We start from the raw sequence: 57671 nt of genomic DNA, 5'->3' as shown, positions 1-57671 counted from the left end.
GCTTCCGGGTCCGCGACGTGTTCACCGCCGTCCGCGAGATCACGTCGCGCACCGCCGCACCGGTGGTCGTCATGACCTACTGGAACCCGGTCGAGCAGTACGGCGTCCGGCGCTTCGCCGACGACCTGGCCGCCGCCGGGGGAGCAGGGCTCATCACGCCCGACCTCATCCCCGACGAGGCAGCCGCCTGGCTCGAGGCCTCCGAGGCCACGGGCCTCGACCGCGTGTTCCTCGCCGCTCCGTCCTCGAGCGACGATCGCCTCCGCCAGTCGGTCGAGCGCAGCCGCGGCTTCGTCTACACGGTCTCGACGATGGGCATCACCGGCGCACGGACCGACGTCGACTCCGCGGCCCACACGCTCGTCGACCGGCTGCGCGCCGTGGGCGTCGAGCACGCCTGCGTCGGCCTCGGCATCTCGACCGCGCAGCAGGTCCGCGAGGTGCTCGAGTACGCCGACGGGGCCATCGTCGGCTCCGCGTTCGTCCGGGCCCTCGCCGACGGCGGCCTGCCCCGCCTCGCCGAGGTCGCCGCCGACCTGTCGTCCGGCGCCGCCGTCTGTCGCTGACGTCCGACGACGACGACGCCCCGCGCTAGAGTCGTCCTCGCGTCGGCCCGCCGTCGTCCCGTAGTCCCCCCTGAAAGGCGCCCCGAACGTGTTCGTTCCCCTGAGCATCCCGAGCCCCTCCGTCGACTGGCAGTACTTCGACCTGACGAGCTGGATCAACTCGACGTTCGGCGCCGCCCTGCCCGGGTCCCTCCGCATCCACGCGTACGCGATCTGCATCCTCGTGGGCATCGTCGCAGCGGTCCTCCTCACGAACAAGCGCCTCACCGATCGTGGTGCCGAGCGCTGGGTCGTCATCGACGTCGCGATCTTCGCCGTGCCGCTGGGGATCATCGGCGGTCGGTTCTTCCACGTCGTCACGCACCCCGCCGACTACTTCGCCGGTCAGGAGTGGTGGCGCGCCCTCGCCGTGTGGGAGGGCGGGCTCGCGATCTACGGCGCCCTGCTCTTCGGCGCCGTGGGCGTCTGGCTGGGCTGCCGCGCCTCCGGCCTGCGCTTCTCCGTCTTCGCGGACGCACTCGCACCCGGGCTGCTCGTCGCGCAGGCCTTCGGCCGCCTCGGCAACTGGTTCAACCACGAGCTCTTCGGCCTGCCGACCGACCTGCCCTGGGGCCTCGAGATCGAGTCGACCAACCCCGCCTACCCGGTGGGCCTGCCCGAGGGCACGCTGTTCCACCCGACCTTCCTCTACGAGATCATCTGGATGCTGGCCGGCGTCGCCGTCCTCCTGCTCATCGAGCGGAAGACGCCGATGCAGTGGGGCCGCGCCCTGGCGTTCTACCTCGTCTGGTACGGGATCGGCCGCTCGGTCTTCGAGTCCATCCGGACCGACCCGAGCCTCCTGTTCTTCGGCATCCGCACCAACGTCTGGATGTCCTTCGCCGCCATCGTCCTCGGCGTCGCCGTCTGGGTCGTCGCGAACCGTCGCCACGCCGGGCTGCTCCCCGGCCCGTACGTGCCCGGCCGCGCGCCGTCGGATCGTGCGGCTGAGGTAGACTCGCGCGACACGTACACGGAGGACGACGAACCCGAGTTGGTCACCGTGGCATCATCGGACGACAACACCGAGACCACGCCACGCTCCTGAGCCAGACGGGCACGGTCAGCACTCACGACCTGCCCCGCTCCCTCAGGGGCACCCTCCGCGACGAGCACCGCCTCACGGCTGCCACAAGCAGCCCCGGGAAGTCACGCTGCGCCGCACCCGGGCCCGCCACCACCGCCCGGTCAGCACCTGCCGACGATGGACGCGTCCGCGCCGTCGTCTCGACGACGGGCCGACGACGTCCCGACCCCCATCGGATCTCCCCGTGAGGACGGATCACATGGCGCTCACGCCAGTTCACCAGCAGTTCAGCACCGTTCCCGCTGTTGCGGGCCTGTACGACCCGCGCAACGAGAAGGACGCCTGCGGCCTCGCCATGGTCGCGACGCTCCGCGGGACCCCGGGCCACGACATCGTCGACGCCGCGCTCGGCGCGCTCCGCAACCTCGAGCACCGTGGTGCGATCGGCTCCGACGCGGGCACGGGCGACGGCGCCGGCATCCTCTGCCAGGTCCCCGACGCGTTCCTCCGGGCCGTCGTCGACTTCGAGCTGCCCGAGTCCGGGCAGTACGCCGTCGGCATCGCGTTCCTGCCGACCGACGACCAAGAGCGTGCCGAGCTGAAGACCGGCGTCGAGCGCATCGCGAACCTCGAGCAGCTCGACGTCCTCGGCTGGCGCGAGGTGCCCGTCCGCCCCGACGAGCTCGGCTCGCTGGCCCGTGGCGCGATGCCGGCGTTCGAGCAGCTCTTCGTCCGCAGCCGTCGTCACGACGCCGACGGCGTGCCGCTCTCAGGCGTGGCGCTCGACCGCCAGGCCTACCGTCTGCGCAAGCGCTCCGAGTCGAAGCTCGGCGCCTACTTCACCTCGCTCGGCAGCCGCACCATGGTCTACAAGGGCATGGTCACGACGCTGCAGCTCGAGCCCTTCTACCCCGACCTCAGCGACGAGCGCTTCGCGTCGAAGCTGGCCGTCGTGCACTCCCGGTACTCGACGAACACGTTCCCGTCCTGGCCGCTCGCACAGCCGTTCCGGATGATCGCGCACAACGGCGAGATCAACACCGTCCGGGGCAACCGCAACTGGATGCGAGCGCGCCAGTCGCAGCTCGAGTCCGAGCTCCTCGGCGACCTCAAGCCGCTGCTGCCGGTGGTCAGCCCCGGCGCCAGCGACTCCGCGTCGTTCGACGAGGTGGTCGAGCTGCTGAGCCTCACGGGTCGCTCGCTGCCGCACGCCATCATGATGATGGTCCCCGAGGCGTGGGAGAACCAGGTCGACATCGACCCGACCCTGCGGGACTTCTACGAGTACCACTCGATGCTCATGGAGGCGTGGGACGGCCCCGCCGCCATCACCTTCACCGACGGCAGCCTCGTGGGCGCCACCCTCGACCGCAACGGCCTGCGCCCCGGTCGCTACCTGGTCACCGACGACGGCCTCGTCGTGCTCGCCAGCGAGATCGGCGTGCTGCCCGACATCGACCCCGCGAAGATCGTCCGCAAGGGGCGGCTGCGCCCCGGCAAGATGTTCCTCGTCGACACCGAGGCAGGCCGCTTGATCGAGGACGACGAGATCAAACGCGACCTCGCGGCGTCCGAGCCCTTCGGCGAGTGGCTCGCCGAGGGCCGCATCCGCCTCTCCGAGCTGCCCGAGCGCGAGCACATCGTGCACACGCCGGCCTCCGTCATCCGTCGCCAGCGCACCTTCGGCTACACCGAAGAAGAGGTGCGCATCCTGCTCACGCCGATGGCGAAGACCGGGGCCGAGCCCCTCGGTGCCATGGGCAGCGACACGCCGATCGCGGTGCTGTCCGAGCGCCCGCGCCTCCTGTTCGACTACTTCACCCAGCAGTTCGCACAGGTGACGAACCCGCCGCTCGACTCGATCCGGGAGCAGGTCGTCACGTCGCTGTCGCTCGGGCTCGGCCCGGAGCGCAACCTGCTCTCGGCGACCCCGGAGCACGCGCGCCAGGTCGTGCTCGACTTCCCCGTCATCGACAACGACGAGCTCGCGAAGATCCAGCACATCGACCCCAGCCCCGGGTCGCGCGTCACCTCGACGATCCGCGGCCTGTACCGGGCCGACAAGGGGCCGCGCGCGCTCGAGAAGCGCATCGCGGCCATGTGCAACGAGGTCGACGACGCCATCGAGGCCGGGGCCGAGTTCATCGTGCTCTCCGACCGCGACTCGAACCAGGACTTCGCGCCCGTCCCGTCCCTCCTCATGCTCGCTGCGGTCCACCACCACCTGATCCGCACCGAGAAGCGCATGTCGGTCGGCCTGATCGTCGAGGCCGGCGACGTCCGCGAGGTGCACCACGTCGCCACCCTGATCGGCTACGGCGCCTCGGCGATCAACCCGTACCTCGCCATGGAGACCTGCGAGAACCTCGTCCGGTCGGGCATGATCACCGGCATCTCGCCGGAGGACGCCGTCCACAACTTGATCAAGGCGCTCGGCAAGGGCGTGCTCAAGATCATGTCCAAGATGGGCATCTCGACCGTGTCGAGCTACGCCGCCGCCCAGGCCTTCGAGGCCGTCGGCCTGAGCCAGGAGTTCGTCGACACCTACTTCACCGGCACGTCGAGCGTGCTCGGCGGGGTGGGCATCGACGTCGTCGCGGCCGAGAACAAGCAGCGCCACACCAGCGCGTACCCGACCGACGGGTCCGTCGTGGCGCACGAGCGTCTCGCGACCGGGGGCGAGTACCAGTGGCGCCGCGAGGGCCCGCGGCACCTGTTCAACCCCGACACCGTCTTCCGCCTGCAGCACGCCACGCGCACGCGCCGGTACGACATCTTCCGCGAGTACACGAAGCTCGTCGACGACCAGTCGGAGGACCTGATGACCCTCCGCGGGCTCTTCTCGTTCCGGCAGGGCCTCCGCGAGCCGGTGCCCCTCGACGAGGTCGAGCCGATCAAGTCGATCGTGAAGCGGTTCTCGACCGGCGCGATGAGCTACGGCTCCATCTCGAAGGAGGCGCACGAGACCCTCGCGATCGCCATGAACCGCCTGGGCGGCAAGTCCAACACGGGCGAAGGCGGCGAGGACGTCGACCGACTGCTCGACCCCGAGCGCCGCAGCGCGGTCAAGCAGGTCGCGTCGGGTCGGTTCGGCGTGACGAGCATGTACCTCACGCACGCCACCGACATCCAGCTCAAGATGGCCCAGGGCGCCAAGCCCGGCGAGGGCGGGCAGCTGCCCCCGACGAAGGTCTACCCGTGGGTGGCACGCACCCGCCACGCGACGCCGGGCGTCGGCCTGATCAGCCCGCCGCCGCACCACGACATCTACTCGATCGAAGACCTCAAGCAGCTCATCTTCGACGTCAAGCGCGCCAACCCGACGGCCCGGGTGCACGTCAAGCTCGTGAGCCAGTCGGGCATCGGAGCGGTCGCCGCGGGCGTGACGAAGGCCCTCGCCGACGTGGTCCTCGTCTCGGGCCACGACGGCGGCACGGGCGCCAGCCCCCTGAACTCGCTCAAGCACGCCGGCACCCCGTGGGAGATCGGCCTCGCCGAGACCCAGCAGACGCTGATGCTCAACGGCATGCGCGACCGCGTCGTGGTGCAGGTCGACGGCCAGATGAAGACGGGCCGCGACGTCGTGATCGCCGCGCTGCTCGGAGGCGAGGAGTTCGGCTTCGCGACCGCGCCGCTGATCGTCGAGGGCTGCATCATGATGCGGGTCTGCCACCTCGACACCTGCCCCGTGGGCGTCGCGACGCAGAACCCCGAGCTCCGGGCGCGGTTCTCGGGCAAGCCCGAGTTCGTCGTCAACTTCTTCGAGTTCCTGGCCCAGGAGGTGCGCGAGATCCTCGCCTCCCTCGGCTTCCGCAGCCTCGACGAGGCGATCGGCCGAACGGACGCCCTCGACGTCGACCGTGCCCTCGACCACTGGAAGGCCTCCGGTCTCGACCTGTCGCCCGTGCTGGTCGGACCGCACTTCGACGACGACGAGCCCCGTCGCAACCACCGGCAGCAGGACCACGAGCTCGAGTCGCACTTCGACGTCGAGCTCATCGCCCGCAGCTCCGACGTGCTCGAGAACGGCGGCCGGGTCGCGATCTCGCTGCCCATCCGCAACACCGAGCGTGCCGTCGGGACCATGCTCGGCCACGAGGTGACCGTCCGCCACGGCGAGCACGGCCTGCCCGAGGGCAGCATCGACGTCACCCTGACCGGCTCCGCCGGACAGTCGCTCGGTGCCTTCCTGCCGGCCGGCATCACGCTGCGCCTCGAGGGCGACAGCAACGACTACGTCGGCAAGGGCCTCTCCGGCGGCATCGTCGTCGTGCGGCCGTCGCGGGAGAGCACCTTCGTCGCCGAGGACAACGTCATCGCCGGCAACGTGATCGGCTACGGCGCGACCCAGGGCAGCCTCTTCATCCGCGGCATCGTGGGCGAGCGGTTCCTGGTGCGCAACTCGGGTGCCAGCGCCGTCGTCGAGGGCGTGGGCGACCACGCGCTCGAGTACATGACCGGCGGTCTCGCCGTCATCCTCGGCGACACGGGACGGAACCTCGGCGCGGGCATGTCCGGCGGCACGGCCTACGTGCACCGGCTCCGCAGCGAGCGGGTGAACGCCGAGTCCCTCGCGTCGGGCGAGCTCCAGCTGCACCCGCTCGGCAGCGCCGACGTCGAGATCCTCTCCGACCTCCTGTCGCGGCACCTCGCCGAGACGGGCTCGCCAGTCGCCGAGCGCCTGCTCGCCGACGTCGACGCCGCGGCGTCCGAGTTCGTCAAGGTCCTGCCGCGTGACTACGCCGCCGTCCTCGCCACCCGGCAGACGGCCGTCGACGAGGGTCTCGACCCCGATGGCGACGAAGCCTGGAAGCGAATCCTGGAGGTGACCGGTGGCTGATCCGAAGGGGTTCCTCAAGACCCAGAAGCGCGAGCTCCCGAAGCGTCGTCCCGTGTCCGTGCGGTTGATGGACTACAAGGAGGTGTACGAGCAGCAGGAGAGCGGCGAGCTCCGCCGACAGGCGGGCCGTTGCATGGACTGCGGCGTGCCGTTCTGCCACCAGGGCTGCCCCCTCGGCAACCTCATCCCCGAGTGGAACGACCTCATGTGGCGCGGCGAGGGCCGTCAGGCCAGCGAGCGGCTGCACGCGACCAACAACTTCCCCGAGTTCACGGGCCGCCTGTGCCCGGCGCCCTGCGAGGCGTCGTGCGTCCTGGGGATCAACCAGCCGCCGGTGACCATCAAGCAGGTCGAGGTCAGCATCATCGACCAGGCCTTCCAGCAGGGCTGGGTCACGCCTCACCCGCCCGAGCGCCTGACGGGCAAGACCGTCGCCGTCGTCGGGTCCGGCCCGGCCGGCCTCGCCGCGGCACAGCAGCTGACGCGGGCGGGGCACACCGTCGCGGTCTACGAGCGGGACGACCGCATCGGCGGCCTCCTCCGCTACGGCATCCCCGACTTCAAGATGGAGAAGAAGCAGATCGAGCAGCGCCTCACGCAGATGCGCGCCGAGGGAACGCGCTTCCGCGCCGGCGTCGAGATCGGCCGCGACATCGCCTGGGACGACCTCCGAGCGCGCTACGACGCCGTCGTGGTCGCCACGGGCTCCACCGTCCCGCGCGACCTCGACATCCCGGGCCGCGACCTCTCCGGCGTCCACTTCGCCATGGAGTATCTGGTGCAGCAGAACCGCACCGGTGCCGGCGACCGGGTCGACGACCAGATCACGGCCGAGGGCAAGCACGTCGTCGTCCTCGGCGGCGGCGACACCGGTGCCGACTGCATCGGCACGGCTCACCGTCAGGGCGCCCTGTCCGTGACGAATCTCGCCATCGGCCAGCAGCCCCCGGAGGAGCGGGCCGAGTCCCAGCCCTGGCCCACCTTCCCGACCCTGTTCGAGGTCGCGAGCGCGCACGAGGAGGGCGGCGAGCGGATGTACCTCGCCTCCACCGTCGAGTTCCTCCGCAACGAGGTCGGCGAGGTCCGTGCCGTCCGCGTCGCCGAGACCGAGTACCTCGACGGCCGTCGCGTTCCCAAGGCCGGCACCGAGCGCGAGATCCCGGCGGACCTCGTCCTCCTGGCCCTCGGTTTCACCGGCCCGGAGCGCGACGCCATCGAGCAGCAGCTGCGAGTGCCGTTCGACTCCCGGGGCAACCTCGACCGCGGGGGCGACTACCAGACGTCCGAGCCCGGCGTGTTCGTGACGGGGGACGCCGGCCGCGGCCAGTCGCTCATCGTGTGGGCGATCGCCGAGGGCCGGGCGGCGGCCTCGGCCGTGGACGCCTGGCTCGAGGGCGAGACGATCCTGCCGTTCCCGGTCAAGCCCACGGATCGCGCCATTTCGGTCTGACCCGGCTCGAGTCGGGAATAGGCTGGTGGAACGGGTCCCCAGCCGTCCCACCCCCTACCTACAGTAAGGAACACATGAGACGCGCAAAGATCGTCGCCACCCTCGGGCCGGCGACGTCGAGCTACGACGACATCCGGGCCATCATCGACGCCGGCGTCGACGTGGCCAGGATGAACCTCAGCCACGGCAGCTACGACGTGCACGAGTCCGTCTACGCCAACGTGCGCCAGGCAGCGGCGGACGCCGAGCGTCCCGTGGCCGTCCTCGTCGACCTGCAGGGCCCGAAGATCCGCCTGGGCAAGTTCTCCGACGGCCCGCACGACCTCGCGGTCGGCGACGTGTTCAAGATCACCACCGACGACATCCTCGGCACGAAGGAGATCTGCGGCACGACCTTCAAGGGCCTGCCCGGCGACGTCGCCGTGGGCGACCCGCTGCTGATCGACGACGGTCGCGTGAAGCTGCGCGTGCTCGAGACCGACGGAACGACCGTGACGACCGAGGTCGTCGTGGCCGGCGCGGTCTCGAACAACAAGGGCATCAACCTGCCCGGCGTCGCCGTGAGCGTCCCTGCCCTCTCCGAGAAAGACGAAGCGGACCTCCGCTGGGGCCTGGCCCTCGGCGCCGACTTCATCGCGCTCTCGTTCGTCCGCGACGCCGACGACGTCACCCGCGTGCACGAGATCATGGCCGAGGAGGGGCGTCGCCTGCCCGTCATCGCCAAGATCGAGAAGCCGCAGGCCGTCGACAACCTCGAGGCGATCATCGACGCGTTCGACGGCATCATGGTCGCCCGTGGCGACCTCGGCGTCGAGCTCCCTCTCGAGGCGGTCCCCATCGTCCAGAAGCACGCCGTCGAGCTGTCCCGCCGCATGGCCAAGCCGGTCATCGTCGCGACGCAGATGCTCGAGTCGATGATCTCCAGCCCGATCCCGACGCGCGCCGAGACGTCCGACGTGGCGAACGCCGTCCTCGACGGCGCCGACGCGGTCATGCTCAGCGGCGAGACGAGCGTGGGCGAGTACCCCGTCGTGACGGTGCAGACCATGGCCCGCATCGTCGCCTCCACCGAAGAACACGGCCTCGAGCGCATCCCCCCGCTCGGCACGAAGCCGCGCACCCAGGGCGGTGCGATCACCCTGGCGGCGGCCGACGTGGCCGACTTCGTCCAGGCGCGCTACCTCTGCGTGTTCACGGAGTCGGGCGACTCCGTGCGTCGCATGTCGCGCCTCCGCCACTCGATCCCGATCCTGGCCTTCACGCCCAACGAGGCGACGCGTCGCCGCATGACGCTCAGCTGGGGCGTCCAGTCGTTCCTCGTCGAGAACGTGACCCACACGGACGCCATGTTCGAGCAGGTCGACGACATCCTCCTGGGCAACGCGCTCGCCCTCTCGGGCGAGAAGGTCATCGTCATCGCCGGGTCCCCTCCCGGCATCGCGGGGTCGACGAACGACCTCCGCGTGCACCGCGTGGGCGACGCGCACGGTGAGGCCGCCCCGGCCTACGCCAGCACGAACTAGCGACGGCAGCACGACCCCGGCACGGCCGGGTCGCCTCCCCGGAGGCGGCCCGGCCGTCGTCGTCCGCGGACCCGCTCTTGCCGAGACCCGCAGGATGCGCGCACACCCTCTCGCGCGAGGCGGGGTGCGCGCGGGTTCGACGGGTCCGCGAGGTCGGCGGCCCGCCCTCAGACTGCGGGCGTAGCCTCCCGGCATGTCCGTCGGCCCCTCGCACCCTCGTTGCTTCGTCGTCGGAGGAGCCCTGTGGGTCGTGCCGAGCGGCACCGGCCACGACGTCGCCACGACTCGGCGCAGCCGTGCGGGCACCGGGGCCGTCGACCGCGCCGGGTCCGCCGTCGTGGACGCCTGGACGTTGACCGGGGGAGCGACGGGGGGCTTCTTCATGGGGACCGTGGCGGGTGCCGTCTGGCACGTCGAGGGCCTCGGCGACCTCGCGGCGTTCGTCCTCTCGGGTGCCCTCGTCGGGGCCGTGCTCGCCGTGGGCACGAAGCGGCTCTTCGCGGACTTCAGCGACCCCCGGCCTGACGACGCACGACCGGACGGGCCGGACCGCGACCTGCCGGCCGTGCGTGTGCCGTGGGACGTCGCGAACGCGGCCCCGGACGACGCCGACGGCGACGAGCTCGCGCTGTGGTCCCTGCGCGCGGAGCGCTGGCGCCTCGCCCGGGCAGCTCGAGAGGCACGCGAGCTCCGGATCGAGCTCGACCTCGACGGGGGAGGGGCGGAGGCGGAGGCGGAGTACCGGGAAGCGGCGGCGGACTACGAACCGGTGGCGCGCCTCCTGGGGCTGCCGTTGCCGCTGCCCCGTTGACCGACCTCGAGCGGACACAGCTCTGTGACGCCCCCGCCCTCCGCTGCACCGGCCGTACGGCCGGTGCCACCGAGGGAATGAGAGAAGCCCCGACCTGCCGGAGCAGATCGGGGCTTCAGTGTCGGGGACGATCAGATCGTCTCCAGTCGGCGTCTCGAGGACGCCGCCGAGTCAGATGACGCGGATGTTCTCGGCCTGGAGGCCCTTGTTGCCCTGAGCCGTGTCGAACTCGACCTTCTGGTTCTCCTCCAGGTTGCGGTAGCCGTCGCCGGCGATCGCGGAGAAGTGCGCGAAGACGTCAGTGGATCCGTCGTCGGGGGTGATGAAGCCGAAGCCCTTTTCGGAGTTGAACCACTTAACGGTACCTGTTGCCATTTTTCTTGTTCCTTCAATCAGAGTTGTCGATCTCGATTTCGAGATCGCTCGTCGCGGTGCCTTTTTGTCCGCTCCCTCTGAGAACGACGCCCCCTGGCCGGGATTCCGAGGAACCTCGACCTGGCACGTCGCGAGATACAAATGCGTAACACAACAACCAGTTCCACCAGCGTAGTGCACGAGCGGCCCGGGTCAACCGTTTCGACGCAGGAAGTCGAGATCGTCTCGATCTCGCGACCTGCGGACGGGCGCTCGCACCGCGCGCACGGCGCGCACGGCGCGGGGCAGGGTGGGGGGAGTCGTCGACCGTGCCGGATGTGGGACTCGAACCCACACGCCCTCTCGGACAGAGCATTTTGAGTGCCCCGCGTCTGCCATTCCGCCAATCCGGCTCACGACGACCGAGGCGAGAATACCGTAGGCTCTGCTTCGTGAGTGACCAGGAAGCAACACCAGCAGCACCCCGTCGCGTCGTCGTCGCAGAGGATGAGTCCCTCATCCGCCTCGACATCGTCGAGATCCTCCGCGACAACGGATTCGAGGTGGTGGGCGAGGCCGGAGACGGCGAGACCGCCGTCGCCCTCGCGACCGAGCTGCGACCCGACCTCGTCATCATGGACGTCAAGATGCCGAAGCTCGACGGCATCTCCGCGGCCGAGACGCTGAGCAAGAACCACATCGCCCCCGTCGTGCTTTTGACGGCGTTCAGCCAGAAAGAACTGGTCGAGCGGGCCAGCGAGGCCGGCGCCCTGGCTTACGTGGTCAAGCCCTTCACGCCCAACGACCTCCTCCCCGCGATCGAGATCGCCCTCTCGCGCTACACGCAGATCATCACCCTCGAAGCCGAGGTCGCCGACCTGGTCGAGCGCTTCGAGACCCGCAAGCTCGTCGACCGGGCCAAGGGCCTGCTCAACGAGAAGATGGGCCTCACCGAGCCGGAGGCGTTCCGCTGGATCCAGAAGGCGTCGATGGATCGTCGCCTCACGATGCACGACGTCGCCCAGGCGATCATCGAGCAGCTGAGCGTCAAGAAGTAGCGAGCCCGCTCGCGACCAGAGGCCCGTCCCCGGTGGGGGCGGGCCTCTCGTCGTTCGGGCACGTTCTGGGCATCGGCCGTGAGGCGCCGGCCGAGGGAGTCAGTCGCGGGCGTCCGTCAGGTAGTTCGTGATGCGCACCGTCGACAACAGGCGTCCTTCGTCGTCCGTCATGACGACCTGGTGCGTCGCCAGGGTGCGGCCGAGGTGGACCGCGGTGCAGGTGCCGGTCACCCACCCGGTCGCGGCCGACCTGCTGTGGCTGGCGTTCAGCTCGATGCCCATCGCGAGGCGCCCCGCCCCGGCGTGGACGTTCGCCGCCACGGAGCCGAGGGTCTCGGCCAGGACGACGTGAGCCCCGCCGTGCAGGATGCCGACCGGCTGGGTGTTGCCCTCGACGGGCATCCGGCCGACCGCGCGCTCCGCGCTCATCTCGAGGATCTCGATGCCCATCTTCTCGGCGAGGGCGCCGACGCCGCGGCGCCGGAAGAGCTCGACCGCGTCGTCGCTGAGCGCGGCGTCGGGACGCACGGTCCGCTCGGCGTCGTTGGACGAGGAGGAGGTGGTCGCGTCGGTCATGGTGCTCCGGATCCGCTGTCGGGGGCGCCCGCTAGGCTGACGGGGTGTCGGACGAAACGAAGCCTACCCTCCTGGTCATCGACGGCCATTCCCTCGCGTTCCGGGCGTTCTACGCCCTGCCCGTCGACAGTTTCGTGAACCGGGAGGGTCAGCACACGAACGCGATCCACGGGTTCATCTCGATGCTGCTGAGCCTCCTCAAGAACGAGAAGCCGACCCATCTGGCGGTCGCCTTCGACATCTCGCGGTTCTCGTTCCGCACGCGTGAATACCCCGAGTACAAGGGCACGCGCTCCGAGACGCCGGTCGAGTTCGTGGGGCAGATCCCCCTCCTGCAGGAGGCGCTGCACGCCATGGGCATCACGACCATCACGAAAGAGGACTTCGAGGCCGACGACATCCTCGCGACCCTCGCCGTGAGGGGTCGCGACGACGGCTACCGCGTCCTCGTCGTCTCGGGCGACCGCGACGCCATCCAGATGGTCAACGACGACGTGACCCTGCTCTACCCCTCAGCGCGCGGCGTCAGCGAGCTCACCCGCTACGACCGCGACAAGGTGTTCGAGCGCTACGGCATCGAGCCGCACCAGTACCCCGAGATCGCGGCCCTCGTCGGCGAGACGAGCGACAACCTGATCGGCATCGACAAGGTCGGCGAGAAGACCGCCGTCAAGTGGATCACCCAGTTCGGCAGCCTCGACGAGGTCATCGCCCACGCCGACGACATCAAGGGCGTCGTGGGCGGCAACCTCCGTGAGCAGAAAGAGCGCGCGATCCGCAACCGGCGACTCAACCGCCTCGTGACCGACGTCGAGCTCCCCGTGGCGCCCGGCGACCTCGAGCGCCGCGCCGTCGACGCCGACGCCGTGCGCGAGCTCTTCGACAAGCTCCAGTTCCGCACCCTCCTCGACCGCGTGCTCACCCTCGCCGACGCGAGCGGCGCCGCGCCCGACGCCTCGGGAGAGGGCGCCGTCGTGGCCGCCCCTGCCGGCCTGCCCGTCGTGCGCACGCTCATCGACGAAGAGCTCGCGTTCTGGCTCAAGAAGCACGCGTCCGATCCGGCGTCGCCGGTCGGGCTCAGCGTCGAGTACGGCGCCGAGGGCGTCGTGGGGCTCGGCATCTCGTCGCACGACGAGTCCGCCTACGTGCCGTGGGCCACGGGCCGCGGCGACTACGTCGCCCTCGAGGCCTGGCTCGACGCCGACTCGCCGAAGGTGCTGCACGACGCCAAGCGTGCCTACAAGGCCCTGTCCAAGGCGGGTCTCGCGCTCACCGGGATCGCCGGCGACACGCGGGTCGCGGCGTGGCTGCTCAGGCCGGGCCGCACCTCCTTCGCCCTGACCGACCTCGTCTACGAGCAGCTAGGCGAGACCCTCCCCGTCGCGGACCCGAACCAGCTCGTCCCGGCCGACGAGCAGGTGTCCGTCGCGACGGAGGCCTGGTACACGCTCCGGCTCGCCGAGTCGTTCCACGAGTCCCTCGACGAGGGCTCCCGCACCGTCCTCACCGACCTCGAGCTGCCCTTGGTCCCCGTCCTGGGCGACATGGAGCTCACGGGCGTCGCGGCCGACCACCCGGTCCTGGCCGAGCTCTCCACGCGCCTCGGCGAGACGGCGGCGGGGCTCGCCACGGATGCGTTCGCCGAGATCGGCCGAGAGGTCAACCTCGGCTCGCCGAAGCAGCTGCAGGAGGTCCTCTTCGAGCAGCTCGAGATGCCCAAGACCCGGGCGACGAAGACCGGGTACTCCACCGACGCCGCGTCCCTCGCCGACCTGCAGGAGAAGCACCCGCACCCGTTCCTCGGTCTCTTGCTGCAGCACCGCGACGCGACGAAGCTGCGGCAGATCATCGACACACTCGACAAGTCGATCGCCGACGACGGCCGCATCCACACGACGTACGACCAGACCGGCACCACCACCGGCCGCATCTCGTCCGTCGACCCGAACCTCCAGAACATCCCGGTCAAGGCCGCGGTCGGCCGCGAGATCAGGGCGGCCTTCGTGCACGGCCCCGAGTACGAGACGCTCCTCACGGCCGACTACTCGCAGATCGAGATGCGCATCATGGCCCACCTGTCCGGCGACGCCGGGCTGATCGAGGCCTTCAACGCGGGAGAAGACCTGCACCGCTTCGTCGGCGCCCGCATCTTCGGGGTCGAGCCGGAGGACGTCAGCCCAGCCATGCGCACCAAGGTCAAGGCGATGTCGTACGGACTGGCCTACGGCCTCAGCGCGTTCGGCCTGTCGAAGCAGCTGCGGATCGAGAGCTCCGAGGCGAAGCAGCTGATGACCGACTACTTCGAGCGCTTCGGCGCGGTGAGGGAGTACCTCCGGAACGTCGTGGAGAAGGCGCGTGAAGACGGCTACACCGAGACGATCTTCGGTCGCCGGCGCCCCTTCGCCGACCTCAAGTCGCCCAACCGGGTCCTGCGCGAGAACGCCGAGCGCGCTGCGCTGAACGCGCCCATCCAGGGCTCGGCGGCCGACATCATGAAGAGGGCCATGCTCGGCGTCCGCAGCGAACTCGACGAGCGCGAGATGGCCAGCCGCGTGCTGCTGCAGGTCCACGACGAGATGATCGTCGAGGTCGCGCCGGGCGAGGTCGACGACGTTCGCGACATCGTCAGCCGTCGCATGAGCGGGGCCGCAGAGCTCCGCGTGCCGCTCGACGTCAGCGTGGGCCTCGGCAGCAGCTGGGACGCTGCGGCTCATTAGCGGCGGATCAGCGACGCACCAGGACCGGCACCGGAGCGTCACGTCGACGATGTCGGGGGTCGCGATGACGCCTTCGTCCCCCGAAACGGGCACAAGCGGGGGCGACACGCGCGTCTGACTTGACCAGGGGACGCGAACGGACTTATATAAACCGGGAACAACATCTGTTCCTGCTCTGCTTGCCCCAGCTGTCCACCCCGCTCTCCCCGCTCGGCCTCACCGCCCCGCGAGCCGCACGACTGACGACGGAGTCTCCGCGCATGTACGCTCCCGAGCGCCACCAGCAGATCCTGGACTCGGCGCGCACGCGCGGCCGAGTCGAGGTCGCCGGTCTGGCCCGCGAGCTGTCCGTGACGCCGGAGACCGTTCGCCGCGACCTGACCGCGCTCGAGCGGCGCGGGGTCCTGCGGCGCGTGCACGGCGGGGCCATCGCCGTCGAGCGCCTCGGCATCGAGCCGCACGTCGCCGACCGCGAGGGCTCGGCCGCCGGCGAGAAGGAGCGGATCGCCCGCGCAGCCCTCGACGAGCTGCCCGACGGCGGGTCGATCATCGTCGACGCCGGCACGACGACCGTCCGGTTCGCCGAGCTGCTGCCCACCGACCGCGAGCTCACCGTCGTGACGCACTCGCTGCCCGTCGCGAACGTGCTCGTCGCCCGGCCCAACGTCACCCTCCACCTCCTGGGCGGAGTCGTCCGCGGCCGCACCCTCGCCGCGGTGGGGGAGTGGACCCGGACGCAGATCGCCGAGGTCTTCGCCGACGTCGCCTTCATGGGCACGAACGGCCTCTCGGCCGAGCGGGGCCTCACCACGCCCGACCTCGCCGAGGCGCGAGTGAAGAAGGCTCTGATGGCGGCCTCCCGCCGCACGGTCATCCTCACCGACCACTCGAAGTTCGGCCGGGAGGACTTCGCCCGCGTGGCTCCGCTCTCCGAGGTCGACACGGTCATCACCGACACGGGCGTCGACGCCGACCTCGCCGACGACGTCGAGCGCTCCGGGCCCCGGGTGGTGATCGTGTGATCGTCACCGTGACCCTCAACCCGAGCCTCGACCGCACCGTCGAGGTCGGTCGTCTCGACCGCGGCGACGTCGTCCGCACGGGCGCGCCGCTCCTCGAGCCGGCGGGCAAGGGCGTCAACGTCGCCCGCGCCCTGACCGCCCACGGGGTGAACAGCGTGGCCGTGCTCCCGGTCGGCGGCCGCGAGGGCGCGGAGCTGAGCGCCCTGCTCGACGCGGCCGGCGTGAGCGCGCGGTACGTGCCCGTCTCGGGCCGCACCCGGTCGAACCTGACCGTCGCCGAGCCCGGCGGCACGGTGACCAAGCTGAACGAGCCCGGTCTCGCGCTGAGCCACGACGACCTGACCGCGATCACGGCCGTCGTCCGGGCGACGGCGGAGGACGCCACCTGGATCGTCGTGTCCGGCAGCCTGCCGCCCGAGATCAGCACGGCGACGTTCGCCCGCTTTGTCGACGACGTGCGCCGGACCGGTGCCAAGCTCGCCGTCGACACGAGCGGCGACGCCCTGTCCGCGGCGGTCGAGGCCCGGCCCGACCTGCTGAAGCCGAACCTCGCCGAGCTCGCCGAGCTCGCCGGCCGCACGCTCGACACGCTCGGCGACGTCGTGGCGGCCGCCGAGGCCGTCCGCGCCTCCGGGGTGGGTACGGTGCTCGTGAGCCTCGGGGCCGAGGGCGCCGTGCTCGTCGGCCCCGACGGCGTCGTAGTCGGCACCTCGCACGTCGCCGTGCCCCGCAGCACGGTCGGCGCGGGCGACAGCTTCCTCGCGGGCTACCTCGCGAGCGAGACCGCAGGAGGCGCCCCCCGTGACGCCCTCCTCGCCGCCCTGACCTGGGGTGCCGCCGCCACGAGGCTGCCCGGCACCACGGTCCCGGCGCCCTCCGACCTCGACGCCTCCGAGGCGTCGCTCCTGGCGCAGCCCGACCTGACGAGCCCGCTCGTCGGGGACGCGGCCGCCGCCTCCTCGATCCCCACCCGACGCACCACGTCCCTGCCCACCACCCTCACCGAGACTCACCACTGAGTACGAAGGAGTACCGCCCCTCATGTCCGAATTCACCCCCACGGTCACCGGAACGGGAGTCCGCGCGCGCGTCCAGCGCTTCGGCGGCTTCCTGGCCGGCATGGTCATGCCGAACATCGGCGCGTTCATCGCCTGGGGCCTCATCACGGCCCTCTTCATCCCCACGGGCTGGACGCCCAACGAGACCGTCGCGTCGCTGGTCGACCCGATCATCCTGTACCTGCTCCCGATCCTGATCGCGTACACCGGTGGCCGCATGGTCCACGGGCAGCGCGGGGCCGTCATCGCCTCGATCGCCGTGATGGGCGTCATCGTGGCGACCGACAAGCCGCAGTTCCTCGGCGCGATGATCGTCGGCCCGCTGGCCGCGCTGCTGCTCAAGCAGTTCGACCGCGCGCTCGACGGCCGCATCAAGTCCGGCTTCGAGATGCTCGTCAACAACTTCTCGCTCGGCATCTTCGGCGGGGCCATGGCGATCGGCGCGTACTTCGGCATCGCGCCGCTCACCTCGGGCCTGACCACGGTCCTCGGCAACGGGGTCGACTTCCTCGTCGAGCGCGGCCTGCTGCCGCTGGCGTCCCTGCTGATCGAGCCGGCGAAGATCCTGTTCCTCAACAACGCCATCAACCAGGGCGTGCTCACGCCCCTCGGGATCGACCAGGCTGCCGAGTCCGGCAAGTCCATCCTGTTCATGCTCGAGTCGAACCCCGGCCCGGGCCTCGGCATCCTGCTCGCCTTCCTCTTCTTCGGACCGCGCGCCATCCGTCCGTCGGCACCGGCTGCGATCATCGTGCAGTTCTTCGGCGGCATCCACGAGATCTACTTCCCGTACGTGCTGATGAAGCCGATCCTCCTCATCGGCGCCGTGCTCGGCGGTGCGACCGGAGTCGGCTTCTTCCTCCTCACGGGCGTCGGCCTGGTCGCGAGCCCCTCGCCCGGCAGCATCATCGCCTACGCCCTCGTCGCCGCCCCCGGCGACTTCCCGGTGATCCTGGTCGGCATCCTGCTGTCCGCCGCGGTCTCGTTCGTGGTCTGCTCGTTCCTCATGGGCTTCGGCCGCAAGGAGAAGCGCGAGGCCGCCGCCGAGGACGACGCCGCCCAGGCGCAGGCACTCGCCGACGCCCAGGCCGCCACGGCCGCAAACAAGGCGACCAGCAAGGGCACGGCCGCGCCCTCAGCGTCCAACTGATTGACTCGGGGGGCCGGCTCCGGCCGGCCCCCCACCCTGAGAAACAAGGAGACTGACATGGCAACCCTCGACGGTTCCTCCATCAAGAAGCTCATCGTCGCGTGCGACGCGGGCATGGGCAGCAGCGTCATGCTGGCCTCGACCCTCAAGAAGCAGCTCAAGAAGAGCGGCGTGACCGTCGAGCACTCGCCCGTCGCCGACATCCCGGCCGACGCCGACGTCGTCGTGACGCAGAACAACCTCGCCGAGCGTGCGCGCGGCGTCGTGCCGAACATCCCCGTCGTCCCGTTCCAGCTGTTCATGGGCGACCCCTCGGTCGCCAAGGTGGTCAAGGCCATCCAGGACGGCACGACGGTCGAGGTCTGACGATGGCGGACCAGCAGGCACCCGAGCTGACGTCGCTCCTCGCGGAGTCGTCGATCCGTCTCGACGAGAAGGCATCGAGCCGCGACGAGGCCATCCGCGCCGCGGGCCAGGCGCTCATCGAGGCCGGGGCGATCGACGAGACCTACGTCGACGCCATGTTCGAGCGCGAGAACTCGGTGTCGACCTACGTCGGCGAGGGCGTCGCGATCCCGCACGGCACGCTCGCCGGAAAGGACTCGGTGAAGAAGGACGCCCTCGTCGTGCTCCGCTTCCCGACCCCGGTCGACTGGGACGGCAACGAGGTCTCGGTCGCCGTCGGCATCGCCGCGGCGGGCAACGGCCACATCGCCATCCTCAGCCAACTCGCCAGCATCCTGATGGACCCTGACTCCGCTGCGGCCCTGCGCGGCGCCACGACGACGTCGGAGGTCTACGAGCTGCTCGCGTCGACCGACGACGACGAGTGACGGGCGGCTCGGACTCCTCGTGAGAGCAGCGAAGTGGTGGGCCCCGGGCGACGTGCGTCTCGACGACGTGGCGACGCCCGGGGTCTCTCGCGGTGAGCTCCTCCTCCGCGTCGACAACTGCTCCGCCTGCGGCACCGACCTGAAGATCCTGCGGTCGGGCCACCCCCACATGACCGGCCCGCAGGTGATGGGCCACGAGGTCGCCGGCACCGTCGTCGAGGTCGGCGACGAGGTCGACGGCTGGGCCGTCGGCGACCGCGTCCAGGTGATCGCGGCCGTGCCGTGCGGCACCTGCGACGTCTGCCGAGCCGGCCGGCCGAGCGTCTGCCCCCGCCAGACGAGCATCGGCTACCAGTACGCCGGCGGCTTCGCCGACTTCATGGTCGTCCCCGCGGCCGTCCTGGCCGTCGACGGCGTCAACCGCGTCCCCGACCACGTCTCGTCCGAGGAGGCGTCGCTCGTCGAGCCCCTCGCCTGTGTCCTCAACGGCCAGGAGCTCGCGCGGGTCGGCGCGGGGGACAGCGTCCTCGTCATCGGCTCGGGACCGATCGGCTGCATGCACGTCCGCCTCGCCCGCGCCCGGGGCGCGCGTCAGGTGATCCTCGTCGACGCGAACGCGGACCGTCTCGCGCGGGCTGCCGCCCTCGTCCGCCCGGACCTCGCCCTCGCGGTGGAGGCGGGAGCGGACGGACGCCAGGTCGTCCTCGACCAGGTCCGCGCCGCCTCCGGCGGTCTGGGGGTCGACGTCGTCATCACGGCCGCGGCGTCACGACCCGCCCAGGAGCAGGCTCTCGCGCTCCTCGCGCCCGGCGGCCGCCTCAGCCTCTTCGGCGGCCTCGCCCGGGACGACTCGCAGATCAGCATCGACTCGAACCTCGTGCACTACCGTGAGCTGACCATCGTGGGCGTGAACGGGTCGAGCCCGGCGCACAACCGCGAGGCGCTGCGGCTCATCGCCTCGGGCGAGGTCGTGGTGGGCGACCTGATCACCCACCGTTTCCCCCTCGACCGCCTGCACCACGCCCTCGAGGCCATCGCGAGCGGCGAGGCCATCAAGGTCACGATCGAGCCCCACCGCGACGATCGACCGACCACCCACGACTGACACGTCCAGGGCCCCGGCCCGCACCCCGACCAGACCGGTCTCGACCAAGGAGAAGAAATGCCAGAACGCACCGTCACCATCGCCTCGAGCGTCGGCCTGCACGCCCGCCCCGCCTCGCTGTTCAGCCAGGCCGCCGGCAAGAGCGGCGCCAAGGTCACGCTGACCTCGCCCGCGGGCAAGACCGTCAACGCCGCCAGCATCCTCGGTGTCCTCTCGCTCGGCATCGGCCACGGCGACGAGGTCGTCCTCGCCACCGACGGCGACAACGCCGACACCGCCCTCGACGAGCTGGCCACGCTGCTCGAGACGGACCTCGACGCCGAGTAGCACCCGTCCGTCCTGCGGGGCGTCGCGTCGACACGGGTCGACGCGACGCCCCGCCGTCGTCGCTAGCCTCGTCCCATGACCGAGCCCACGACGCCTCCCGTCCGCCTGCAGACCCCGATCGACGGCATCGCCGAGCGCTGGGTCGACCAGCTCGTCGACCTCGACCCCACCACCGCGACGTGGATCGGGCGCGAGGGCCGCACGGGCGAGTACGGCGACTACTCGCCAGCGGGCCACGAGCGCCACGTCGAGGCGGTCCGCCGCGTGCTCGCCGAGCTGGACGCCGCGAAGCCCGTCGACGACGTCGACCGCGTCACCCAGGACGACCTGGGGGCCGAGCTCCGTCTCGACCTCGAGTACGCCGAGCAGCGTCTGCAGCTGCGCGACCTCAACGTCATCGCCTCACCGATCCAAGCGATCCGCGAGGTCTACGACCTGATGCCCACCGAGACCGAGGGCGACTGGGCCGACGTCGCCTCGCGCCTCGGCCGGGTCGACCAGGCCCTCGGGCAGCTGGTGGAGACCCTCCGCCAGGGCATCGCCGAGGGCGTCGTGCCCGCGCGGCGCCAGGTCGAGGCCGTGGCCGAGCAGTGCGCCCGGATCGGTTCACCGGACGGCTTCTTCGCCGAGCTCGCCTCGTCGGCGCGGCTGGCGGACGGCACCGCCCCCTCAGCCGGGCTCGCGTCCGACCTCGCGAGGGGCGCCTCCTCGGCGGGTGAGGGCTACCTCGCCGCACGCCGGTTCCTGCTCGACGAGCTGCTGCCCGCGGCCGCCGTCGAGGACGGCGTCGGCCGCGACGCCTACGCCCTGCACTCGAGGCGGTTCCTCGGGGCGACCGTCGACCTCGACGAGACGTACGAGTGGGGCCTCGCCGAGCTCGCCCGCATGACGAGCGAGCAGGAGGCGGTGGCACGCGAGATCGAGCCGGGCGCGGACGTGGCGCGGGCGATCGCCGTCCTCGACGCCGACCCCGCGCGACAGCTCGAGGGCACGGAGGCGCTCCAGCAGTGGATGCAGCGGGTCAGCGACCGCGCCGTGGCCGAGCTCGCCGGCACGCACTTCGACGTGCCGGACCCCGTCCGTCGCCTTGAGTGCCGCATCGCGCCGACGAAGGACGGCGGCATCTACTACACGAGCCCCAGCGACGACTTCTCCCGTCCCGGCCGCATGTGGTGGTCGGTCCCCGAGGGCGTCACGCGCTTCGGCACCTGGCGCGAGACGACGACCGTGTTCCACGAGGGCGTGCCGGGGCACCACCTCCAGCTCGGCCAGGCGGTCTACAACAGCGCCCAGCTGAACACCTGGCGCCGCCAGCTCGCCGGCACGTCGGGGCACGCCGAGGGCTGGGCCCTCTACGCGGAGAGGCTGATGGACGAGCTCGGCTGGCTCTCCGACCCGGGCGACCGCCTCGGGATGCTCGACGGCCAGCGGATGCGCGCCGCCAGGGTGGTGCTCGACGTCGGCGTGCACCTCGGCAAGACGTTCCCCGGCTCGACCGAGCCCTGGAGCCACGAGACCGCGCTGGCGTTCCTGCGCGCCAACGTCGCCATGGACGACGAGTTCGTCCGCTTCGAGGTCGACCGCTACCTCGGCTGGCCGGGCCAGGCCCCGTCGTACAAGGTCGGACAGCGGATCTGGGAGGACCTGCGTGCCGAGCGGGCTCGTCGCGAGGGAGCCGACTTCGACCTCCGCGCGTTCCACCGTGAGGCGCTCCAGCTCGGCGGCGTCGGGCTCGACACGCTGCGGCGCGCGCTGCTCTCCTGATCGTTGCCCGCCGGGGCGACGCGCAGGTAGTATGTACCAGCGCTATCTGCGCCGATCTGTCCGCACGCCGCGGTCGACACCCCCGAGAAGGCCCAGCCCTCTGGACGACCACGGCCCGATACATGCTTTCACTGGAGCACTAACTACATGACAACCGTAACGACCAAGGCACCCAAGCAGGTCGCCATCAACGACATCGGATCCGCTGATGACTTCCTGGCCGCGGTCGAGAAGACCCTGAAGTTCTTCAACGACGGCGACCTCATCGAGGGCACCGTCGTCAAGATCGACCGCGACGAGGTCCTCCTCGACGTCGGCTACAAGACCGAGGGCGTCATCCCCTCGCGCGAGCTGTCGATCAAGCACGACGTCGACCCCACCGAGGTCGTCGAGGTCGGCGACACCGTCGAGGCCCTCGTCCTCCAGAAGGAGGACAAGGAAGGCCGTCTGATCCTGTCCAAGAAGCGCGCTCAGTACGAGCGTGCCTGGGGCGACGTGGAGAAGATCAAGGACGCCGACGGCGTCGTCACCGGAACGGTCATCGAGGTCGTCAAGGGCGGCCTCATCGTCGACATCGGCCTCCGTGGCTTCCTGCCCGCGTCGCTCATCGAGCTGCGCCGCGTCCGCGACCTCACGCCCTACCTGGGCCAGGAGATCGAGGCGAAGATCCTCGAGCTCGACAAGAACCGCAACAACGTGGTCCTGTCGCGCCGTGCGCTCCTCGAGCAGACGCAGTCCGAGAGCCGCACCACGTTCCTCAACAACCTGCACAAGGGCCAGGTCCGCAAGGGCATCGTCTCCTCGATCGTCAACTTCGGCGCGTTCGTCGACCTCGGCGGCGTGGACGGCCTCGTGCACGTCTCCGAGCTCAGCTGGAAGCACATCGAGCACGCCAGCGAGGTCGTCGAGGTCGGTCAGGAAGTCACCGTCGAGATCCTCGAGGTCGACCTCGACCGTGAGCGCGTGTCGCTCTCGCTCAAGGCGACGCAGGAGGACCCGTGGCAGGTCTTCGCCCGCACCCACGCGATCGGACAGGTCGCGCCGGGCAAGGTCACGAAGCTCGTCCCCTTCGGCGCGTTCGTCCGCGTCGCGGACGGCATCGAGGGCCTCGTGCACATCTCCGAGCTGTCGGCGAAGCACGTCGAGCTGGCCGAGCAGGTCGTCGCCGTCGGCGACGAGGTGTTCGTCAAGGTCATCGACATCGACCTCGACCGTCGCCGCATCTCGCTGAGCCTCAAGCAGGCCAACGAGGGCGTGGACCCCGAGGGCACCGAGTTCGACCCGGCGCTCTACGGCATGCTCACCGAGTACGACGACCAGGGCAACTACAAGTACCCCGAGGGCTTCGACCCGGAGACGAACGAGTGGCGCGAGGGCTTCGACTCGCAGCGCGAGAAGTGGGAGCAGGACTACGCTGCCGCCCAGGCTCGCTGGGAGGCGCACAAGAAGCAGGTCGCTGCGTCGCTCACCGAAGAGGCCTCCTTCGAGGCTCCCTCGGGCTCGACCTTCTCGAGCGAGACCGCCGGTGCCGGCACCCTCGCCGACGACGAGTCGCTCGCCGCTCTGCGCGAGAAGCTGTCCAGCAGCAACTAGTCACACCCAGGTCACGGCGTCTCGGCGCCTGACCGACTCGAACGGCGGTCCCCTCCTCGAGGGGGCCGCCGTTCGGCGTTCCCGGGCCGCGGTCCCGGGTAGCCTCGACGCATGTTCGTCTGTGGCCTGACCGGGGGCATCGCCGCCGGCAAGAGCGTCGTGTCCCGCCGTCTCGCCGAGCGGGGCGCGGCCCACATCGACGCCGACCAGCTCGCCCGCGAGGTCGTCGCGCCGGGCACGCCCGGTCTCGAGGCGATCCGGCGGCGCTTCGGAGACCACGTCCTCACGCCGTCGGGCGATCTCGACCGGCCCGCCCTCGGCGCCCTGGTCTTCTCCGACCCGGCGGCCCGTCGCGACCTCGAGGCGATCACCCACCCGGCCGTCCGCGAGCTCTCCCGCCGGCGCATGGAGGAGGCGGTGGCCGACGACCCGACCAGGGTCGTCGTGTACGACGTGCCGCTCCTGGTCGAGACGCGGGGTGCGGGCGAGTTCGACGTGGTGGTCGTCGTCCACGCGCCTCGCGAGGTGCGGTTGACGCGCTTGGTCGAGCTCCGAGGGATGAGCCCTGAGGAGGCGGTCCGCCGCGTCGACGCCCAGGCCGACGACGAGGCCCGCCTCGCCGTCGCCGACCTGGTGGTCGACTCCTCGATCTCGCTGGAGGCGACCCTCGCGAGGGCGGACGAGGTCGCCGAGGTGCTGCGTTCGCTGTCAGCGGCGAAGGCGGCGGGCCCCTCGGGGCCGAGTGTCAGTGGTCGCTCCTAGACTCGGAGACATGGAACCGACCCGCAGTGTCCGCCCCTTCGAAGTAGTCAGCGAGTACGAGCCGAGCGGCGACCAGCCGGCCGCCATCGCCGAGCTCGCGGGGCGCATCAACGCGGGCGAGACCGACGTCGTGCTGCTCGGCGCGACCGGCACCGGCAAGTCCGCGACGACCGCCTGGCTCGTCGAGCAGGTCCAGCGCCCGACCCTCGTCCTGGCCCACAACAAGACCCTCGCGGCCCAGCTGGCCAACGAGTTCCGCGAGATGTTCCCGCACAACGCCGTCGAGTACTTCGTCTCGTACTACGACTACTACCAGCCCGAGGCGTACGTCCCGCAGACCGACACCTTCATCGAGAAGGACAGCTCGATCAACGCCGAGGTCGAGCGGCTGCGGCACTCCACGACCAACTCGCTGCTCAGCCGTCGCGACGTCATCGTCGTCTCGACTGTGTCCTGCATCTACGGCCTCGGCACGCCCGAGGGCTACATGCAGGCGATGATCGCCCTGCAGGTCGGCATGAAGATCGACCGCGAGACACTGATCCGGCGCTTCGTCTCGATGCAGTACCAGCGCAACGACATCGACTTCTCCCGGGGCAACTTCCGGGTGCGCGGCGACACCATCGAGATCATCCCGATGTACGAAGAGCTGGCCATCCGCATCGAGATGTTCGGCGACGAGATCGAGGCCCTCTACGCTCTCCACCCCCTCACGGGCGACGTCGTCCGCACCATGGACGCGGTGTCGGTGTTCCCCGGCTCGCACTACGTCGCGGGCACCGACGTGATGCACCGCGCCATCGGCACCATCAAAGAGGAACTCGCCACCCGCCTCGACGAGCTCGACAAGCAGGGCAAGCTGCTCGAGTCCCAGCGCCTCCGCATGCGAACGACCTTCGATCTCGAGATGATGGAGCAGATCGGGTTCTGCAACGGCATCGAGAACTACTCGGCGCACATCGACGGCCGGGGTCCGGGCGAGGCCCCGCACTGCCTCCTCGACTACTTCGCCGACGACTTCCTCGTCGTCATCGACGAGTCCCACGTGACGGTCCCGCAGATCGGCGCGATGTACGAGGGCGACGCCTCCCGCAAGCGCACGCTCGTCGACCACGGCTTCCGACTGCCGAGTGCCCTCGACAACCGCCCGCTCAAGTTCGAGGAGTTCCTCGGCAGGGTGGGGCAGAAGGTCTACCTGTCGGCGACCCCGGGCAAGTACGAGCTCGGCATCACCGACAGCGTGGTCGAGCAGATCATCCGTCCCACGGGGCTCGTCGACCCCCAGATCGTGGTCAAGCCCTCGGAGGGCCAGATCGACGACCTGCTCGACGAGATCCGGGTCCGCGTCGAGAAGGACGAGCGCGTGCTCGTCACGACGCTCACGAAGAAGATGGCCGAAGAGCTGACCGACTTCCTCACTGAGGCCGGCGTCCGGGTCCGGTACCTGCACTCCGACGTCGACACCCTGAGACGGGTGGAGCTGCTGACGGAGCTGCGTCAGGGCGTCTACGACGTCCTCGTCGGCATCAACCTCCTCCGCGAGGGCCTCGACCTGCCCGAGGTGTCGCTGGTCGCCATCCTCGACGCCGACAAGGAGGGGTTCCTGCGGTCGTCGACGTCGCTCATCCAGACCATCGGACGTGCGGCGCGAAACGTCTCCGGCGAGGTGCACATGTACGCCGACGTCATGACCGACTCGATGCGCAACGCCCTCGAAGAGACAGACCGACGGCGCGAGAAGCAGGTCGCCTACAACCTCGAGCGCGGGATCGACCCGCAACCGCTCCGCAAGAAGATCGCCGACATCACCGAGGTCCTGGCTCGCGAGGGCGCGGACACGGCCGAGCTGCTGGCCGGCCGCCAGGGCGGCAAGCGCGCCCCGACCCCCAACCTTCGTCGAGAGGGCAAGGCGGCGAACGCCGCCAACGGACTCGAGTCGATCATCGCCGACCTCAACGACCAGATGCTCCAGGCCGCCGCCGAGCTCAAGTTCGAGCTCGCCGGTCGCCTGCGTGACGAGGTCGCCGACCTCAAGCGCGACCTTCGACAGATGGAGGCGGCCGGCCATGCCCGCTGATCGTCGCCTCCGCGTCGTCGTCACCGGGGCGACCGCGGGGCTGGGCTACTTCGCGGCCGAGCGCCTCGCCGCCCTGGGTCACCAGGTCGTGTTGGCGGCCCGGAGCCCGGAGCGGGCCGTCCGTGCGGCCGACACAGTGCGAGACCGGGTCCCCGGCGCCGACGTCTCGACCGTCGACCTCGACCTCGCCGACTTGTCCTCGGTGCAGTCCGGCGTGGACGCGCTCACGGCCGCCGGGGGCGTGGACGCCCTGCTCGCGAACGCGGGGGTCGTCGGCTCTCGCCGGCGTCAGACGACGGCCGACGGGTTCGAGCTGCAGTTCGGCACGAACCACCTCGGGCACTTCGCGTTGGTCTCGCACCTGCTGCCGGCGCTCTCCGAGTCTCCTCGCGGCCGCGTCGTCCACCTCGGCAGCATCAGCCACCGCTTCGTCCGCCTCGACCTCGACGACCCGATGATGGTCTCGAGCTACTCGGGGGCCGTCGCCTACGCGCGATCGAAGCTCGCGGTCATGACCTTCGGGCTCGAGCTCGACCGGCGCCTCCGGGCCGCCGGCTCGTCGGTGTCGAGCGTGATCGCCCACCCGGGCCTCTCGTTCGAGTCGCTCAGCGACCCGCGGCCGCCCGTCGTCGAGCCTCGTCGGCCCCCTGCGGTCGTCACCTCCGCCATGCACGCGTTCTCCCAGGGCAAGGAGGCCGGGGCCGAGCCGCTCGTCCACGCGACCGTCGACCCCGGCGTGCAGGGCGGGGAATACTGGGCCCCTCCGGGTGGTTCCAGCTGACCGGCGCGCCCGCTGTCGTCCCCACGAAGAAGCACGCACGAGACCCGGCCGCGGCAGAACGGCTCTGGGCCGTCTCGGCCGAGCTCACCCACACAGACCCCGTCCTCTAGCGCGCGGACGCTTCTCCTGCTGCCGTCACCCGGCCGATCTCCCCGTCGGCCGGCCTCGATGTCAGGGGCTTCCGTAGAATGGTAAGAGTGTCAATCTCACCCGTAGAAGGTTCCTCCGTGCTCAGCGTGCGGGGTGCCCGAGTCCACAACCTCGACAACGTCGACCTCGAGATCCCCCGCGACTCGATGGTCGTGTTCACCGGCCTCTCCGGGTCGGGCAAGTCGTCCCTCGCGTTCGACACGATCTTCGCCGAGGGCCAACGGCGCTACGTCGAGTCGCTCTCCGCCTACGCGCGCCAGTTCCTCGGGCAGGTCGACCGCCCCGACGTCGACTTCATCGAGGGCCTCAGCCCGGCCGTGTCGATCGACCAGAAGTCGACGAACCGCAACCCACGGTCCACGGTCGGCACGATCACTGAGATCTACGACTACATGCGCCTGCTCTGGGCCCGCATCGGCATCGCGCACTGCGCCGTGTGCGGCGAGGTGATCAGCCGCCAGACCGTGCAGCAGATCGCCGACCAGCTGATGACGCTCGAGACCGGCACGCGCTTCCAGGTGCTCAGCCCCGTCGTCTCGCAGAAGAAGGGCGAGTTCGTCGACCTCTTCGCCGAGCTCGCCTCGAGCGGGTACTCCCGGGCGATCGTCGACGGCGAGCAGGTGCAGCTGAGCTCGCCTCCCAAGCTCAAGAAGCAGGTCAAGCACGACATCTCGGTCGTCGTCGACCGACTCGTCGCCTCCGACGAGGGGCTCACGCGACTGACCGACTCGCTCGAGACCGCCCTGCGCCTCACCGACGGCCTCGTCACCGTCGACTTCGTCGACACGGACGCCGGCGCAGCGGGCAAGTACCGAACGTTCTCCGAGAAGCTCTCGTGCCCGAACGGCCACCCGGTGCAGCTCACCGAGATCGAGCCCCGCACCTTCTCGTTCAACGCCCCCTTCGGCGCCTGCCCCGAGTGCTCCGGCCTCGGGACGCGAATGTCGGTCGACACCGACCTCGTGCTCGGCGACCCCGACCTGAGCCTGGCCGAGGGCGTCATCCTGCCCTGGACCAACTCGGGCAAGGGCCTCTACAACTACTTCCAGAAGCTGCTCGAGGGGCTCGCGGCCGACCTCGACTTCAGCCTCAAGACCCCGTGGCGCGAGCTGCCGGCCCGCATCCAGCAGGCCGTCCTGCAGGGCAACGACTTCGAGGTCACCGTCAAGTGGAAGAACCGCTTCGGCCGTGAGATGAAGTACTCGACCGGGTTCGAGGGCGTGATGCCCTACATCGAGCGCAAGTACGCCGAGGCCGAGACTGACACACAGCGCCAGCGCTACTCCGAGTACCTCCGCGAGATCCCGTGCTCCGTCTGCGGCGGCAAGCGGTTGAAGCCCGAGGTGCTCGCGGTCACGGTCGCCGAGCAGAGCATCGCGGACGTCGCCGAGCTCAGCCTCACCGACGCGTTCGCGTTCGTGAACGGGCTCACGCTGACGACCCGCGAGGCGCGCATCGCCGCACAGGTGCTCCGCGAGATCCGCGTGCGCCTCGAGTTCCTGCTCGAGGTGGGGCTCACCTACCTGTCCCTCGGCCGTGCCGCGGGGTCGCTCTCGGGCGGCGAGGCACAGCGCATCCGGCTGGCGACCCAGATCGGCTCGGGCCTGACGGGCGTGCTCTACGTGCTGGACGAGCCCAGCATCGGCCTTCACCAGCGCGACAACCGACGGCTGATCGACACCCTCGTCAAGCTCCGCGACCTCGGCAACACGCTCATCGTCGTCGAGCACGACGAGGACACGATCAAGACCGCCGACTGGGTCGTCGACATCGGACCGGGCGCCGGCGTCAACGGCGGCAAGGTCGTGCACTCGGGCAGCTACGAAGACCTGCTGACCAACACCGAGTCCTACACCGGCGACTACCTCGCCGGCCGCCGCTCGATCGCCACGCCGACCACGCGTCGCCCCGTCGACCGCGACCGCGTGGTCTCCGTCGTCGGCGCGAAGGCCAACAACCTGCGCGACGTCACCGTCGACTTCCCGCTCGGCGTCTTCGTCGCGGTGACCGGCGTGAGCGGCTCGGGCAAGTCCTCCCTGGTCAACGACATCCTCTACAAGGTGATGGCCAACAAGCTGAACGGTGCTCGCCAGATCCCGGGGCGCCACCTGCGGGTCACCGGTCTCGAGCACCTCGACAAGGTGGTGCACGTCGACCAGGCGCCGATCGGTCGGACGCCGCGCTCGAACCCCGCGACCTACACCGGCGTCTTCGACCGGATCCGCAACCTGTTCGCCGAGACCGTCGACGCGAAGGCCCGCGGCTACCTGCCGGGCCGGTTCAGCTTCAACGTCAAGGGCGGTCGCTGCGAGAACTGCGCGGGCGACGGCACGATCAAGATCGAGATGAACTTCCTGCCCGACGTCTACGTCGCCTGCGAGGTCTGCGGGGGCGCGCGCTACAACCGCGACACCCTCGCGGTCCAGTACAAGGGCAAGAACATCTCCGAGGTGCTCGACATGCCGATCAGCGAGGCGGCCGACTTCTTCGAGCCCATCTCGGCGATCTCGCGCTTCATGAAGACGCTGGTCGACGTCGGCCTCGGCTACGTGCGCCTCGGCCAGAGCGCGACCACCCTGAGCGGCGGCGAGGCGCAGCGGGTCAAGCTGGCGACCGAGCTGCAGAAGCGCTCGAACGGGCGCAGCATCTACGTGCTCGACGAGCCCACCACGGGCCTGCACTTCGAGGACGTCCGCAAGCTGCTGCTCGTGCTCGACGGCCTCGTCGACAAAGGCAACACCGTGATCACGATCGAGCACAACCTCGACGTGATCAAGTCGGCCGACTGGCTGATCGACATGGGCCCCGAGGGCGGAGCCGGGGGAGGCACCGTCCTCGCCACGGGCACGCCCGAGCACCTCGCCACCGTGCCGGAGAGCCACACCGGCGTGTTCCTCGCGGAGATCCTCGAGTCAGGTCACGCCGCGCCCGGCCCGGCCGCGGCCAAGAAGAAGAAGGTCGCGACGACGACGGGCAGCCGACGTCGGGAGGCAGTCGAGGCTCGATGAGCAACACGGTCTCCTGGCGGCCGCCAGCGCGTGAGATCCCGACCGACCCCGGGGTCTACCGCTGGCGGGACGAGCGCGGGCGTGTCCTCTACGTCGGCAAGGCGAAGAGCCTCCGTGCCCGGCTGAGCAACTACTTCGCGCCGTTGCCGACCCTGCACGAGCGCACGCGGCGGATGGTCCTCACGGCCCGCAGCGTCGAGTGGACGGTCGTCGGCAGCGACATCGAGGCGCTCCAGCTCGAGTACACCTGGATCAAGGAGTTCGACCCGCCCTTCAACGTCAAGTTCCGGGACGACAAGACGTACCCGTTCATGGCGGTGACCCTCGGCGACGAGGCCCCCCGGGTCATGGTCACGCGCAACCCGCGCATCAAGGGCGCGAAGTACTTCGGGCCCTACCCGAAGATCTGGGCCGTGCACGACACGATCGACCAGATGATCAAGGTCTTCCCGATCCGCACCTGCTCCGACAGCAGCTACAAGAAGGCGATGGAGACCGGCAAGCCGTGCTTCCCGGGCCAGATCGGTCGCTGCGGCGGGCCCTGCTCGCACAAGGTCTCGATCGAAGAGCACCGCGCGATCGTCGACGAGTTCGTCAAGTTCATGGGCAGCTACGACAAGAAGGTCATCGCCGACAAGCAGAAGGCGATGAAGACGGCCGCCCTCGAGCAGCGCTACGAGGAGGCGGCCCGCTACCGCGACCAGGTGCAGGCCCTCGAGGCGGTGCTCGACAAGTCGGCGGTCGTGCTGCGCGACTCCGTCGACCTCGACCTCTACGCCCTCGTCGAGGACGAGCTGGCGGCCGCCGTGCAGCTCTTCACCGTCCGCGGCGGCCGCATCCGCGGCTCCCGGGGCTGGGTCGTCGACAAGGAGATCGACATCACCTCAGGCGAGCTCGTCGAGCAGGTGCTGCAGGGCCGGTACACCGCCGGGTCCGAGGTGCCGCGCGAGATCGTCGTGACGACGGTGCCCGACGACAACGACGCCCTGGAGGCCGTCCTCAGCGAGATCCGGGGGAGAGGCAAGGTGCAGGTCCGCACCGCACAGCGAGGCGAGAAGGCTGCGCTCATGCAGACGGCCACGCTCAACGCGCAGCAGTCCCTGATGCTCTACAAGACCCGTCGCAGCGCCGACTTCGCGACGCGGTCCACCGCCCTGGCCGACATCCAGGAGGCGCTGGGCATGACCGAGGCGCCACTCCGGATGGAGTGCTACGACGTCTCGCACCTGTCCGGCACCAACATCGTCGCCTCGATGGTCGTCTTCGAGGACGGCCTGCCTCGCAAGGACCAGTACCGGCGCTTCAACATCCCGCAGTCGACCGACGACACGGAGTCGATCTACCAGACGCTCAGCAGGCGGCTCTCGCGCCTCGACGACGAACTCGCCCCGGTGGCCGAGGTCGGCGAGGAGCGCAAGCGCTTCGCCTACCGGCCGAACCTGCTGATCGTCGACGGGGGCCAGCCCCAGGTCGCCGCCGCCCGGCGGGCGCTCGACGACGCCGGGGTCACCGACATCGCGCTCTGCGGCATCGCCAAGCGGCTCGAGGAGATCTGGCTGCCCGACGACGACTTCCCCGTCATCCTGCCGCGCAACTCCGACGCGCTCTTCCTGATCCAGCGGATCCGCGACGAGGCCCACCGGTTCGCGATCACGCACCAGCGACAGCGTCGCAAGCGCGACATCACGACCCAGCTGGCCGAGATCCCCGGCCTCGGGCCGTCGCGCGTCGCTCGCCTGCTGAAGCACTTCGGCTCGGTGAAGAGGCTCAAGCAGGCCACGCCGGACGAGATCTCGTCGATCCGGGGCATCGGCCCGACGCTCGCCGCAGCCGTCGTCGGTCAGCTCGGGTCCGCGGAGGCCGGAGACGTCGAGCCCGACGCCGTCACCTCGGCCGACACCGACACCGACACCGACACCGATGCCTCGGTCGATGCCGAGGCGGCGGTCGAGACCACGAACGAGGCCGACGACGCCCGCGCTCCCGCCTAGACTCGACCCGCCCGTCCCGCACCGACCCGCCACCAGCGAAGGCCCCGCCACCATGAGCGACGCACACGAGCAGCAAGAGGTCATGATCGTCACCGGGATGTCCGGTGCCGGCCGGTCGACGGTCGGCAACGCCCTCGAGGATCTGGGCTGGTACGTGGTCGACAACCTGCCCGCCCAGATGCTGCGGCCCCTCCTCGACCTCGCCGAGCGCGCCGGCGACTCGCTGCCGAAGATCGCCGCGGTGGTCGACGTCCGAGGCGGTCGCCTCTTCTCCGAGGCGCAGGAGGCGGTGCGCACGCTCCGCGAGAGCATGCCGAGCAAGGTCCGCGTCCTGTTCCTCGACGCCACCGACGCCGCCCTCGTGCGCCGGTTCGAGCAGGTCCGTCGGCCGCACCCGCTCCAGGGGGACGGCACCCTGCTCGACGGCATCGTCGCCGAGCGCTCCCGGATGGAGGAGCTGCGCGAGACGAGCGACGTCATCATCGACACCTCCGAGCTGAACATCCACCAGCTCGCGACGACCATCACCGAGAAGTTCGCCGAGTCCGAGCGGGCCGGGGTGCAGGTCACGGTGCTGAGCTTCGGCTTCAAGTACGGGCTGCCCGCGGACGCCGACATGGTGGGCGACGCCCGGTTCCTGCCGAACCCGTTCTGGGTCCCCGAGCTCCGCTCGCAGACGGGCCTGGACGAGCCCGTGACGAGCTACGTGATGGCCCAGAGCGGGGCCCGCGACTTCGTCCGGGCCTTCGGCGCCGCCTGCGAGCCCGTCCTCGCCGGCTACCAGCGCGAGAACAAGAGACACGCTACGATCGCCATCGGCTGCACGGGCGGGAAGCACCGATCCGTCACCCTGGTCGGCGAGCTGGCGGCGCATCTGCGCGGGCTCCCCGGGGTGGCCGTCGCCGTGAAGCACCGCGACCTGGGCCGGGAGTGACCCGGCGGTCGCACGGGCGCGCCCTCCGGCTGCGCGGGGCCGTGCCCCGCACGCCCGACAACGACTGATGAAAGAGGAACGACCAGTGGCACAGACCGCCGACGTCAAAGAAGAACTCGCCCGCGTCGAGGTGAGCAGGACGACGGTCCGGGCCGCCGAGGTCGCGACCATCCTGCGTTTCGCCGGCGGGCTGCACGTCATCTCGGGCCGCATCGCCGTCGAGGCCGAGCTCGACAGCCCGGTGATCGCCCGCCGTGTCCGCAAGGACCTGGCCGAGCTCTACGGCGCGCGCAGCGACGTGTCCGTCGTGTCCGCGTCGGGGACGCGACGCACCGCCCAGTACCTCGTGCGCGTCCACGAGGCCGGCGAGACCCTGGCCCGCCAGACGGGTCTGATGGACGCCCGCCGCCGTCCGGTCCGCGGGCTGCCGAACCGTCTCACGACCGGGTCCCGCGACGACCTGGCGGCCATCTGGCGCGGTGCTTTCCTGGCCCAGGGCTCGTTGACCGACCCCGGCCGGTCCGCCTCGCTCGAGGTCGTCTGCCCCGGCAACGAGTCGGCCATGGCGCTCGTCGGCGCGGCCGGGCGGCTCGGCATCGCGGCCAAGGCCCGTGAGGTCCGCGGCGTCCACCGGGTGCTGGTCCGTGAGGGCGAGGCGATCAGCGCGATGTTGACGGTCATGGGCGCCCTCAAGAGCGTCAGCGAATGGGAGGAGATGCGCCAGCGCCGTGAGGTCCGGGCGACGGCCAACCGGCTCGTGAACTTCGACGACGCGAACCTGCGACGCAGCGCCCAGGCCGCCGTCGCCGCGTGCGCCCGGGTCGAGCGTGCCATGGAGCTGCTCGGCGAGGACATCCCCGACCACCTCAAGTACGCCGGCGACCTCCGCCTGGCACACCGTGACGCGAGCCTCGACGAGCTCGGCCACCACGCCGACCCGCCCATGACGAAGGACGCCGTCGCCGGGCGGATCCGCCGCCTCCTGGCCATGGCCGACAAGAAGGCGTCCGACCTCGGCCTGCCCGGGACCGAGGCCAGCCTGCCGTCCGACCTCGACCTCGACTGACGCCTCCGACGCAGGCGGCGCTGCCGGGGTCACGGAGGCGGTCGACTGGTACTGTCGTAGACGGACGCGAAGCCCGGTCGCCCCGGCCGGATCGTGAGCCACGGGCCTGGTCGCCCGCCCCCTCCACGCGTCCCCGCGACGCCTGATCAACAGGAGTTCCCTTGACCGTCAAGATCGGCATCAACGGCTTCGGTCGCATCGGCCGCAACTACTTCCGCGCGGCGCTCGCCAAGGGCACCGACATCGAGATCGTCGCCGTCAACGACCTGACCGACAACGCCGCCCTCGCGCACCTGCTCAAGTTCGACTCCATCACGGGCCGTCTCGATGCCACGGTCGAGCTCGACGGCGACTCGATCGTCGTCGACGGCAAGCCGATCAAGGTCCTCGCCGAGCGCGACCCCGCCAACCTGCCCTGGGGCGAGCTGGGCGTCGACATCGTCGTCGAGTCCACCGGCTTCTTCACGAAGGCGGAGGACGCGCAGAAGCACATCGACGCCGGCGCGAAGAAGGTCCTGATCTCGGCGCCCGCCACCGGCGACGACGCGACGATCGTCCTCGGCGTCAACGAGGGCATCTACGACCCCGCCAACCACCACATCATCTCGAACGCGTCGTGCACCACGAACAGCCTCGCGCCCCTGATGAAGGTCTTCCTCGACAACTTCGGGGTCGAGCGCGGCCTCATGACGACGGTGCACGCCTACACGGCCGACCAGAACCTGCAGGACGGCCCCCACAAGGACCCGCGTCGTGCCCGCGCCGCCGCGATCAACATCGTCCCCACCTCGACCGGTGCGGCCAAGGCCATCGGCCTCGTCATCCCCGAGCTGTCGGGCAAGCTCGACGGCTACGCGCTGCGCGTCCCGGTGCCGACCGGCTCGATCACCGACGTCACGCTGCAGACCAGCACCCCCGTCACGGTCGAGCAGATCAACGCGGCCTACAAGGCCGCGGCCGAGGGCGACCTCAAGGGCATCCTCCTCTACTCGGAGGACCCGCTCGTCTCGTCCGACATCACGACCGACCCGCACTCGTCGATCTACGACTCGGGCCTCACGAAGGTCATCGGCAACATGGTCAAGATCACGTCCTGGTACGACAACGAGTGGGGCTACTCGAACCGTCTCGTCGACCTGACGAAGTACGTCGCCGACCGCCTGTAGGCGTCCGCACCACGATCGACCCGGGAGGCGGTCAGGCCCTCGGCCTGGCCGCCTCCTCGTCTCTCCACCGACCCCCTCCACAGAATCGAGTTCCATGACCCTCCGAACCCTCGAGTCGCTCGGCTCGACGTCGGGAAAGCGCGTGATCGTCCGCTGCGACCTGAACGTCCCGCTGAAGGACGGCGCCATCACCGACGACGGCCGCGTCCGTGCATCCGTCGGCACCCTGCAGGCGCTCGTGGCCGACGGCGCCCGCGTCGTCGTCATCTCGCACCTCGGCCGCCCCGACGGCCGGCCCGTCGACGAGTTCAGCCTGCGCCCCGTGGCGGCCCGCCTCGGCGAGCTGCTCGACGCCGACGTCTCGTTCGTTCCCTCCACCGTCGGCAGCGAGGCCGAGGAGGCGGTGGCCGGCCTGGCCGACGGCCAGGTGGTCGTCCTCGAGAACCTCCGGTTCAGCCCGGCGGAGACCTCGAAGGACGCCGACGAGCGTCGCGCCTTCGCCGAGCAGCTCGCGGCGCACGGCGACCTGTTCGTCTCGGACGGCTTCGGCGTCGTGCACCGCGAGCAGGCCAGCGTCTACGAGCTGCCGCAGCTCCTCCCGAGCGCGGCCGGCACGCTCATCGAGACCGAGCTCTCCGTCCTGGAGAAGCTCACCGAGACGCCCGAGCGCCCCTACACGGTGGTGCTCGGCGGCTCGAAGGTGTCCGACAAGCTCGGCGTCATCGAGCACCTCCTGCCCCGCGTCGACTCGCTCCTGGTCGGCGGCGGCATGCTCTTCACGTTCCTCGCCGCACAGGGCCACGCCGTAGGCGGCAGCCTCCTCGAGAAGGACCAGCTCGACCGGGTGAGGGGCTACCTCGCCGACGCCGACGAGCGCGGCGTGCAGATCGTCCTGCCCACCGACGTCGTCGTCGCCTCGGCCTTCTCGGCCGACGCCGAGCACGCGGTCGTCCCTGCGGACGGCATCGAGACCTCCGAGCTCGGGGACGGGGCGATCGGCCTCGACATCGGACCGGACACGGCGACCCGCTTCGCGGAGATCGTCGCCGCCTCCAAGACCGTGTTCTGGAACGGGCCCATGGGCGTGTTCGAGTTCGACGCCTTCGCCCACGGCACGAAGACGGTCGCCGAGGCGCTCACGCGCGTCGACGGCCTGGGCGTCGTCGGGGGAGGGGACTCGGCCGCGGCCGTCCGTGCCCTCGGCTTCGACGACGACCAGTTCGGCCACATCTCCACCGGTGGTGGAGCCAGCCTCGAGTTCCTCGAGGGCAAACGACTCCCCGGACTGGAGGTCCTCGGATGGTGACCACGCGCACGCCCCTCATCGCCGGCAACTGGAAGATGAACCTCGACCACCTGCAGGCCATCGCCTTCGTGCAGAAGCTCGCCTGGAGCCTGAAGGACGCGAAGCACGACCACTCCTCCGTCGAGGCAGCCGTCTTCCCGCCCTTCACCGACCTGCGCAGCGTGCAGACCCTGCTCGACGCGGACGGCCTCTCGCTCGTCCTCGGCGCACAGGACCTGTCGGCGCACGACAGCGGTGCCTACACCGGCGAGGTCTCCGGCGCCTCCCTGGCGAAGCTCGACGTGCACTACGTCCTCGTGGGCCACTCCGAGCGCCGCACTCTGCACGCCGAGGACGACACGGTCGTCGCGACCAAGGTCGCGGCCGCGCAGCGGAACGGGCTCGTCCCCGTGATCTGCGTCGGCGAGACCGCGGACGACCTCGAGACGCACGGGCCGAGCGCCGTCCCGGTCGCGCAGCTCCGCGCCTCCCTGGCCGGGGTCCCGGCCACGGCCGAGATCGTCGTCGCCTACGAGCCCGTCTGGGCGATCGGCTCGGGCAAGGCGGCGACCGCCGACCAGGCCGAGCAGGTCTGCGCAGCCCTCCGTCAGGCCCTCGTCGAGCTCGTCGGGGCCGATCGCGCCGCGGCGACCCGCATCCTCTACGGTGGCTCGGTCAAGTCGACGAACATCGCGTCGTTCCTGCGCGAGCCGAACGTCGACGGTGCGCTCGTCGGCGGTGCGAGCCTCGACGTGGACGAGTTCGCCCGCATCGTGCGCTTCGAGTCCCACGTCGGCGTCTGACGTCGACCGACAGACGGGTCCCTCTCCCGCCCGCGGGTGAGGGACCCGTCGCCGCGTGCGGCAGTTATACTCGTCAACGGTCTCACCGCATCGAAAGGTCCCCCTTGGAAATTCTGCAGGTCATCTTGCAGGTGCTGCTCGGCATCACGAGCCTCCTGCTGACCCTCCTCATCTTGCTGCACCGCGGTCGCGGCGGCGGTCTGTCCGACATGTTCGGCGGCGGTGTCACGAGCAACCTCGGTGCATCCGGGGTCGCCGAGCGCAACCTGAACCGCATCACCGTGTTCCTCGGGCTCGTCTGGATCACGTGCATCGTGGTCCTCGGCCTCATCACGAAGTTCTCGGCGGTCAGCTGATGGCCTCCGGAGGCAGCGCCATCCGTGGCTCGCGCGTCGGTGCCGGTCCCATGGGCGAGCAGGACCGCGGGTACCACGCCGAGCGCGTGACCATCTCGTACTGGGACGCCCTGGGCAACGAGGTCGTCCGCCACTTCGCCGCGAACGTGCCTGACGAAGAGATCCCCGAGACGGTCGACTCCCCGTCCAGCGGCCTCCCCGCCGGACGCGACAAGGCCAATCCGCCGACGGTCGCCAAGCTCGAGCCCTACAAGACGCACCTCGCGTACGTCAAGGAGCGACGCTCCGAGGAGGAGGCGGCCCAGCTCCTGGAGGAGGCGCTGCAGCAGCTGCGCGTCCGCCGGGGCAAGGCCTAGCCAGACCCACCGAGACCGGTCGTCACCGGTCGCCCACGAGAGAAGCCCCGCAGCTCGGCTGCGGGGCTTCTCTCGTGTCGAGGCCCGGTCCGTCACCGGACCGGGCCCACGGATCAGTAGGTCGAGGCGATCAGGTTCTCGGGGACCTCGGACGCGGCGTCGCTGTCCACGAAGAACACCGTGCGCTTGCGGCCCTTGACCCCCGCCACGGGGACCTGGTCGGCACCGGCACCGGCGAGGGCGAGACCCAGCGACGACGCCTTCTCCGCGCCGGCGAGGATCATCCACACCCGCTGCGAGTTGTTGATCACCGGCAGGCTCAACGTGAGCCGGACGGGCGGCGGCTTGGGGGAGTCGTCCACCGTCAGCACGGTCGGTCCGCTCATCCGCACCTGGGGCGCGTCCGGGAAGAGCGAGGCGACGTGGCCGTCGGGGCCCACACCGAGCAGCGTGATGTCGAAGCGAGGCGCCTCGTCGTCGCCCTGGGCGTGCTCGAGGAGCTCGGCCCGGTACGCGACCGCGGCGGCCTCGACGTCGGCGAACTCGCCCACGGCACCGAAGCGGTGCACGTTCTGCGGCTCGACCCCGATGTGGCCGAGCAGGTCGATCTCGGCCTGCCGGTCGTTGCGGTCGTCGTGACCGCTCTCGACCCAGCGCTCGTCGGCCCACCAGAACGAGACCTTCGACCAGTCGACGCTGTCCCGCGCGGGGGAGGCGTTGATGGCCGCGAGCACGACCGTGCTCACCGACCCGCCGCTGACGACGACGGAGGCGTAGTTCTGCTCCTCCAGGACGTCGATGATCTTGGTGATGAAGCGCGCGGCGACCGAGGCGCCCAGCGATTCCTTGTCGGGGTGAACCAGCACCCGGCGTTCGTTGCTCACTGTGTCAGTCTGCCCTAGTTGCTCTCGACGGGCTCCGCCAGCTGGCGGACCCCCTGCTTCACGACGTCCCCGAAGAGGTCGTCGGGGTCGAGTCTACGGAGTTCCTCCGCGAGGCAGTCGCGCAGCGACCGGCGTGGCAGCGAGAGGTCGTGGGTGGGCTGGTCGGGCTGCGTCAACGTGGCGACGTCGACGACGGCTCGTTCCAGCACGATCGGCCCGGAGGGCCGGACGAGCCGGACCCCGTGGATGCCGCTGGACCCGTTGCCCCGCGTCAGCTCGTTCACGACGGGCACCTGGAGCTGCAGCCGGAGCCACGCGGCCAGCAGGAGCGTCGACGGGGAGTCGGGGGCACCGTCGACCCGGACCTCGGTCACGGGCTCGTAGGGCGGCTGGTCGAGGACGGCCGCGAGCTGGGTGCGCCAGAGCGTGAGGCGCGTCCACGCGAAGTCCGTGTCGCCGGGCTGGTAGGTCTCGGCGAGGTCGACGATGCTCTGACGCGGGTTCGGCTGGCTGGCCGCGTCGGTGATGCGGCGCTGGGCGATGCGCCCGAGAGGCGACTCGGCGACGACCTCGGGAGCGCGACCGGGCCACCAGACGACGACGGGGGCGTCAGGCAGCAGGAGACCGGTGACCAGCCCCTCCTCGTCGCTCGCGGTGTCGCCGTAGGCGCGCAGGAGGATGACCTCGCTCGCGCCCGCGTCCCCGCCGACCCGGATCTGGGCGTCGAGCCGGGGCTCCTCGTCGTCGCCGCCCGGGGCGGTCGACACCACGATGACGCGCATGGGGTGCTCACGGGACGCGTCGTTCGCGGCCTCGATGGCCTCCTCCTCCTCGCCGTGGCTCGTCGAGATGATGAGGGTGAGCACGCGCCCGAGCGCGACGACGCCGCCCTCCTCGCGGATGGTGACGAGCGTCTTCTGCACTCGGCTGATGGTGCTGGCGGGCAGATCGACGATCACGGGCGTCTCCAGGTGCGGCCGTCACGGGCCATGAGTTCATCGGCGGACTGGGGGCCCCACGTTCCGGGGCGGTACTGCTCGGGCTGGCCCTGGGTCGCCCAGAACTCCTCGATCGGGTCGAGGATCTTCCAGGAGAGCTCGACCTCCTCGTGTCGGGGGAACAGGGGCGGGTCGCCCAGCAGGACGTCGAGGATGAGGCGCTCGTAGGCCTCGGGGCTCGCCTCGGTGAAGGCGTGGCCGTAGCCGAAGTCCATCGTGACGTCGCGCACCTGGGTGCCGATCCCGGGGACCTTCGAGCCGAAGCGCAGGGTGACGCCCTCGTCGGGCTGCACGCGGATCACCAGGGCGTTCTGCCCCAGCGAGGTCTGAGTTCCGAAGATGTTCTCGGGCACCTGCTTGAAGACCACGGCGATCTCGGTCACGCGACGCCCCAGGCGCTTGCCGGCCCGGAGGTAGAAGGGCACGCCGGCCCAGCGCCGCGTCGCGATCTCGAGCTTCACCGCGGCGAAGGTCTCGGTGACGCTCTCGGGGTTCATCCCCTCCTCGTCGAGGAACCCGAGCACCCTCTCGCCGCCCTGCCAGCCTCCCGAGTACTGGCCGCGGGCAGTGCCGGCGGCGATGTCCTCGGGGATGCGCACCGCGGAGAGGACCTTCTCCTTCTCGGCACGGAGGTGCGACGCCGCGAACGTGACCGGCTCCTCCATGGCCGTCAGGGCCAGGAGCTGCAGGAGGTGGTTCTGGATGACGTCGCGAGCGGCACCGATGCCGTCGTAGTAGCCGGCACGGCCACCGACCCCGATGTCCTCCGCCATCGTGATCTGCACGTGGTCGACGTAGTTCGAGTTCCAGAGGGGCTCGTACATCTGGTTGGCGAAACGGAGGGTCAAGAGGTTCTGGACCGTCTCCTTGCCCAGGTAGTGATCGATCCGGAAGACCGAGTCGGGCTCGAAGACGCTCTCGACCACGGCGTTCAGCTCGCGGGCGGTCTTGAGGTCGCTGCCGAACGGCTTCTCGATCACCACGCGGCGCCACGCGCCGTCCTTCTCCTCGGCCAGGCCGCTGCTGCGCAGCTGCTCGGTGACCATCGGGAAGGCCTTGGGCGGGATCGAGAGGTAGAAGGCGTGGTTGCCCATCGTGCCGCGCTCACGGTCGAGCTCCTCGATCGTGTCCTTGAGGCGCGTGAACGAGTCGGCGTCGTCGAAGGTGCCCTGCACGAAGCGGAAGCCCTCCTTCAGCTGACGCCAGACGTCCTCGTCGAAGGGAGTACGGGCGTGCTGCTTGACCGCCTCGTAGACGACCTGCTCGAAGTCCTGGCCCTCGAACTCGCGGCGGGCGAACCCGACGAGCGCGAACCCGGGGGGCAGGAGGCCGCGGTGGGCGAGGTCGTACACGGCCGGCATGAGCTTCTTGCGCGACAGGTCGCCGGTGACGCCGAAGATGATGAGGCCGCTCGGGCCGGCGATCCGGTTCAGGCGTCGATCGGAGGGCAGCCGCAGGGGGTTGTGCTCCGGCGTGATCTCGACGGGTGACATCGTGGTGGTTCCTTCAGGGTCGTTCTCTCGGGCACGGTCGCGCGGCACGTGGTCGTCCGACCACGGCGAAGGGGGCCGGCGTCCTCACGGACGCCGGCCCCCTCACGCTCAGCGGACTGCGGCGAGCAGTGCGGGCAGTGCGCCCGCCACGTCGTCGACGGTCAGCCGGAGCACGGGACGACCGTGGTCGGCCAGCACGGTCGCGTCGCCGGCGGCCTGCGCCTGGACGAGCTGCCCGAAGGTGAACGGGCTCTCCGGGATCTCCAGGTCGGTGGACGCCGTCTGGGTGATCTGGAGGAACACGCCGTTGGCGGGCCCGCCCTTGTGGTACTGGCCCGTGGAGTGCAGGAAGCGAGGTCCCCACCCGAAGGTGACGGGACGCTTCGTGCGCGCCGCGAGCACGTCGCGGAGCTCCTCGAGCTGCGGGTAGGCCACGCGGTCGGCGTAGGCCTGGATCGACAGGTAACCGTCGTCGGTCAGGGCCGACAGGAGGGACGAGACAGCCGACTCGAGCGAGTCGCCGAGCTCGACGCCGCCGACCTCGCGGACCTCGACGCCCTCGGCGGTGAACGCCGGGGGAGTCGGGGCCGGACGGTCGTCGAGCAGCGCACGCGTGGCGACCTTCGCCGACTCGACGTCGGGCTGGTCGAACGGGTTGATGTCGAGCAGGCGCCCGGCCACCGCGACGGCGTACTCCCAGACCATGATCTGACCGCCGAGCGATCCGGAGATCTCGACCTCGCCGGGGGCGACCTCACGGGTCTCCGCCGCGTTCGCGACCAGGCGCACGACCTGCACGTCGTGCAGGCCCAGGCTGATCTCCGGAGCGTCCGTGCCGAGCACGACGGGGAGGAGGCCGCGGCCCTGCTTGCCCGTCGACTCGGCGATCAGCTGCTCGGCCCAGTCGGGGAACCCGATGATGTGCGTGCCGTCGGCGACGATCGCGATCTTGTCGCGCAGGGGCGAGGTGCCCGCGAGGACGGCGCCCAGCACGAGGCCGGGGTTGTCCGCGCTGTCCTGCGAGAGCTCGACCGTGACGGCGTCCGCCTCGGCGAGCAGCTCGCGGATGTCGGCACCGGCCAGGCCGGACGGCACGAGGCCGAAGGCCGACAGCGCCGAGTAGCGGCCGCCGATGGCAGGGTCGGCGTTGAAGACACGGTAGCCGGCCTCTCGGGCCTGCCCGTCCAGGGGCGAGCCCGGGTCGGTGACGACCACGATGCGCTCGACCGGGTCGATGCCGGCGTCGCGGAAGGCCTTCTCGAAGGTCTTGCGCTGGCTGGCGGTCTCGACGGTCGAGCCGGACTTCGACGACACGACGAGCACGGTCCGCTCGAGGCGGTCGTGCAGGGCCGTGAGGACCTGGCCGGGCTCCGTGGCGTCGAGCACGGTCAGCTCGACGCCGTAGGTGCGCGTGATGACCTCGGGGGCCAGCGACGAGCCGCCCATGCCCGCGAGCACGACGTGGTCGACGCCCTTGGCGGCGAGCTCCTCGCGGAGCGCGTCGATCTCGTCGAGGAGGGGCGTGGAGACCACGACGGCCTCGGTCCAGCCGAGACGCTTGGCCGACTCCTCCTCGGCGTCCGGGCCCCAGAGGGTGGGGTTCTGCGCCGTGATGCCGGAGGCGACGAGGTCGCTGACCAGCTGGGGCACGACGGTCTCGACGGCGGTGGCCGCGTCGCCGCTCGCGGCGATCGTGATGGTCACTTGGCGTCCTCCGCGGTGGGCTTCGAGGACTCGAGGGCTGCGGTGACGGTGTCGAGCAGCTCGTTCCAGGAGACGATGAACTTCTCCACGCCCTCCTTCTCGAGCAGCTCGGTGACCTCGTCGTACGAGACGCCCTGGGCCGCGATCGCGTCCATGACCTCGTTGGCGGAGGCGTAGGAGCCGCTGATCGAGTCGCCACGGACCTCGCCGTGGTCGAAGGTGGCCTCGAGGGTCTTCTCGGGCATCGTGTTGACGACGTCAGCGGCGACGAGCTCGACCACGTAGGTCGTGTCGAGGACGGCAGGGTCCTTGACGCCGGTCGAGGCCCAGAGGGGACGCTGCTTGTTGGCGCCGGCGGCGAGCAGGCCCTTCGCGCGCTCGGTGTCGAAGGCCTGGACGTAGGCCTCGTAGGCGAGCTGGGCGTTCGCGACGCCCGCCTTGCCCTTGAGCGCCGTGGCCTCGTCGGTGCCGACGGCCTCGAGGCGCTTGTCGATCTCGCTGTCGACGCGCGACACGAAGAACGACGCGACGGAGTGGATCTCGCTGATGTCGATGCCCGCGGCCTTGGCCTGCTCGAGACCGGTGAGGTAGGCGTTGATGACGGCGCGGTAGCGCTCGAGGCTGAAGATCAGGGTGACGTTGACGCTGATGCCCTTGGCGATCACGGCGGTGATGGCCTCGAGGCCCTCGACCGTCGCGGGGATCTTGATGAGCGCGTTGGGACGACCCACCTTGGCCGCGAGCTTGACGGCCTGGTCGATGGTGCCCTGCGCGTCGTGCGCGAGGCCCGGCTCGACCTCGATCGACACGCGGCCGTCGAAGCCCTTCGTGTCGTCGTAGATGCCGCGGAAGATGTCGCAGGCGCGGGTGACGTCGTCGGTCGTGATCTCGAAGACCGCGTCGGTGACGCTCACGCCGGTCTTGGCGAGCAGCGCGACCTGGTCGTCGTAGGCCTCGCCCTTGGCGAGGGCCGACGCGAAGATGGTCGGGTTCGTGGTGACGCCCACGACGTTGCGCTCGGCGATCAGCTTCTCGAGGCCGCCGGCGTTGATGCGCTCACGCGACAGGTCGTCGAGCCAGATGCTGACGCCCGCGGCGGAGAGCTGTGCGGTGTTGGTGTCGGTCATGTCGTTCTCTTCTTTCTTGCCGGCGCTCAGAGAGCGGCCAGCGAGTCCTTGACGGCGGCCACGGCGGCTTCGGTGGTGATGCCGAACTCGCGGTAGAGCGTCTTGTAGTCGGCGGAGGCACCGAAGTGCTCGATGGAGATGCTGCGTCCGGCGTCGCCGACGATGCCGCGCCACGGGAGCGCGACGCCTGCCTCGATCGAGACGCGGGCCTTGACGGCGGCCGGGAGGACCGCCTCCTTGTACTCGGCGCTCTGCTCGTCGAACCACTCGAGGCTGGGAGCCGACACGACGCGGGCGTTGATGCCCTCGCCGCGCAGGACCTCGCGGGCCTCGACGGCGATCTGCACCTCGGAGCCCGTGGCGATCAGGATCACGTCGGGCGTGCCGCCGGGAGCCTCGGCGAGGACGTAGGCGCCCTTGGCGACGTTCGCGGCCGACGCGAAGACGTCGCCCTCGGCGTCGCCGTCGCCGCGCTCGAAGACGGGCAGGTTCTGGCGGCTGAGCGCCAGGCCGGCCGGGCCGTCGAAGCGGTCGAGGATGGTCTTCCAGGCCCACGCGGTCTCGTTGGCGTCGGCGGGGCGCACCACGGCGAAGTCGGGGATCGCGCGGAGGGCTGCGAGCTGCTCGACCGGCTGGTGCGTGGGGCCGTCCTCGCCGAGCGCGACGGAGTCGTGGGTCCAGACGTACGTCACCGGCGACTTCATCAGGGCGGCGAGACGCACGGCGGGGCGCATGTAGTCGCTGAAGATGAGGAAGGTGCCGCCGAACACGCGCGTGTTGCCGTGCAGGGCGATGCCGTTCATGATCGAGCCCATTGCGTGCTCGCGGATGCCGAAGTGCAGCACGCGACCGTAGGGGTTGCCCTGCCACTCGTGGGTCGACCACTCGGTCGGCACGAAGGAACCGCCGCCGTTGATGGTCGTGAGGTTCGACTCGGCGAGGTCGGCGGAGCCGCCCCAGAACTCGGGGACGACGCCGGCGATGGCGTTGATGACCTTGCCGGAGGCGGCTCGGGTCGAGACCTCCTTGTCGGTCGGGAAGACCGGCAGCGCCTCGTCGAGGCCCTCGGGCAGCTCGCCCTTCAGGACGCGGTCGAGGAGGGTCTTCTTGTCGGGGTTGGCCGAGGCCCACTCGTCGAACGACGTGCGCCACTCGGCGTGCTGCGCCTGGCCGCGCTCGACGGCCTTACGGGTGTGCTCGAGGACCTCGGGGTCGACGTCGAAGGTCTTCTCGGGGTCGAAGCCGAGCACCTCCTTCAGGCCCGCCAGCTCTTCTGCGCCGAGCGCCGAGCCGTGGATCTTGCCGGAGTTCTGCTTCTTGGGCGAGGGCCAGCCGATGATCGTCTTGAGGATGATCAGCGAGGGCTTGCTCGTCTCGGCCTTGGCGGCCTCGATCGCGTCGTTGAGGGCGGCGACGTCCTCGACGTACTCGCCGGTCTTCTTCCAGTCGACGACCTGGACCTGCCAGTCGTACGCCTCGTAGCGCGCGTGGACGTCCTCGGTGAAGGCGATGTTGGTGTCGTCCTCGATCGAGATCTGGTTGGAGTCGTAGATCACGACGAGGTTGCCGAGCTGCTGGTGACCGGCGAGCGAGGACGCCTCGCTGGTGACGCCCTCCTGCAGGTCGCCGTCGCCGGCGATGACGTAGACGAAGTGGTCGAACGGCGAGGTGCCGACGGCGGCCTCGGGGTCGAACAGGCCGCGCTCGAAGCGGGCGGCGTAGGCCATGCCCACGGCGGAGGCGAGGCCCTGGCCGAGGGGACCGGTGGTGATCTCGACGCCGTCGGTGTGGCCGTACTCGGGGTGGCCGGGCGTCTTCGAGCCCCAGGTGCGCAGCGCCTTGAGGTCGTCGAGCTCGAGGCCGTAGCCGCCGAGGTAGAACTGGACGTACTGGGTCAGCGAGCTGTGCCCGACCGAGAGGACGAAGCGGTCGCGGCCGATCCACTCGCTGTCGCTGGGGTCACGACGCATGACCTTCTGGAAGAGGAGGTACGCGGCGGGCGCGAGGCTCATCGCCGTCCCCGGGTGGCCGTTCCCGACCTTCTCGACCGAGTCGGCCGCGAGGACGCGGACCGTGTCGACGGCCTTGTTGTCAATGGATTCCCACTGCAGATCTGCCACTTGGAGATGACCCTTCTTGTTGCGAACTGCGCGGGGTCGATTCGCTCCCGCGCTGACATGCGCCTGCCGAGACGTCGTCGGCTGCGGCCGCTCGGGCACGGACCGGAGGTCGCGCGACAGGGAGCCGATGGTTCGATGTCGAGGATTCCGTCGCCGTGCGGGCGTGCGACTGGCAAGCACCTGCAAGTATAGGGACGAAAGGGCTCGCTCCGCCCGCAGGAAGCGCCCTGTTCCGCCGTCAGCGTCGCCGGTCATCGCCTAGACTCGCTGGTTCGCCTAGACTCTCCGCGCCGAACCGTACATCTCGTCAGAGGGACCCATGACCGCAGCCATCGACACCCGCCCCACCACCGGACCCCGGGGCATCCGTCGCAAGGCTGGCGCCTACGTCGCGCTCACGAAGCCCCGCGTGATGGAGCTGCTGCTCGTCACCACGGCACCGACCATGTTCCTGGCCCAGGGCGGCGTGCCGAACCTGTGGCTCGTCGCGGCCACGCTCATCGGCGGGGCGCTCAGCGCCGGCTCGGCCTCCGCGTTCAACTGCTACATCGACCGCGACATCGACCGCATCATGAAGCGGACCCAGGGTCGCCCGCTCGTCACCGGCGAGGTGACGGACCGCGAGGCGCTGGCGTTCTCCTGGATCGTGGGCCTCGCCTCCATCGTCTGGCTCGCCCTGACGGTCAACCTCCTGTCGGCCGCCCTGTCGCTCGGCGCGATCTTGTTCTACGTGATCGTGTACACGCTGTGGCTCAAGCGCCGCACGCCGCAGAACATCGTCTGGGGCGGCATCGCAGGGTGCATGCCCGTCCTGATCGGCTGGGCCGCCGTCACGAACGACCTCAGCTGGCCGCCGGTCATCCTCTTCATGGTGATCTTCCTCTGGACGCCGCCGCACTACTGGCCCCTCTCCATGAAGTACCGGGACGACTACGCCGCCGCGTCGGTGCCCATGCTCGCGGTCGTCCGCGGCCGGTCGTCCGTCGGCCTCCAGGTGATCCTGTACGCATGGGCCACGGTCGCCTGCTCACTGCTGCTCGTCCCCGTCGCCCACATGGGAGTGCTGTACACGGTCGTCGCCCTCGCGAGCGGCACCTGGTTCGTCTGGGAGTCGCACCGCCTGTACAGCCGTGCGATCCAGCACGTCGCCGAGGTCCGCCCGATGCGCGTGTTCCACAGCTCGATCACGTACCTGACGCTGCTCTTCATCGCCGTCGGCATCGATCCGCTGCTGCCGTTCTGAGGCGCCCGGTGAGCGCCGGCACCGAGGACGTCCTCGACTGGACCGTCCGCGAGGGGCGACCCGACGACGTCGACGCCCTCGCCGACCTGAAGCTCGCCGCCCTCGAGCCCGACCTGAGGCGGGCGGGCGTCTGGCGTCCGGCGTACAACCGCGCGCGCTTCGAACGCGAGTTCGTGCCGACCGAGACCCGCGTGGTCGAGGTCGGGGGGCGCCTCCTCGGCTGCCTCGCGGTGCACCCGGAGGGCGACGACGTCTGGCTGCGCCACTTCTACCTGGCCGAGGAGGCGCGGGGCCGGGGGATCGGCACGCACCTGCTCCGGGAGGTGCTCGCCTCGCTCGGCTCGCGGTCCGTGCTGCTGGACGTGCTGACGGGCAGCCGCGCGGCGGGCCTGTACCTCCGGCACGGTTTCGTCCCGGTCGAGGACGACGGCGTCGACGTGATCATGCGGCGGGACGCGCCGGACGTGCCGGACGCGCTCGGTGCTCCGGCGGACGGGCCCGCTCAGACTCGGACGGACTCCGGGGAGTCGACCGTCAGCTGAGCCTCGGACGGGCTCTGGTCCTCGCGCAACGAGAGGACGAGCGCGGTCGTCGCCGCCACCAAGAGGGCCGCCAGCACCATGTGCGATCCGACGAGGAGCGGCGGCAGCCCGGTGCGCGCCTGGGCGATGCCCACCGCGATCTGGACGAGCTCGACGCCGAGGAGGGCGAGGGGGAACCGGCGCGGGAGGCCCGTCCGGAACGTCCAGACGACGACCGCGAGGGTCAGCGCGAGGGTCGCGTAGGCGGGCCAGCTGTGCACGTGGTCCATCACGGCCGGGTCCAGGCCGTTGCGGGGAGTGGCCGCGTCGCCGGCGTGCGGTCCGGAGCCGGTGGTGAGGACCCCCACGACCACGGTCAGGAGGACGACGCCGGAGACGACGTGGACGAGCCTGGCGTAGGCCGGGGGAGTCGCCGCGTGGTGCCCGCGCGGGCCGCGGAGCACCCGCCAGACGAGGACGGTCGACAGGGCGACCAGGGCGATCGAGACGAGGAAGTGCGCTCCGACGATGTACGGGTTCAGGCCCGTGAGGACGGTGATGCCGCCCAGCACCGCCTGCAGCGGGATGCTCATGCCCTGGGCGAAGGTGAGCCAGAAGAGCTCGCGACGCTGCTTGCGCATGCGGAGGACGAAGAGGAAGGCGAGCACGACGACCGCCGTGAGGACGAAGGTGAGGAGGCGGTTGCCGAACTCGATGACCCCGTGGATGCCCATCTCGGGCGTGCTGACGAACGAGTCGGCGGTGCAACGCGGCCACGTCGGGCAGCCGAGACCGGATCCGGTCAGCCGCACCGCGCCTCCGGTCCCGATCAGGAGGACCTGACAGACCAGCGAGGCCCACACGATGAACCGGACGCGTCGGTCGGTCGTCGTCGGCAGCCACCGCCAGAGGCGCGTCACGGGTCCGGGCCGGGTCACCTGTGCGTTGCTCACGAGTTGCTGCCTTTCGTCACATCCGCCGCTCTGCCCTGTAGAATCGATGAGTTCAGGGACACACCCGACACGAGCGTCGACGACGACGCCCGAGGGCCGTGGGATCCGCAGAAGCGGTACGCGGACCTCACATCAGTCTAAGCAACGCTGGCTCCGCCTCCGCTCCACGCAGGCAGCCGTCGCAGCTCGACCGGGAGTCCGTCTCGCAGCGCGAGCAGCTGGGCCCCCATCCGACGGGGAATGGTCACGACCCGACCCACGTTCGGCCCAGCAGAGAAAGAGGTAGTCATGTCAGACGTGTTGATCGACCGACCAGAGCTCGAGAGCCTGGGGCAGTACGAGTTCGGCTGGTCCGACTCCGACGCAGCGGGCGCCTCGGCGCGCCGTGGAGTGTCGCCCGAGGTGGTGACCGACATCTCGGCGCTGAAGAGCGAACCCGAGTGGATGCTCAAGAACCGGCTCAAGGGCCTGGCGCTCTTCGAGCGGAAGCCCATGCCGACCTGGGGCGCCGACCTCTCCGGCATCGACTTCGACAACATCAAGTACTTCGTCCGCTCCACCGAGAAGCAGGCGACGACGTGGGAGGAACTCCCCGACGACATCAAGAACACGTACGAGAAGCTCGGCATCCCCGAGGCGGAGCGCAACCGCCTCGTCGCGGGCGTCGCAGCCCAGTACGAGTCCGAGGTCGTCTACCACCAGATCCGCGAGGACCTGGAGGAGCAGGGCGTCATCTTCATGGACACCGACACGGCCCTCCGCGAGCACCCCGAGATCTTCCAGGAGTACTTCGGCACGGTCATCCCGGCCGGCGACAACAAGTTCGCCGCGCTGAACACGGCGGTCTGGTCGGGCGGCTCCTTCGTCTACGTGCCGAAGGGCGTCCGGGTCGAGATCCCGCTGCAGGCCTACTTCCGCATCAACACCGAGAACATGGGCCAGTTCGAGCGGACGCTGATCATCGCCGACGAGGGCAGCTACGTCCACTACATCGAGGGCTGCACGGCGCCGATCTACAAGAGCGACTCGCTGCACTCGGCCGTCGTCGAGATCATCGTGAAGAAGAACGCCCGCGTGCGCTACACGACGATCCAGAACTGGTCGAACAACGTCTACAACCTGGTGACCAAGCGCGCCATCGCCCACGAGGGCGCGACCATGGAGTGGATCGACGGCAACATCGGCTCCAAGGTGACGATGAAGTACCCGTCGATCTACCTCGTCGGCGAGCACGCCAAGGGCGAGACCTTGTCCGTCGCCTTCGCCGGTCCCGGCCAGCACCAGGACGCCGGCGCGAAGATGATCCACATGGCGCCCTACACGACGTCGTCGATCGTCTCGAAGTCGATCGCCCGCGGCGGCGGCCGAGCCGGGTACCGCGGCGAGGTCCGCGTCGACGACGCGGCACACCACTCCGCCAACACCGTGCGCTGCGACGCGCTGCTGGTCGACACCGTCTCGCGCTCCGACACCTACCCGGCGATCGACATCCGCGTCGACGACGTGCAGCTCGGCCACGAGGCGACGGTGTCCCGGGTCAGCGAGGAACAGCTCTTCTACCTCATGTCGCGAGGCATGGCGGAGGACGAGGCAATGGCCATGATCGTGCGCGGGTTCATCGAGCCGATCGCCCGAGAGCTGCCGATGGAGTACGCCCTCGAGCTCAACAAGCTCATCGAGATGAGCATGGAAGGATCAGTCGGCTAGATGTCCGCCGCAGCACCCACCACCACAGACACCGCGCCCGAGGGCGTCCAGCACGGCGCAGGGGCGCACAGCGACGGCGGATGGGGCCTCGTGCCCGTCCAGACCCGTTCTGGCCGCTTCCGCTCCACCGACCCCGCGGCCTTCGCGGCCGTCACCGGCCGGGAGGTCGACTGGAAGCTCAGTCCCGTCGACCGCCTCCGCCCGCTCATCGACGGCCCGCTCGACGGCTCGCCGTACGCGTACCTCGCCCGGGAGACCGGAGGCGCGGCCGTCGAGTGGCTCGACCGGGCCGACGCCCGCGTCGGGCGTGCCGGCGCGCCGGAGGACAAGGCCTCGGCCAACGCCTGGGCCTCGACCGAGAAGGTCCTCGCCGTGACCCTGACCGGCGACGAGCCGTCCACGGTCACGATCGGCCGGAGCGGTCTCGACCGCGAGCCCCGTGCCGGCCACACCGTCATCCACGCGACGGCGAACACCCGCTCGATGGTCGTGCTCCGCAACACCGGTTCGGCCCAGCTCGTCGAGAACGTCGAGATCGTCGTCGACGACGGTGCGCACCTGACCGTCGTCACCCTGCAGGAGTGGGACGACGACGCGATCCACCTGGCGAGCCACTTCGCCACCATCGGTCGCGACGCGCAGCTCAAGCACTTCGTCGTCTCGCTCGGCGGCTCGGTCGTGCGGGTCAACCCCTCGGCCCACCTGGCCGGGCAGGGCTCGGACACCGAGCTCTACGGCGTGTACTTCGCCGACGCGGGCCAGCACCTCGAGCAGCAGGTCTACGTGCACCACGACGCGCCCAACAGCCGCAGCCGCGTCAACTACAAGGGCGCGCTGCAGGGCGTGGGCGCCCGCACGGTCTGGATCGGCGACGTGCTGATCGCCCGCACCGCACCCGGGACCGACAGCTACGAGCAGAACCGCAACCTCGTCCTCAGCGAGGGCACGAGGGCGGACTCGATCCCGAACCTGGAGATCGAGACCGGCGACATCGCGGGGGCCGGCCACGCCAGCGCCACCGGCCGGTTCGACGACGAGCACCTCTTCTACCTGCAGTCGCGCGGCATCTCGGAGCACGAGGCACGCCGCCTCGTCGTCCTCGGGTTCCTCAGCGAGGTCGTGCAGAAGATCGGCGAGCCCGAGCTGCAGGAGCGCCTCATCGACGCGCTCGAGGTCGAGCTCACCGCAGGCGAGGGCCTCCCGACGGCAGGCGGCCTCGCCTGATGGCCGGGGTCAAGGTCTGCGGCGTCGACGACGTCACACCGGCTCAGGCGATGCGCGTCGTCGTCGAGGGGGTCGCCGTGGCCGTCGTGAAGGACAGCTCCGGCGACATCCACGCGATCGGCGACACCTGCACCCACGGCGACATCTCGCTCTCCGAGGGCTTCGTCGAGGACGACACGCTCGAGTGCTGGGCCCACGGCTCGAAGTTCGAGCTGACGACCGGCAAGCCGCTCACCCTCCCTGCCTACGAACCCGTCCCGGTCTTCCGTGTCACCGTCGTCGACGGTGACGTGTACGTCGACACCACCGCGTCGTCCGCCGACGTCGCACAGTAAGGAAAAGAACGCATGTCCACTCTCGAGATCCGCGACCTCAAGGTCAGCATCGACACCGACCAGGGCGTCAAGCCCATCCTCAAGGGCGTCGACCTCACCATCAACGAGGGCGAGATCCACGCCGTCATGGGCCCGAACGGCTCCGGCAAGTCCACCCTCGCCTACACGATCGCCGGCCACCCCCGCTACAACGTCGACGGCGGCAGCATCCTGCTCGACGGCCGCGAAGTGCTCGACATGTCGGTCGACGAGCGGGCCAAGGCCGGTCTCTTCCTGGCCATGCAGTACCCGGTCGAGATCCCCGGCGTGACGGTCGCCAACTTCCTCCGCACCGCCAAGACCGCCCTGGACGGCGAGGCCCCCGCGATCCGCACCTGGATCAAGGACCTGCGCACCCACATGAGCGACCTCAAGATGGACGCCTCGTTCGCCGAGCGCAACGTCAACGAGGGCTTCTCGGGCGGCGAGAAGAAGCGTCACGAGATCATGCAGCTCGAGCTGCTGAAGCCGAAGTTCGCCGTCCTCGACGAGACCGACTCCGGTCTCGACGTCGACGCGCTCAAGATCGTCTCCGAGGGCGTCAACCGCGCCAAGGCCAACACGGGCCTCGGCCTGCTGATGATCACGCACTACACGCGGATCCTCCGCTACATCAAGCCCGACTTCGTCCACGTCTTCGTCGACGGCCAGGTCGCCGAGCAGGGCGGCCCCGAGCTGGCCGACCGTCTCGAGGACGAGGGCTACGACCGCTACGTGTCCGCTGCGGCCGCCGCAGCGGCCGAGACGACGCCGGCGGTCGGCTGACCATGGCCGTCGCCCTCGCCCCGGAGAAGTTCGACGCCACGATCGAGGCGCTCAAGGAGGTCGTCGACCCCGAGCTCGGGGTCAACATCGTCGACCTCGGCCTGATCTACGACCTCGCCATGGACGAGGAGCAGGAGAACGCCCTCATCATCAGCATGACGTTGACGTCGGCCGGCTGCCCGCTGACCGACGTGATCGAGGCCGACACGGCCAACGCCCTCGACGGCGTGGTCGACGCCTTCCGGATCAACTGGGTCTGGATGCCGCCGTGGGGCCCTGACCGGATCACCGACGACGGCCGCGACATGATGCGCGCGATCGGCTTCTCGATCTGATCCACCCCGCACGCGAAGGACGCCCCCGGTCGATGACCGGGGGCGTCCTTCGTGTGCGCGTCCGCTGAGCGAGCGGCGCTCCTACTTGCCGAGACGCCCGAGCGCGCGCCACGCGAGCGGCAGGGCCGACGCGGCGATCAGCCACTTCGCGACCCCGCCCACGATGAACGGGTACACGCCGAGCGCCAGGACGGTGCCGAGCGACGCGTCGACGCCGAGCGAGTTCAGCACGACCGCCATGTAGGGGAGTCCCGTGGCGAACGGGATGAGGCTGGCGAGGAAGAACGCGGCGGCGGACAGGGCCCACTTCTTGTCCCAGTCGCGCTGGGAGAGCCAGCCGATGACGAGCGCGGCCGGGACGAAGCCGAGGATGAAGCCGAAGCTCGGACGCAGCACGCTGAGCGGACCGCCGGAGAACTCGGCGAAGATCGGCAGCCCGGCGACGCCGAGGACGAGGTACGTGAGCATCGACAGGGCGCCGCGTCGGGCCCCCAGCGTGGCGCCGACGAGCATCACGGCCAGGGTCTGACCGGTGATCGGCACGGGCCACATGGGCACCTGCACCTGCGCGAGGGCCGACGTGAAGGCGACCCCGCCGAGCACCAGGGCGACGTCGGTGGCCCAGCTGCGGGCCACCAGCCGGTCGGCGAGGACCGGCCGCGAGATCGATGCGGCGGTGTCAGTCATGCAAGTCTCCTAGTATGGGTAGGTTGATCGGCCGAGCGGCTGGTCGGCAGCGCAGTGCTGCGACCCCTCTCCACGCGACGTCCTCATCCTAGAGGCGGCCCCACGCCGGGCCCCGTTGTGGACATCTCCCCAATCGATTGGACTTCTGCTGTGCTTTCCGTGCACGATCTCGAGATCCGCGTCGGCGCGCGTCTGCTCATGGCCGACGTGAGCTTCCGCGTCGACAAGGGCGACAAGATCGGTCTGGTCGGCCGCAACGGCGCCGGCAAGACCACCATGACCAAGACGCTCGCCGGCGAGACCCTCCCGACGGGCGGCAAGATCGACCGTCACGGCGAGATCGGCTACCTGCCGCAGGACCCTCGGAGCGGCAACCCCGAAGACCTCGCCCGCACGAGGATCCTCGACGCCCGCGGTCTCGGCCAGCTGCTGCTGGGCATCCAGGAGGCGACCCTCGCCATGGGCGATCCCGATCCGGACGTCGCGGCGCGGGCCATGAAGCGGTACGGCGACCTCGACGACCAGTTCAACGCGCTCGGGGGCTACGCCGCCGAGGCCGAGGCCGCCTCCATCGCCAGCAACCTGAGCCTGCCCGACCGCATCCTCGACCAGCCCCTCTCGACGCTGTCGGGCGGTCAGCGCCGGCGCATCGAGCTCGCGCGCATCCTGTTCTCGGCCGCGGACACGATGATCCTCGACGAGCCGACCAACCACCTCGACGCCGACAGCGTCGTGTGGCTGCGCGAGTACCTCAAGACCTACCAGGGCGGCGTCATCGTCATCAGCCACGACATCGAGCTGGTCGAGGAGGTCGTCAACCGCGTCTTCTACCTCGACGCCAACCGGCAGGCCATCGACATCTACAACATGGGCTGGCGCAACTACCAGCGCCAGCGCGCCGCCGACGAGGAGCGTCGCAAGAAGGAGCGCAGCAACGCCGAGAAGCAGGCCTCGGCGCTGCAGAAGCAGGCCGCCCGCTTCGGGGCGAAGGCCTCGAAGGCCGCCGCGGCCCACCAGATGGTCGCCCGAGCCGAGAAGTTGCTCTCCGGCCTCGAGGAGGTCCGCGCGGTCGACCGCGTCGCCAAGCTGCGGTTCCCCACCCCGGTCGCCTGCGGCAAGACGCCCCTGATGGCCTCGAACCTGTCGAAGAGCTACGGCTCGCTCGAGATCTTCACCGCCGTCGACCTCGCCATCGACCGTGGATCGAAGGTCGTCATCCTCGGCCTGAACGGCGCCGGCAAGACGACCCTGCTGCGCATCCTCGCGAGCGTCGACGAGCCCGACACCGGCCAGCTGGAGCCCGGGCACGGCCTGCGCGTGGGCTACTACGCGCAGGAGCACGAGACCATCGACGTCAAGCGCAGCGTGCTCGAGAACATGGTGTCGTCCTCGCCGAACATCACCGAGATGGAGGCGCGTCGGGTGCTCGGCTCGTTCCTCTTCACCGGAGACGACTCGGCCAAGCCCGCGGGCGTGCTCTCCGGCGGCGAGAAGACCCGTCTCGCGCTGGCGATGATCGTCGTCTCGGGCGCGAACGTCCTGCTGCTCGACGAGCCCACGAACAACCTCGACCCTGCCAGCCGCCTCGAGATCCTCGACGCCCTGGCGAACTACGAGGGCGCCGTCGTGCTCGTGAGCCACGACGAGGGCGCCGTCGAGGCGCTGAACCCCGAGCGCGTCCTCATCATGCCCGAGGGCACCGAGGACCACTGGACCCCGGACTACTCGGACCTGATCAACCTGGCCTGAGGCCGACCGGCGTCGTCGGCCGGCGTCGTCGGCCGGCGTCCGCCCCGACGCCGCCGGGCGATGACGACCTCAGCGCCCGGCGGCGTCGAGCAGCTCGTCCTCTTCTTCGTGGTCCGCCCGGGGCCGCGCGGCGCGCCGGCGCTCCCGCTCGGCCGCCTCCTCCGGGGTCTCGTCGTCGGCGGCGTCGAGCAGTTTGTTGCGTCGCTCTTGCCGGAACACGTAGAACAGGAACCCGAAGGCGCCGACCGCGAACATGATCCACTGCACGAAGTACGACAGGTTCAGGCCGGTGTCGATCTCCGGGGCGCTGGCCTTCACGGGAGCGGTCGCGGGCGCCGGGTCCTCGGAGGCGAGCAGGCCGTAGCTCGCGTCGTAGATCTGGCCGTCGACCCGCTTCTGCACCTCGCTGAGCTGGATCGTGGCGATCTGGTTCGTGCCGGGGACTCCGGTCCGGTCGCCGAGCGCGGGCTCGCCCGGCTTGAGCCGTGCGGTCACGGTGACCTCGCCGGTCGGCGGGGCCGGGACGACGTCGGGGGCGTCCTGGTCGTTGCCGGTCGGGACCCAGCCGCGGTCGATCACGAAGACGTCGCCGCCGCTCACCTGGAACGGCACGAGCACGTCGAAGCCGGGCTGGCCGTTCAGGGGCCGATTGCGGACGAGCAGCTCCTCGTCGACGAGGTAGCGGCCGGTCATCGAGACGGGCTGCCACTCGAGGGCGGCATCGTACGAGCCCAGCTCGGGCACCGCCTCCTGCAGGGGGATCGGAGCAGCGTCGTACCGCTGCTCGAGCTGGTGGACGACCGCCGTCTTCTCTTCGTGACGGCTCCACTGCCAGTGGGCGAGGAGGCCGCAGATGATCGCGAAGACCACCACGACGGCGAGGTAGCCCAGCCACTTGGAGGCGGTGGTCGGGCGAGCCGCCGACGCCCCCGGGGCGCTCAACGCGCCTCCTGGTCGACCCGGTCGACCGTCTCGCCCGCAGGCGTCAGGACGACCGGGAAGTCGCGCGCCCGGAGGAACTCGGCCAGGTAGCCGACGTGCTCGTCGCAGGCCGACCAGACCTTGACGCGCTCGAGACCGTGGATCTTCGGGTTGCGCCAGTTGACCGCGTGCACGGCAGCGGCCGTGCACCCTGCGCGGGAGCACTGCACGTCGCCAGGGCCCTGCTGCCCGAGGTCGAGCATCACCGGGCCACCCCGTCGGAGCCGACGACAGGGTCGTCGTCGGGGTCGTGGGGTG

50 protein-coding genes and 1 tRNA gene (2 of these 51 running past the window's edge) are annotated in these 57671 nt (G+C 70.3%); 37 read left to right on the top strand and 14 right to left on the bottom strand.

Annotation, left to right across the window (positions count from 1 at the left end):
• The 6 genes from trpA to EDF18_RS01755 form a co-directional block, all read left to right on the top strand.
• Window positions 1-566: the 3' portion of a tryptophan synthase subunit alpha gene (gene trpA, locus EDF18_RS01780; protein WP_123545865.1), read on the top strand. 253 nt of this gene lie to the left of the window's left edge; only the last 566 of its 819 coding nucleotides appear in the window; its start codon lies beyond the left edge, outside the window; its stop codon occupies window positions 564-566.
• Between the two features lie 88 nt (window positions 567-654).
• Window positions 655-1653 carry a prolipoprotein diacylglyceryl transferase gene (gene lgt / locus EDF18_RS01775; RefSeq protein WP_233568940.1) on the top strand — a complete coding sequence of 333 codons (999 nt, stop codon included), beginning with the start codon at window positions 655-657 and terminating at the stop codon, window positions 1651-1653.
• Window positions 1654-1891: 238 nt separating this feature from the next.
• Window positions 1892-6472 (top strand): glutamate synthase large subunit, encoded by a 4581-nt coding sequence (gene gltB / locus EDF18_RS01770; RefSeq protein ID WP_123545863.1) that lies wholly within the window; start codon window positions 1892-1894, stop codon window positions 6470-6472.
• Window positions 6465-7922 (top strand): glutamate synthase subunit beta, encoded by a 1458-nt coding sequence (locus EDF18_RS01765; protein ID WP_123545861.1) that lies wholly within the window; start codon window positions 6465-6467, stop codon window positions 7920-7922. Before gltB ends, EDF18_RS01765 begins: the two co-directional genes overlap by 8 nt.
• 74 nt (window positions 7923-7996) lie before the next feature.
• Window positions 7997-9445, top strand: a complete 1449-nt coding sequence (gene pyk / locus EDF18_RS01760) for a pyruvate kinase (RefSeq protein ID WP_123545859.1) — start codon at window positions 7997-7999, stop codon at window positions 9443-9445.
• A 193-nt stretch (window positions 9446-9638) separates the two neighbouring features.
• Window positions 9639-10256 carry a hypothetical protein gene (locus EDF18_RS01755; RefSeq protein WP_148050026.1) on the top strand — a complete coding sequence of 206 codons (618 nt, stop codon included), beginning with the start codon at window positions 9639-9641 and terminating at the stop codon, window positions 10254-10256.
• Between the two features lie 171 nt (window positions 10257-10427).
• Here the strand turns inward: EDF18_RS01755 and EDF18_RS01750 are convergent, their stop codons facing one another.
• On the bottom strand, window positions 10428-10631 hold the full coding sequence (locus EDF18_RS01750; protein WP_055797427.1) for a cold-shock protein: 204 nt from the start codon (window positions 10629-10631) through the stop codon (window positions 10428-10430).
• 309 nt (window positions 10632-10940) lie between these two features.
• Window positions 10941-11023 (bottom strand) — tRNA-Leu (locus EDF18_RS01745).
• A gap of 39 nt (window positions 11024-11062) precedes the next feature.
• Between EDF18_RS01745 and EDF18_RS16200 the strand changes: the two genes are divergently transcribed.
• Entirely contained in the window at window positions 11063-11668 is a 606-nt protein-coding gene (locus tag EDF18_RS16200; protein ID WP_146900783.1) for an ANTAR domain-containing response regulator, read from the top strand.
• 99 nt (window positions 11669-11767) lie between these two features.
• Here EDF18_RS16200 and EDF18_RS01735 read toward each other — a convergent pair whose 3' ends face one another.
• Window positions 11768-12244 (bottom strand): PaaI family thioesterase, encoded by a 477-nt coding sequence (locus EDF18_RS01735; protein WP_123545853.1) that lies wholly within the window; start codon window positions 12242-12244, stop codon window positions 11768-11770.
• Window positions 12245-12288: 44 nt separating this feature from the next.
• Here EDF18_RS01735 and polA point away from each other — a divergent pair, with 44 nt between their 5' ends.
• The 22 genes from polA (at window position 12289) to EDF18_RS01630 (ending at window position 38548) form a co-directional block, all read left to right on the top strand.
• Window positions 12289-14961: a DNA polymerase I gene (gene polA, locus EDF18_RS01730; protein WP_123545851.1), complete on the top strand. Its 2673-nt coding sequence runs from the start codon at window positions 12289-12291 to the stop codon at window positions 14959-14961.
• Window positions 14962-15221: 260 nt separating this feature from the next.
• Entirely contained in the window at window positions 15222-15983 is a 762-nt protein-coding gene (locus tag EDF18_RS01725; protein WP_123545849.1) for a DeoR/GlpR family DNA-binding transcription regulator, read from the top strand.
• A gap of 8 nt (window positions 15984-15991) precedes the next feature.
• Entirely contained in the window at window positions 15992-17002 is a 1011-nt protein-coding gene (locus EDF18_RS01720) for a 1-phosphofructokinase family hexose kinase (RefSeq protein ID WP_233568939.1), read from the top strand.
• A 22-nt stretch (window positions 17003-17024) separates the two neighbouring features.
• Window positions 17025-18191: a PTS mannitol transporter subunit IICB gene (locus EDF18_RS01715; protein ID WP_146900796.1), complete on the top strand. Its 1167-nt coding sequence runs from the start codon at window positions 17025-17027 to the stop codon at window positions 18189-18191.
• Between the two features lie 57 nt (window positions 18192-18248).
• On the top strand, window positions 18249-18557 hold the full coding sequence (locus tag EDF18_RS16445; protein WP_146900799.1) for a PTS lactose transporter subunit IIB: 309 nt from the start codon (window positions 18249-18251) through the stop codon (window positions 18555-18557).
• A 2-nt stretch (window positions 18558-18559) separates the two neighbouring features.
• The gene (locus EDF18_RS01710; protein WP_123545845.1) at window positions 18560-19024 is read left to right on the top strand and encodes a PTS sugar transporter subunit IIA; all 465 of its coding nucleotides are present in this window, start codon (window positions 18560-18562) and stop codon (window positions 19022-19024) included.
• A 19-nt stretch (window positions 19025-19043) separates the two neighbouring features.
• Window positions 19044-20129, top strand: a complete 1086-nt coding sequence (locus EDF18_RS01705) for a zinc-dependent dehydrogenase (protein ID WP_123545844.1) — start codon at window positions 19044-19046, stop codon at window positions 20127-20129.
• A gap of 57 nt (window positions 20130-20186) precedes the next feature.
• On the top strand, window positions 20187-20456 hold the full coding sequence (locus EDF18_RS01700) for an HPr family phosphocarrier protein (RefSeq protein WP_123545842.1): 270 nt from the start codon (window positions 20187-20189) through the stop codon (window positions 20454-20456).
• Between the two features lie 75 nt (window positions 20457-20531).
• On the top strand, window positions 20532-22220 hold the full coding sequence (locus EDF18_RS01695) for a DUF885 domain-containing protein (RefSeq protein ID WP_123545840.1): 1689 nt from the start codon (window positions 20532-20534) through the stop codon (window positions 22218-22220).
• A 147-nt stretch (window positions 22221-22367) separates the two neighbouring features.
• Entirely contained in the window at window positions 22368-23813 is a 1446-nt protein-coding gene (gene rpsA / locus EDF18_RS01690; RefSeq protein WP_123545838.1) for a 30S ribosomal protein S1, read from the top strand.
• 111 nt (window positions 23814-23924) lie between these two features.
• Complete coding sequence (coaE, locus tag EDF18_RS01685) at window positions 23925-24575, top strand: dephospho-CoA kinase (RefSeq protein WP_123545836.1); 651 nt, start codon at window positions 23925-23927, stop codon at window positions 24573-24575.
• A gap of 10 nt (window positions 24576-24585) precedes the next feature.
• On the top strand, window positions 24586-26652 hold the full coding sequence (uvrB, locus tag EDF18_RS01680) for an excinuclease ABC subunit UvrB (RefSeq protein ID WP_123545834.1): 2067 nt from the start codon (window positions 24586-24588) through the stop codon (window positions 26650-26652).
• Complete coding sequence (locus EDF18_RS01675; protein ID WP_123545833.1) at window positions 26642-27433, top strand: SDR family NAD(P)-dependent oxidoreductase; 792 nt, start codon at window positions 26642-26644, stop codon at window positions 27431-27433. The genes uvrB and EDF18_RS01675 overlap by 11 nt, the downstream gene beginning before the upstream one ends.
• A gap of 188 nt (window positions 27434-27621) precedes the next feature.
• Entirely contained in the window at window positions 27622-30591 is a 2970-nt protein-coding gene (gene uvrA, locus EDF18_RS01670; RefSeq protein ID WP_123545830.1) for an excinuclease ABC subunit UvrA, read from the top strand.
• Window positions 30588-32582, top strand: coding sequence for an excinuclease ABC subunit UvrC (uvrC, locus tag EDF18_RS01665; protein ID WP_123545828.1), 1995 nt, complete (start codon window positions 30588-30590; stop codon window positions 32580-32582). The genes uvrA and uvrC overlap by 4 nt, the downstream gene beginning before the upstream one ends.
• 52 nt (window positions 32583-32634) lie before the next feature.
• Entirely contained in the window at window positions 32635-33516 is an 882-nt protein-coding gene (gene rapZ / locus EDF18_RS01660) for an RNase adapter RapZ (RefSeq protein ID WP_123545826.1), read from the top strand.
• 85 nt (window positions 33517-33601) lie between these two features.
• Window positions 33602-34582, top strand: a complete 981-nt coding sequence (gene whiA / locus EDF18_RS01655; RefSeq protein WP_123545824.1) for a DNA-binding protein WhiA — start codon at window positions 33602-33604, stop codon at window positions 34580-34582.
• A 161-nt stretch (window positions 34583-34743) separates the two neighbouring features.
• The gene (gene gap / locus EDF18_RS01650; protein ID WP_123545822.1) at window positions 34744-35748 is read left to right on the top strand and encodes a type I glyceraldehyde-3-phosphate dehydrogenase; all 1005 of its coding nucleotides are present in this window, start codon (window positions 34744-34746) and stop codon (window positions 35746-35748) included.
• Window positions 35749-35842: 94 nt separating this feature from the next.
• Window positions 35843-37054: a phosphoglycerate kinase gene (pgk, locus tag EDF18_RS01645; protein ID WP_123545820.1), complete on the top strand. Its 1212-nt coding sequence runs from the start codon at window positions 35843-35845 to the stop codon at window positions 37052-37054.
• Window positions 37048-37836 (top strand): triose-phosphate isomerase, encoded by a 789-nt coding sequence (gene tpiA / locus EDF18_RS01640; protein WP_123545818.1) that lies wholly within the window; start codon window positions 37048-37050, stop codon window positions 37834-37836. Before pgk ends, tpiA begins: the two co-directional genes overlap by 7 nt.
• Before the next feature lie 104 nt (window positions 37837-37940).
• Window positions 37941-38192 carry a preprotein translocase subunit SecG gene (gene secG, locus EDF18_RS01635; RefSeq protein ID WP_056054823.1) on the top strand — a complete coding sequence of 84 codons (252 nt, stop codon included), beginning with the start codon at window positions 37941-37943 and terminating at the stop codon, window positions 38190-38192.
• Window positions 38192-38548, top strand: a complete 357-nt coding sequence (locus tag EDF18_RS01630; protein ID WP_123545816.1) for an RNA polymerase-binding protein RbpA — start codon at window positions 38192-38194, stop codon at window positions 38546-38548. The genes secG and EDF18_RS01630 overlap by 1 nt, the downstream gene beginning before the upstream one ends.
• A 113-nt stretch (window positions 38549-38661) precedes the next feature.
• On the opposite strand, the gene pgl is transcribed toward EDF18_RS01630, so the two are convergent.
• The 6 genes from pgl to tkt all read right to left on the bottom strand — a co-directional run bounded on the left by pgl (window position 38662) and on the right by tkt (window position 46874).
• Window positions 38662-39432, bottom strand: coding sequence for a 6-phosphogluconolactonase (gene pgl / locus EDF18_RS01625; RefSeq protein WP_123545814.1), 771 nt, complete (start codon window positions 39430-39432; stop codon window positions 38662-38664).
• 14 nt (window positions 39433-39446) lie between these two features.
• Window positions 39447-40391 (bottom strand): glucose-6-phosphate dehydrogenase assembly protein OpcA, encoded by a 945-nt coding sequence (locus tag EDF18_RS01620; RefSeq protein ID WP_123545812.1) that lies wholly within the window; start codon window positions 40389-40391, stop codon window positions 39447-39449.
• Window positions 40388-41923: a glucose-6-phosphate dehydrogenase gene (gene zwf / locus EDF18_RS01615; RefSeq protein WP_123545810.1), complete on the bottom strand. Its 1536-nt coding sequence runs from the start codon at window positions 41921-41923 to the stop codon at window positions 40388-40390. Before zwf ends, EDF18_RS01620 begins: the two co-directional genes overlap by 4 nt.
• 108 nt (window positions 41924-42031) lie before the next feature.
• Entirely contained in the window at window positions 42032-43627 is a 1596-nt protein-coding gene (locus EDF18_RS01610) for a glucose-6-phosphate isomerase (RefSeq protein WP_123545809.1), read from the bottom strand.
• Window positions 43624-44754 carry a transaldolase gene (gene tal / locus EDF18_RS01605; protein WP_123545806.1) on the bottom strand — a complete coding sequence of 377 codons (1131 nt, stop codon included), beginning with the start codon at window positions 44752-44754 and terminating at the stop codon, window positions 43624-43626. The genes EDF18_RS01610 and tal overlap by 4 nt, the downstream gene beginning before the upstream one ends.
• 26 nt (window positions 44755-44780) lie before the next feature.
• The gene (gene tkt / locus EDF18_RS01600) at window positions 44781-46874 is read right to left on the bottom strand and encodes a transketolase (protein WP_123545804.1); all 2094 of its coding nucleotides are present in this window, start codon (window positions 46872-46874) and stop codon (window positions 44781-44783) included.
• Between the two features lie 319 nt (window positions 46875-47193).
• On the opposite strand from tkt, the gene EDF18_RS01595 reads away from it, so the two are divergent.
• Together EDF18_RS01595 and EDF18_RS01590 are read left to right on the top strand one after the other, a co-directional pair.
• Window positions 47194-48117, top strand: a complete 924-nt coding sequence (locus EDF18_RS01595; RefSeq protein ID WP_123545802.1) for a heme o synthase — start codon at window positions 47194-47196, stop codon at window positions 48115-48117.
• Between the two features lie 8 nt (window positions 48118-48125).
• Entirely contained in the window at window positions 48126-48659 is a 534-nt protein-coding gene (locus tag EDF18_RS01590) for a GNAT family N-acetyltransferase (RefSeq protein WP_158614596.1), read from the top strand.
• Here the strand turns inward: EDF18_RS01590 and EDF18_RS01585 are convergent.
• On the bottom strand, window positions 48620-49591 hold the full coding sequence (locus tag EDF18_RS01585; protein WP_369878081.1) for a heme A synthase: 972 nt from the start codon (window positions 49589-49591) through the stop codon (window positions 48620-48622). The genes EDF18_RS01590 and EDF18_RS01585 overlap by 40 nt on opposite strands.
• 288 nt (window positions 49592-49879) lie before the next feature.
• On the opposite strand from EDF18_RS01585, the gene sufB reads away from it, so the two are divergent.
• Genes sufB through EDF18_RS01560 form a run of 5 tightly spaced genes read left to right on the top strand, consistent with a single transcriptional unit; the run spans window position 49880 to window position 53996 of the window.
• On the top strand, window positions 49880-51298 hold the full coding sequence (gene sufB / locus EDF18_RS01580) for a Fe-S cluster assembly protein SufB (RefSeq protein ID WP_123545798.1): 1419 nt from the start codon (window positions 49880-49882) through the stop codon (window positions 51296-51298).
• Window positions 51299-52522, top strand: coding sequence for a Fe-S cluster assembly protein SufD (sufD, locus tag EDF18_RS01575; RefSeq protein ID WP_123545796.1), 1224 nt, complete (start codon window positions 51299-51301; stop codon window positions 52520-52522). It abuts the gene before it with no gap.
• Window positions 52522-52857, top strand: coding sequence for a non-heme iron oxygenase ferredoxin subunit (locus EDF18_RS01570; RefSeq protein ID WP_123545794.1), 336 nt, complete (start codon window positions 52522-52524; stop codon window positions 52855-52857). The genes sufD and EDF18_RS01570 overlap by 1 nt, the downstream gene beginning before the upstream one ends.
• Window positions 52858-52869: 12 nt before the next feature.
• Window positions 52870-53661 (top strand): Fe-S cluster assembly ATPase SufC, encoded by a 792-nt coding sequence (gene sufC / locus EDF18_RS01565; protein WP_123545792.1) that lies wholly within the window; start codon window positions 52870-52872, stop codon window positions 53659-53661.
• A gap of 2 nt (window positions 53662-53663) precedes the next feature.
• Window positions 53664-53996: a metal-sulfur cluster assembly factor gene (locus EDF18_RS01560; protein WP_123545790.1), complete on the top strand. Its 333-nt coding sequence runs from the start codon at window positions 53664-53666 to the stop codon at window positions 53994-53996.
• An 81-nt stretch (window positions 53997-54077) separates the two neighbouring features.
• Here EDF18_RS01560 and EDF18_RS01555 read toward each other — a convergent pair whose 3' ends face one another.
• Window positions 54078-54683 carry a biotin transporter BioY gene (locus EDF18_RS01555; RefSeq protein WP_123545788.1) on the bottom strand — a complete coding sequence of 202 codons (606 nt, stop codon included), beginning with the start codon at window positions 54681-54683 and terminating at the stop codon, window positions 54078-54080.
• 150 nt (window positions 54684-54833) lie between these two features.
• Here EDF18_RS01555 and EDF18_RS01550 point away from each other — a divergent pair, with 150 nt between their 5' ends.
• Window positions 54834-56432 carry an ABC-F family ATP-binding cassette domain-containing protein gene (locus EDF18_RS01550; protein ID WP_123545786.1) on the top strand — a complete coding sequence of 533 codons (1599 nt, stop codon included), beginning with the start codon at window positions 54834-54836 and terminating at the stop codon, window positions 56430-56432.
• Between the two features lie 69 nt (window positions 56433-56501).
• On the opposite strand, the gene EDF18_RS01545 is transcribed toward EDF18_RS01550, so the two are convergent.
• The 3 genes in view from EDF18_RS01545 to EDF18_RS01535 are tightly spaced (each overlapping or abutting the next) and all read right to left on the bottom strand, a layout consistent with a single transcriptional unit that may run on beyond the window.
• The gene (locus tag EDF18_RS01545) at window positions 56502-57374 is read right to left on the bottom strand and encodes an SURF1 family protein (protein WP_233568938.1); all 873 of its coding nucleotides are present in this window, start codon (window positions 57372-57374) and stop codon (window positions 56502-56504) included.
• The gene (locus tag EDF18_RS01540; protein WP_123547216.1) at window positions 57371-57616 is read right to left on the bottom strand and encodes a hypothetical protein; all 246 of its coding nucleotides are present in this window, start codon (window positions 57614-57616) and stop codon (window positions 57371-57373) included. The genes EDF18_RS01545 and EDF18_RS01540 overlap by 4 nt, the downstream gene beginning before the upstream one ends.
• Window positions 57616-57671 carry the end of a DUF3099 domain-containing protein gene (locus EDF18_RS01535; RefSeq protein ID WP_123545784.1) on the bottom strand. It continues 286 nt past the right edge of the window, so the window shows 56 of its 342 coding nt (coding positions 287-342); its start codon lies off the right edge, out of view; it ends in the stop codon at window positions 57616-57618. The genes EDF18_RS01540 and EDF18_RS01535 overlap by 1 nt, the downstream gene beginning before the upstream one ends.

The sequence above is a fragment of the Frigoribacterium sp. PhB107 genome, assembly GCF_003751515.1.
Lineage (GTDB): Bacteria > Actinomycetota > Actinomycetes > Actinomycetales > Microbacteriaceae > Frigoribacterium.
This window is presented reverse-complemented; position numbering and strand designations above follow the sequence as displayed.

Bases quoted from the DNA above. Each gene is read 5' to 3' on its own strand.
- tpiA (WP_123545818.1), top strand. From the start codon at position 37,048: ATGGTGACCACGCGCACGCCCCTCATCGCCGGCAACTGGAAGATGAAC.
- gltB (WP_123545863.1), top strand. From the start codon at position 1,892: ATGGCGCTCACGCCAGTTCACCAGCAGTTCAGCACCGTTCCCGCTGTT.
- uvrA (WP_123545830.1), top strand. From the start codon at position 27,622: ATGGTAAGAGTGTCAATCTCACCCGTAGAAGGTTCCTCCGTGCTCAGC.
- tal (WP_123545806.1), bottom strand. From the start codon at position 44,754: ATGACCGACACCAACACCGCACAGCTCTCCGCCGCGGGCGTCAGCATC.
- EDF18_RS01750 (WP_055797427.1), bottom strand. From the start codon at position 10,631: ATGGCAACAGGTACCGTTAAGTGGTTCAACTCCGAAAAGGGCTTCGGC.
- zwf (WP_123545810.1), bottom strand. From the start codon at position 41,923: ATGTCACCCGTCGAGATCACGCCGGAGCACAACCCCCTGCGGCTGCCC.
- EDF18_RS01735 (WP_123545853.1), bottom strand. From the start codon at position 12,244: ATGACCGACGCGACCACCTCCTCCTCGTCCAACGACGCCGAGCGGACC.
- EDF18_RS01570 (WP_123545794.1), top strand. From the start codon at position 52,522: ATGGCCGGGGTCAAGGTCTGCGGCGTCGACGACGTCACACCGGCTCAG.
- uvrB (WP_123545834.1), top strand. From the start codon at position 24,586: ATGGAACCGACCCGCAGTGTCCGCCCCTTCGAAGTAGTCAGCGAGTAC.
- EDF18_RS01755 (WP_148050026.1), top strand. From the start codon at position 9,639: ATGTCCGTCGGCCCCTCGCACCCTCGTTGCTTCGTCGTCGGAGGAGCC.
- EDF18_RS01560 (WP_123545790.1), top strand. From the start codon at position 53,664: ATGGCCGTCGCCCTCGCCCCGGAGAAGTTCGACGCCACGATCGAGGCG.
- pyk (WP_123545859.1), top strand. From the start codon at position 7,997: ATGAGACGCGCAAAGATCGTCGCCACCCTCGGGCCGGCGACGTCGAGC.
- rpsA (WP_123545838.1), top strand. From the start codon at position 22,368: ATGACAACCGTAACGACCAAGGCACCCAAGCAGGTCGCCATCAACGAC.
- EDF18_RS01595 (WP_123545802.1), top strand. From the start codon at position 47,194: ATGACCGCAGCCATCGACACCCGCCCCACCACCGGACCCCGGGGCATC.
- sufD (WP_123545796.1), top strand. From the start codon at position 51,299: ATGTCCGCCGCAGCACCCACCACCACAGACACCGCGCCCGAGGGCGTC.
- pgk (WP_123545820.1), top strand. From the start codon at position 35,843: ATGACCCTCCGAACCCTCGAGTCGCTCGGCTCGACGTCGGGAAAGCGC.
- EDF18_RS01710 (WP_123545845.1), top strand. From the start codon at position 18,560: ATGGCGGACCAGCAGGCACCCGAGCTGACGTCGCTCCTCGCGGAGTCG.
- EDF18_RS01700 (WP_123545842.1), top strand. From the start codon at position 20,187: ATGCCAGAACGCACCGTCACCATCGCCTCGAGCGTCGGCCTGCACGCC.
- EDF18_RS01695 (WP_123545840.1), top strand. From the start codon at position 20,532: ATGACCGAGCCCACGACGCCTCCCGTCCGCCTGCAGACCCCGATCGAC.
- EDF18_RS01725 (WP_123545849.1), top strand. From the start codon at position 15,222: ATGTACGCTCCCGAGCGCCACCAGCAGATCCTGGACTCGGCGCGCACG.
- EDF18_RS01540 (WP_123547216.1), bottom strand. From the start codon at position 57,616: ATGCTCGACCTCGGGCAGCAGGGCCCTGGCGACGTGCAGTGCTCCCGC.
- sufC (WP_123545792.1), top strand. From the start codon at position 52,870: ATGTCCACTCTCGAGATCCGCGACCTCAAGGTCAGCATCGACACCGAC.
- rapZ (WP_123545826.1), top strand. From the start codon at position 32,635: ATGAGCGACGCACACGAGCAGCAAGAGGTCATGATCGTCACCGGGATG.
- EDF18_RS01675 (WP_123545833.1), top strand. From the start codon at position 26,642: ATGCCCGCTGATCGTCGCCTCCGCGTCGTCGTCACCGGGGCGACCGCG.
- EDF18_RS01715 (WP_146900796.1), top strand. From the start codon at position 17,025: ATGTCCGAATTCACCCCCACGGTCACCGGAACGGGAGTCCGCGCGCGC.
- EDF18_RS01630 (WP_123545816.1), top strand. From the start codon at position 38,192: ATGGCCTCCGGAGGCAGCGCCATCCGTGGCTCGCGCGTCGGTGCCGGT.
- EDF18_RS01555 (WP_123545788.1), bottom strand. From the start codon at position 54,683: ATGACTGACACCGCCGCATCGATCTCGCGGCCGGTCCTCGCCGACCGG.
- uvrC (WP_123545828.1), top strand. From the start codon at position 30,588: ATGAGCAACACGGTCTCCTGGCGGCCGCCAGCGCGTGAGATCCCGACC.
- sufB (WP_123545798.1), top strand. From the start codon at position 49,880: ATGTCAGACGTGTTGATCGACCGACCAGAGCTCGAGAGCCTGGGGCAG.
- EDF18_RS16445 (WP_146900799.1), top strand. From the start codon at position 18,249: ATGGCAACCCTCGACGGTTCCTCCATCAAGAAGCTCATCGTCGCGTGC.
- coaE (WP_123545836.1), top strand. From the start codon at position 23,925: ATGTTCGTCTGTGGCCTGACCGGGGGCATCGCCGCCGGCAAGAGCGTC.